The following is a 56068-nucleotide window of genomic DNA, read 5'->3' on the forward strand; positions in this document are numbered from 1 at the left end:
TCCCTCGCCGCCCTGACCGGGCCGGTGCTCGGCTTCGTCGTCCTGCTCACGGTGGTCGCCGAGCTCTGCGCGGGCGCGGGGCTGTTCGACGCCGTCGCGGACGGCGCCGCCCGGCTCGCCCGCGGGCGGGCGCTGGCGCTGTGGCTCCTCGTGGCCGCGGTCGCGACCCTCTGCACCGTCGTCCTGTCCCTCGACACGACCGCCGTGCTGCTCACCCCGGCCGTCGTGGCCGTCGCCCGCCGCGCCGGCCGCGACCCGCTCCCCCTCGCGCTCACCGTGCTGGCGCTCGCCAACACGGCGTCGCTGCTGCTGCCGGTCTCCAACCTCACCAACCTCATGGCCGCACGGTCGTTCGACGCCGGGTACCTCGGCGTCATGGTCGCGCCCGCCGCCGCGGTGCTCGTCGTCGTGGTCGCCGCGCTCGCCGTCCTGCACGCGCCGGCGCTGCGCGGCACGTACGCCGTGCCGGAGCCTCGCCGGGCCGCCGACCCGGTGCTGCTGGGGACGGCGGGGGCCGTCGTCGTCCTCATGGGTGCCGGCTTCGCGGCCGGGCTGCCGGTCCTGCCCGTGGCGCTGGGCGCCGTCGTCGCGCTCGGGGCGGCGACGGCGTGGCGCCGGGTCCCGCTGCCCGTCCCGGTCCGCGAGCTCGTGCCGTGGCGCACGGTCGTGGTCACCGCCGGCCTGTTCGCCGTCGTCGGCACCTGGCACGCGCACGGCCTCACGGACCTGCTCGCCCCGCTCGTGGGCACGGGCGACGACGCAGGGTCCCTCGCCCAGGTCGCCGCCGTCGGCGCGGCGTCGGCGAACGCGGTGAACAACCTGCCCGCCTACCTGGCGCTCGCCCCGACCGTGACGGGCGACGACGCCCGGCTGGCGGCGCTGCTCGTCGGCGTCGACGCCGGGCCGCTGATCACGCCCTGGGCGTCGCTCGCCACGCTGCTGTGGCTCCAGCAGTACCGGCGGCACACGTTCTCCGCCCCGACGGGGCTGGTGCGCCGCGTGGTGCTGCAGGGCGCCGTCGTCGCGCCGCTCGCCGTCGCGGCGGGCGTGCTCGCGCTGGCGGTGGCGGGCTGACGGGAGCGGGTACCGTGCCACCGTGCCGACCGCCCCACGCCTGACCACCGCCCGCCCGGGCGACCGACCCGCCACCTCCGACGAGGGCCCGCACCGCCAGCTCACCCAGCGGTCGACGCCCGCCCTGTGGGGCGAGCTGGTCGCCCGCGTCTTCGCGCTCGACGGCGTCGTCGAGGGCCACAGCCAGGTGTCGCCGAAGTCCTCGCGCGCGGTCTTCCTCGCCGACCTCGAGCAGGAGCGGGAGCCGTCGACGAACCTCGCCCCGGGCCGCCGCCTCGAGCCCGTGCACCTGCACGGCGTGACCGACACGAGCGTGCACCTGGTGCTGCCGCACGAGCGCGGCGAGGAGCTCGTCGCGCTCGGGTGGGCGGAACCGCACCAGTACGAGGACTTCGGCACCGAGTACATGGTCTACGGCCCGCGCGACGCCGCGGAGGTCGACGCCGTCGTGTCCGTCGTGGCCGAGAGCCTCGCCTTCGCGCGCGGCTGAGGCCTGACCTGGCCCGGGGTGACACGCCGGCGCGCCGGCTCAGGAGGACCAGGCCCGCAGCACCTCGACGAGGAGCGACTTCTCCGCAGCCTGCACCCGGGCGCGCAGAGCGGGCACGTCGTCGCCGGGGACGACCGGCACCTCGGTCTGCGCGACGACGGGTCCCTCGTCGTAGTCCGCCGTCACCACGTGGACCGTCGCGCCGGAGACCGTGCGGCCGGAGGCCAGGACGGCCTCGTGCACGCGGTCGCCGAACATGCCGGCGCCGCCGAACTCCGGCAGCAGGGCGGGGTGCGTGTTGAGGATCCGCCCGTCGTAGCGGGCGAGGACCCGCGGCCCGAGCTTCTTCATGTACCCGGCGAGCACCACCACGTCGGCCTCGGCGCCGTCGAGCGCGGCGAGGACGGCGGCGTCGAGGTCGTCCGCGTCCGGGTGCGTGACACCGCTGAGGTGGGCGGTCGGGACGCCGTGCCGCCGGGCGACGTCGAAGATCCCCGATCGGCTGTTGTTCCCGAGCACGAGCCGCACGTCGGCGGCGCCCGACCCCAGGAGGTGGTCGGCGGTGCTCCCCGCGCCCGACCCGAGGAGGGCGACACGGAGCGGGACGCGAGGGCTCGCGGCAGCGGTCACGGCACGAGCCTGCCAGAGCCCGGTCAGGCCGTCGCCCACACCCCGAGCTCGTTGCCGCTGGGGTCGAGGAAGTGGAAGCGGCGGCCGCCGGGGAACTCGTACGGGCCGTCGACCACCCGACCGCCCGCGGCCGTCACGCCGGCCAGCGTCGCGTCGAGGTCGTCGGAGTACAGCAGGACGAACGGCCCGCCCCGGGAGACGTCGGCGGCCTCGGCCAGGCGCAGCCCACCTGCCTCGGCAGGCGCCTGCTCCGCGGCCGTGCGGATGCCCGCGTACCCCGGACCGTAGGAGACGAACTCCCAGCCGAAGGCCGCGACGTAGAACTCCTGGGCCGCCGAGAGGTCGGTCACCGGCAGCTCGAGGTAGTCGATGGTGTGGTGGACGCCGTGCGCGTGCTCGCTCATCCCGGCAGCATGGCGCGGCCCTCCGACACGGGTTCTGCGAGACGGCCGGTAGAGTCGCCCGATGCTCAGAACCCTGCGGCGTGCGCTCGCCGGCACCTACTGGCGGCTCAGCCGCTGGACCCTGCGCAGCGAGCCCGCGCCGGCGCAGGCGGGCGTGCTGGTGGGCGCGCCGCACACGTCGAACTGGGACTTCGTCCTCATGCTCGCCATCGCGTGGCGGCTCGGCCTGGACGTGCGCTGGCTGGGTAAGCACACCCTGTTCGCCGGCTGGCGCGGTCCGCTCATGCGAGCGCTGGGCGGCATCCCCGTGGACCGTCGCGACCCCAGCCGCGTGGTCGACGACGTGCTCGCCCACGTCCGCGCCGGCGAGGTGTTCCACCTCGTCGTCACGCCCGAGGGCACGCGGTCGGGCGACGGGTGGAAGTCCGGCTTCTACCGCATCGCCCGGGCCGCCGACCTGCCGGTGACGCTCGGGTACGTCGACCGCACCACGATGACGACCGGCCTCGGCCCCACCCTCCGCCTCACCGGCGACGTGCGCGCCGACATGGACGAGATCCGCGCGTTCTACGCCGACAAGGCGGGCGTACGCCCGGCGCTGCGCACCGAGCCGCGGCTCGCCGACGAGGACCGCCCCGGCTGACGCCACCGCGTCAGCCGCGCGCCACGTGGTCGTAGGCGCCGGCGGCGAGGTCCTCGACCAGGGTCGGGCCGACGGGCTCCCAGCCCAGCCGCTCGCGGGTGATCGCGCTCGACGCCACGGCGTCCATGCCCCAGAACCGGCTGAGCCAGCCGAAGTGGTCGGCGGCGTCGGCCCGGTCGACGGAGACGGCGGGCAGGGGTTCGAGCAGACCACGACCGCGCAGATCGCCGAGCGCGCCGACGTCACCGAGCGCACGTACTTCCGGCACTTCGCCGACAAGCGCGAGGTGCTGTTCGACGGCGGGCACGAGCTCGAGGCGGCCGTCGGGGCGGCGATCACCGCCGCGCCCGACGCCGACGACCCCCTCGACGCCCCGTCGCCGACGAGGTGCGGTCCGCGCTCGCGGCCCTGCGGGCCCAGGCCCGGGGCTAGGCTCGCCGTCGTGCCCGACACCGGAACGACCACCCCGTTCACCGCTGACCTGCCGGCCGGGGTCGTCCTCCGCCAGTTGCACCGGGACGACGGCCCGGCCCTCGCAGCCGCCTACACCCGCAACCGCGAGCACCTCGAGCCGTGGGAGCCGGCCCGGCCGGAGCAGTTCTTCGAGGCCGCCTACCACGCGGAACGCATCCCGGTCGAGCTGCTCGCGCACGGGTCGGGGCGGGGCGTCCCCCTCGTGCTGGAGCGCGACGGCGAGGTCGTCGGCCGCGTGAACCTGTCTGACATCGTGCTCGGGGCGTTCCGCAACGCCCACCTGGGCTACTGGGTCGACGCCTCGCTCGCCGGGCGCGGCGTCATGACCGCGGCCGTCGAGGCCGCGTGCGCGCACGCCCGCGACGACCTGGGCCTGCACCGCGTCCAGGCGGCGACCCTGCTGCACAACGCGGCGTCACAGAAGGTGCTCGCGCGGACCGGTTTCGACCGCATCGGCACCGCGCCGTCCTACCTCCGGATCGCCGGGCGTTGGCAGGATCACGCCCTCTTCCAGCGCATCCTCCACGACGACTGACCCCGCAGCGGCAGGGTCCACCGCCGCGGACCGACGTCGACGGCGCACCACGAGCGCGACCACCCCGCCGGCCGCCGCCAGCACCAGCACGACCAGGCCGGCCCCGGCGGTCGTGGAGAGACCGGCCCGGTCCGACGCCGCGCCCGCGCGCTCGGCGGCAGCGTCCAGGTCGCCGGCGGCGAGGTCGTCCCGCGCCCGCTCGGCCGACCGGTCGACGCCGAGCACCAGCGCCCCCAGCTCCGTCACCGGGTCGCGGTCCGCGTCGGACGCGCGGACGGCCGCGCCGACGCGCGTCGTCACCTCGGCGGCCCGCGGCAGCAGGGCGGCGAGCTCCGCGTAGGCGTCGGCGTCGGACGCGCCCTCGTAGGCGGCGCGCACCGCCGCCGGGACGCCCAGCCCGGCCTCCTCCGCGGCTGCCTGGACGGCGCCGGCGTCCCGCGCCGCGCCGTCGAGGGCGGACCGCACGTCCTTCGCCTCGCCGAACTCCCAGCGGGTCATGGCCGTGCGCAGCCCGAGCGGCGGCGCCCACGCGCCGTCGGCCTCGTCCAGGGTCGCGTACGCCTTCCGCGCGGCGGCCCGGGGCTCGAGCACGGCCTTCTGCTCGGCGTCGAGCACCCACGTGCGCAGCACCTTCGGGGCGCCGGAGACGCCGCCCCGCTCCTCCACCAGGTCGAGGAAGCGCCGCCAGTCGGTCCGGCCGCCGTTCTCCTCCATGGAGCCCGGGCGCTCGTACGCGCCCTCCCCCGCCTGCACCGCCGAGACCACGGCCGTGAACGCGTCGTCGTCGAGCCCGCCCAGCAGCTTCCGCACCGCGGTGTACGACGCCGCGTACCCGTACTGCTCGGCGTCCGCGTCGAGCTCGCCCGGGTGCGCGTCCCAGGCCGAGAGGGGCACGGCGACGTCGGCGTGGCGGTCGGGCGCCGACCACGGGTCGCTCGACGCACCCGTCCGCTCCACGACGCGCTGCGCCACCACCTCCGTCACGCCCTCGGACAGCCACCGCTCCGTGAGGCGGTCCTGGTTCAGCCAGGCGTGCCCGAGCTCGTGGTAGAGCGTCGCGGGGTCGAGGTCCTCCGGGATGACGATCTCGTCCTTGTCCGGGTCGAACCACGCGTACCCCAGCACCTTGGGCGACACGTCCTCGCGGATCGTGTCGAGCCCGCCCGGCCACGGCCGCCCGACGAGGTCCTCCAGCACCGGCAGGCCCTGTCGCAGCCGCTTCGCCACGAAGCCGGTCCACTTCTCGTCGCCCGGGAAGCTCTGCAGGGTGAGCGTCGTGCCGCCCACCTCGACGTCCTTCTCGTCCGCCTTCTTCGGGTCGCGCGCCGACACGACCGCCCAGATGCCGTCCTTGTCCGTGTTCTCCGTGGCCGTGTACGTGACGGTCTTCCCGTCCCGCTCCGACCGGAACGCGTCGGACGTCGCGTCGAACGTCATCGACGCCGGCAGCACCACCTCGACCGTCGTCCGGCCCGCGTCCCCCACGCCCGACGCCGCGAACGTCGCGAAGCCGTCGCCCACCCGCGTGTAGTCCTTCGATCGCACCGGCTCGCCCGGCACGACGAAGCTCCACTCGATGGTGCGCGTCTGCCCGTACCGCAGCGGCGCGAACGTCGCCACGGCGTACCGGGTGCTCGGGTCCTCGGTCGCCTCGAGCCGCACCGGCAGGTCGGCACCGTCGCTCGTCGCGCGCACGTCCTCGGCGCCGGCCGGCACGGCGATCGAGTAGCTCGTGAAGTAGTAGTACGTCAGCCCGCGGTCGGGCGTGACGTTGCCGATGGTGGTGGTCGTCGTGGCCCGCACCTCGGTGTCCTTCGCCCGCAGCACGTACCGGCTGTGCGACTCCTCCGTGAGCCCCTCGTCGGCGACGGCGGCCGGTCCGGCCAGCAGGAGGGCGCCGGTCAGACCCGCGCCGAGCAGAGCGGGCAGCAGGTGCGGCGCGGCACGTCGGCGCGGCGCGGGCGAGGGGATCATCGCGCGCATCCTTGCGCCTGCCGTCGGCACGCCGCAAGCCCGCCCGGAGTGCGCGACGTCGTCCCGTGCGGTAGACCGGAACCCGTCGGGCCGCGGAGGGGGACGCCATGGGTACTGACAGCACCGGTGCCGGCGAAGGCACCACCCGCACGGATGCCGGTTCTTTGACCATCGCCCTGCTCACGGCGTGCTCGGAACCCGACCTCGGCATCCGCTCGCGCGTCGTGCAGGAGCTGCTCGACGAGGCGAGCATCGACCCCCGCCTCGCGCGCGAGGTGATCACCACCATGCTCACGGCGTCGGTGATGTCCCTGCGCGCCTACACCGACGCGACGCGGCGCGACCCGAGCGACGTCCTGCGCGCGCTCGGCACCAGCTGGTCGCAGCGCTCGCTCAACGCCTGAGACCGCGCACCTCGCCGGCCGCACGAGTTCCTGCCGCCGCGGCCCACCGGGGGAGTCGACGGGCGCGCGGCGGCAAGCTAGTCGTGCACCACCGCCACGGCGCACGGCGCGTGGCGCACGATCCGGTCGGGCCCGCCGCGCGCGCGGCTGACCTGCAGCGAGGCGGCGCGACCGCAGACCACCACCAGGTCGTCCGACCGCAGCGCGGCGAGCAGCGCGCCCGGCGCGGCGCCGCCGCGCGTCCCGACCGTCCAGTCGACGGCGGGGTACTTCTCCCCCCACCGCGCGACCCGGGCCTCGAGGTCGGCCCGCGCCTCGGCGCGCAGCCGCTCCAGCCACGCCAGGTCGCCGTCGGTGGCGCCCGCGAACATCCCCTCGTCGGCGGAGTGCGCCGCCGTGAGGGGCACGCCGGCGCGGTCGGCCTCGTCGAATCCCGCCTCGAGCACGCGGTCGGAGGCCTCGCGGGGATCGACGGCGACGACGACGCGGCGCGGCTCCTGGGCGCGGGCGGCGCGCGGCACGACGACCACCGTGCCGGGGGCCAGCGCCGCCACCGTGGACGAGATCGAACCCATGGGGACGCGGTCGAACGTGCCGACGCCCCGGCGACCCACCACCACGACGGCGCCGCGGCGAGCGTGCTGCACGAGGACGGCGCACGCGTCGCCACGCACGGCCACGAGCTCGACCGCGCCGGGCGGCGTGCCGAGCGTCCGCGCAGCCGTCGTGCGCTCGAACCTGACGCCGGCCCGGGCGACCAGCGTCTCCGCCTCGGCCCTCGGCTCCGGGCCGTGGGCCGTCACCGACCCGACGCCGACCGGCTGGGCGTAGGCGTGCACGACGACGAGTCGCGCCGCCAGGCGCACGGCCTCGCCCGCCGCCCACGCCATCGCGTGGTAGCCACCCTCCGAGCCGTCGACACCCACGACGACGTCCCGGACCGGTCCCTCCACGCTGCTGATCGCCATGACGTCCTCCTCCGACCGCTCCAGTGGGCCACGCACGCCGGGACGCTCGGAAGTGCCGAACGCCCCGGCGGCCGGGCCGAAGGTCCCGATCCGGGCCATCGGGGGCATTCGAGGACACGGCGGACTACCGTGGACGCGTGAGGCCGCGGCAGGGGCGCCGGGACCGGGACATCGACGTCCTCCTGGACGCCGTCGTGTCGGTCGGCCGGGGGCTGGACCTGGAGACGACGCTGCACCGGGTGGTGCAGGCTGCCGCCGCCGTCGTCGACGCCCGGTACGCGGCGCTCGGCATCCTCGGCGACGACCACCGCATCGCGCGCTTTCTCACCGCGGGCATCTCGGAGGACGAGATCCGGGCGATCGGCCCGTACCCGACAGGGCACGGCATCCTGGGCGAGCTCATCCGCCATCCCCACCCGCTGCGGCTCCCCGACATCGCCGCGGACCCCCGCTCGGTCGGCTTCCCCGCGCACCACCCACCGATGCGCAGCTTCCTGGGGGTTCCGCTGCAGGTCCACGGGAAGCCGTTCGGCAACCTCTACCTCACCGAGAAGAGGGACCGCGGAGAGTTCACGGGGGACGACCAGCACCTGCTGGAGGGGCTCGCTACCGCCGCGAGCTTCGCCGTCGAGAACGCGCGCCTCTACGAGGAGGCGCGGCTGCGCGAGCGCTGGTCGCGGGCCGACGACGAGATCGCGCGGCGACTGCTGTCCGGCGAGGACCCCGACGCCGTCCTGGAGCTGGTCGCGTCGAAGGCGGCCAGCATCGCGGCCGCGGACACCGCCGGGATCGCGGTCCCGGTGGACGACGCCACGCCCGACGGCACCCCGGTGATGGCGGTGCGGACCGCGGTGGGCCTCCGGGCGGACGCGATGCGCGGCCGGCTCCTGCGGCAGCCGGGGTCGTTCACCGTGACGGCGTTCCTCCAGGGCGAGCCGATCGTCACCGCGGACGCCACGGTGGACGGGCGTGCCCGTGTCGCGCTGCACCCGGACGGGTCCCTGGGTCCGCTCGCCGCGTTCCCCCTCGTCGGCCGAGGCCGGCACGCGCTCGGCGTGCTCGTCGTCGGACGGACACGCGGGGCCGCACCGTTCCCGACCGTCGTCGTCGAGGCACTGGGAGCATTCGCGAACCAGGCCACGGTGGCTCTCGAGCTGGCGGAGCGGCGCGCCGACGCCGCCCGGCTCGCCGTGGTGCGCGACCGGGACCGGATCGCCCGCGACCTGCACGACCTGGCCGTCCAGCGCCTGTACGCGACAGGGCTGTCGCTGCAGGCCGTCGACCGTCGCCTCGTCGATCCCCGTCCCCTGGACGGGGGCTCGCGGGGGGACGTCGGCGCGCGGGTCGGGGAGGCGATCGACCAGATCGACGAGACCATCGATCTCATCCGCACCACCATCCGAGGGCTCCGCGACCCGGGGGGTGACGCCCCGCGCCGTCCGGGCACCCGGTCCCTGCTCCTCGCGGAGGCCGAGGCCGCGACGCACGCGCTCGGGTTCGCGCCCACCGTCCGGTTCGAGGGGCCGATCGACGCCCAGGTGCCGTCCACCGTCACGGCGCACCTCGTGGCCGTGCTGCGGGAGAGCCTGTCGAACGCGGCCCGGCACGCTCGCGCGACGCAGGTGCGGATCGGGCTGCGCGCCGACGGAGACCTCCTCCTGACCGTCGTCGACGACGGCATCGGGATCGCCGCTGACGCGCCTCGCAGCGGGCTCGCGAACCTCTCCCGCCGCGCGGCGGAGCTCGGCGGGTCGTTCGAGGTGCGGCCGGGCCGGGCCGGCGGCACGGCGCTCCGCTGGCGGGTACCCCTCGTGCCGGGTCGCAGCAGCGTCGCCGCCCCGGGTCAGGAGGCGGACGGCCTCTCGGAGTCGTCCGGCCGGCCGACCTGATCGAGCCGCGCCGCGAGGACCGCCGCCTGCACCCGGCGCTCGAGGCCCAGCTTCGCCAGGAGGCTGGACACGTAGTTCTTCACCGTCTTCTCGGCGACGAACAGCTCGGCGCCGATCTGCCGGTTCGTCATGCCCTCGCCGATGAGGACCAGGATGCGTCGTTCCTGGGGGGTGAGGTCGCCGAGCGGGTCCTCGGCCTCGGTCGTCTCCCGCAGGCGCGCCATCACCCGGCCGGTGACCCGGGGGTCGAGCATGGAGCCGCCCGCCGCGACGGTCCGGATGCCCGCGACCAGGTCGGTGCCGCGCACCTGCTTGAGCACGTAGCCGGACGCGCCGGCGAGGATCGCGTCGAACAGCGACTGGTCGTCGTCGAACGACGTGAGCATGAGGACCGCGGCGTCGGTGCGCGAGCGCAGCTCCCGGCAGACGCTGACCCCGTCCCCGTCGGGCAGCCGGACGTCGAGGACGACGACATCGGGCCGCAGGGCCGGGACCCGCGAGAGGGCCTGGGCCGCCGTCCCGGCGGTGCCGACGACCTCGAGGTCGGCCTCCATGCCGAGCAGGTCGGCGACGCCGCGACGCACCACCTCGTGGTCGTCGACGAGGAACACCCGCACGGGCGCGCCGGTCATGGGCTCACGCTAGCCCTCCGGCGCGCCCTCGGCCGGGCGGCCGTCGCGGGCAACCGTCAGGCGCCGCCGTCGAGGTCTTCGAGGCGCGCGACGCTGGGCTCGCGCTCGGCCCGCAGCCGGGCGGCGACGTCCTCCGCGCCGCGCAGCACCCGGAGCACGTTGCCGCTGGTCAGGGCGGCCAGGTCGGCGTCCGACCAGCCGCGGTCCGCCAGCGCCGCCAGCAGGACCGGGTAGCCGGAGACGTCGCGCAGCTCGTCCGCGAAGCCGGCCGCGCCGTCGTAGTCGCCGCCCAGGCCGACGTGGGCCGCTCCCGCGACCTCGCGCACGTGCTCGACGTGTGCGACGACGTCGTCGAGCGTCGTCGGCGGCTTGGGGTGCGTCTCGGCCCAGGCGGTGGAGAACCGGTCGAACTCGGCGTAGTCGTTCGGCGCGATCCCGGCGGCGCGCGCGGCCTCGCCGGCCTGCGCCCGCCACTCGCCGATGGCCGGGGTGACGAAGCTCGGCACGAACGTCACCATGCACACGCCGCCGTTGTCCGCGAGGCGCGCGAGCACGTCGTCGGGCACGTTGCGCGGGACGTCGCAGACGGCGCGCGCGGAGCTGTGCGAGAAGATCACCGGTGCCTCGGAGACGTCCAGGGCGGCGCGCATCGTGCCCGCCGAGACGTGCGACAGGTCGACGAGCATGCCCAGCCGGTTCATCTCGCGCACCACCGCGCGACCGAACGGCGTCAGGCCGCCCTGCGCGAACCGGCCGTCCGCGGGAGGCTCGTCCGTCGCGGACTCCGCCCACGGGGTGTGGTGGTTGTGCGTGAGCGTCATGTAGCGCACGCCCAGCTCGTACAGCATGCGCAGCGCGCCCATCGACGAGTCGATGGACTGCCCGCCCTCCGCGCCCATGAGCGACGCGATGCGGCCCTCCGCCCACGCGGCCACGACGTCGTCGGCGCTCGTCGCGAGGCGGAAGTGCTCCGGCCAACGCGCCACCATGCGCCGGACCGCGTCGACCTGCTCGAGCGTCGCCGTGACGGCGGCGCTGCCGGGCAGGTTGGACGGCACGTACACCGACCAGAACTGCGCGCCCACTCCCCCGGCCCGCAGCCGCGGCACGTCGGTGTGCGTGCGACCCTCGGTGCCGGCCTCGACGTCCAGCCGCGCCCAGTCGTACGCGACCTGGTCGCGCGCCTCCCACGGCAGGTCGTTGTGCCCGTCCCAGACGGGGTGCTCGCGCAGGAGCGCGGCGATGCGGTCGGTGTGGTCCGCGGAGCTGGTCATCCCCCGACCCTAGCGACGGCCGCCGCGCAGCCGGTCGATGTCGCGCCGCTCGCGCTTGGTGGGTCGGCCGGCGCCGCGGTCGCGGACGCCGACGGCCTCGCGCTCCTGGCGGGTGGGCACGGGTGGGCTCTCGTCGCGGTACGCCTTGACCGCCAGCGGCGCGCCCACCCGCTTGGGCAGCAGCTCGACGACGACGACCTTGCGGTCGCGCAGCGGGTCGCGCCAGGTGACGGTGTCGCCCACGGTCACGGACGTCGACGGCTTGGCCACCGTGCCGTTCACCCGGACCCGCCCCGACCGGAGCAGGGCGGCCGACGACGACCGGCTCTTGAAGAGCCGCACCGCCCACAACCACACGTCCACGCGCACGACGTCAGCCTCTCACGACGACCGCCCGACCAGGCCGCTCTCGTACGCCGCGATGACGAGCTGCACGCGGTCCCGGCACGCCAGCTTGCGCAGCACCTCCGACACGTACGACTTGACGGTCTGCTCGCCGATGAACAGCGCGTCGGCGATCTCCGCGTTCGACAGGCCGCGGGCGACGGCGAGCAGGACGTCGTGCTCCCGCGGCGTGAGCGAGCCCAGCCCGGGCACCTCCCGGCGGGGCGACGCGGCCCGGTGCGCGAAGTCGTCCACCAGCCGGCGCGTGACCCGGGGGCCGAGCAGCATCGACCCGTCCGCGACGAGGCGGACGCCCTCGATGAGCCGCTCCGCCGTGACGTCCTTGAGCAGGAACCCGCTCGCCCCGGACCGCAGGGCGTCGTACACGTACTCGTCGAGGTCGAAGGTCGTGAGGATCAGCACGCGGGTGCCGGGGTGGTCGGCCGCGATCCGGGCGGTCGCGGCGATGCCGTCCAGCACCGGCATCCGGACATCGACGACGGCCACGTCCGGCTCGGTGCGGGCGACGACGTCGAGCAGGGCGCCGCCGTCGCCCACCGTCCCCACGATCTCCAGGTCGGGGGCGGAGCCGAGGATCGCGGCGAACCCGTGCAGCACGACCGGCTGGTCGTCGGCGACGACGACCCGGGTCACGCGACGCCCGCGGCGTCGCGCCGGACGGCGGGGACCGGCTCGCGAGGACCGACCGGCAGGCTGACGACGAGCACGAACGCCGACCCCTCCCGCTCCGCCGTCACGACGCCGCCGAGCGCCTCGACCCGCTCCCGCATGCCGATCAGCCCGCCCCCGGGCACGACGTCGCCCGGCCCGCCCGGGTCGTCGACCGGGTTGGTGACCCGCAGCCCGGCGACGTCCGACACGAGCGCGAGCGTGATCGTCGTCGGCGCGCCGGGCGCGTGCCGCCGGGCGTTCGTCAGCGCCTCCTGCGCGGCCCGGTAGAGCACGTAGCCCTGCGCGGCGGGCACGTCTTCGCAGTCCCCCGTCAGGGTGACGTCCTGGCCCGCGGCCCGGGCCTGCTCGACGAGGCCCGCGATGTCGCAGGCCGTCGGCTGCGGCGCCCGGGCGCCCCCGTCGGTGCGCTGCAGCACGGCGAGCACCTGACGCAGCTCGCCGAGCGCCTGGCGCGCGTCCCCGGCGATGTCGGCGAGCACGCGGCGGGCGTCGTCGCCCAGGTCCGGGTACGTGTAGGGGGCGGACTCCGCCCGCACGGCCACGAGCGACACGTGGTGCGCGACGACGTCGTGCAGGTCGCGGGCGAGGCGCGCGCGCTCGACGGCGACGGACTCCACCTCCAGCGCGTGCCGCTCGGTCGCGGCCGCAGCCCGCGAGCGCCGCGACGACGCGCGCACCACCCGGACGACTGCGGCGACCCCGACGACGAGCGCGACGGCCACCGTGTAGATCGCCCCCGCCGCGGGCGAGGGCGCGCCGTCGGAGCTGCCGGCGTTCACCGGGCCGATCGGGAGCGCCGCGGGCACGTTGGTGAGCGCGTAGAGCCAGGCGCCGGCGAGGGTGGCCACGAGCGGCAGGACGGCGCGGCGCCACGAGTCCTGGACCACCAGGCACGTGATCATCAGCAGGGCGAGCCACCACCCCCACGCGAACGTCCCCAGCAGCGGGATCGTGACGAACGGCCACGCCGCGAGCAGCGTCGCGAGGACGGGGCGCCGACGGCAGACGAGGACGGCGGTCACGCAGCTCAGGCCGGCGGCCCAGGCCACGAACCACAGGAAGTAGCCGCTCTCCGGCCAGGACGTGTTCAGCAGGTAGGGCGTCCCGGCGGGGATGTCCCAGGTGCCGTCCGGCTGCTCGACGGCGAGCGGGGCGTCCTCGACCTGCAGCGGCGACGCCAGGAGGAAGAGGACGAGCAGCGCGGCCATCGCCGTGGAGGCGACCCACGCGCGGGCGGGCCGGGGAGCGTGCGTCGCGGCGACGGTCGTGGTCATGGCGACGATCATGTCCGCTCGGCAGCACCGCCCACCACCGCCCTGCGGGGGGATCCGGTCCCCCCGGGCGTGGGGGTCGCTCGTCGGTTACTTGGCCGACGCCGGGTCGCTGTCGCCGATGTGCCCGGGGGCGGTGACGGCGAGCACGCGCTGCACGAACGCGCAGTACTCGTCCATGTAGTGCCGCAGGAAGCCCGCGGTGCTCTCGTTCGTCACCTCGCCGTCCGGGCCGAAGTCGTCGGCGACGTAGGTGATGTACGCCTCCGGGGAGTTGAGCTGCGGCGCGTCGAGGAAGCTGAGGACGGCACGCATCGACGACTGCATGACGGCGGTGCCGATCCCGCCCGGGGAGGCTCCGATGATGCCGACGGGCTTGCGCGCGAAGGAGTTCTGGCCCCACGGGCGCGAGCCCCAGTCGATGGCGTTCTTCAGCGCGCCCGGGATCGACCGGTTGTACTCCGGCGACACGACGAGCAGCCCGTCCGACGCCTCGACCGCCGCCTTGAAGGCCCGGCCCTCGGGCGGGTAGTCGGCGTCGTAGTCCCAGCTGTAGAGCGGGAGGTCCCCGATGGGGATCTCCGTGAACTCGAGGTCGTCCGGCGCCAGCAAGACGAGCGCCCGCGACAGGGTGCGGTTGATGGATCCCTTCGCCAGGCTCCCGACGATGTAGCCGATCTGGTACGTCATGACGACTCCCTGTTCCTGCGGTCCGACGACGGCACCTGTCCCAGGATCGCCTCCGCCGCGGCCAGGTCGCGACCGAGAGCGGGATCCGGGCGACGCGACCCCGACCCGAGCGCCGGCGGGTCGCGGTCCACGCGGACGTGGACGACGGGGGCCCCTCGCGAGTCCGCGGACGGCTTCACGGAGGGCACGCCGGGCGGGAGGTCGCCGTCGCTGATCGCGACGACGCCCTCCACCCGCAGCAGCCGGATCCGCAGCAGCCGCGCGAGGAGCTGGATCCTGACGATCATGTCCGGCGCCGCCTACCCGCCGAGGCGGATGTCGCCGTACGGGTCCGCCCCTGCGCGCGACGACCCGGGCCGGCGTCGCGACTCGCCGTCGCGACCGCCGTCGTCGCTCCCGCCGTCGTCCTCGCCGTCGAGGCGACCGCGCAGGCCCGCGACGAGCGCCCGGGCGCCGGCCTCGATCTGCGCGTACCGCTCCCGCCCGGCCCGCGTGCCCACGACGTACCCGAGCCCGAAGAACAGCGCCCGGCCGAGCGTCTTCCGACCGATCATCCTGACCCCTCCTGGTCCTGCCGCGTGCGGATCGCCGACGCGACCGCGCTCGCGGCCGTCACCCCGACGACCGACCCGAGCGCGATCAGCCCGGACCGCACCGCCGTGCCGCCCGACCGCCGCGGCCTGCGCCCCAGCGCCTCCGCGACCCGGTCGGCGAACGTCTTCTTGCGCCACCACGTCATCGTCGTGCTCCCGTCCCTATCGGTCGTGCTCGTCCTTGTGCCGGCGGATCCTCGTGACGATCTGCTCCTTGCGGAGGGACGTCGGCAGGTCGAGGCCCATCTCCACCCCCAGCGCGCGCAGCTCGTCCTTCGTCATCTCCTTGAGGTCCAGCGGTCCGGTGTCGGCGTCCGCGCCGAGCTGCCGTCCCTCGGACGCCACCTCCCGACGGCGCTCGTCGGCCTCCTCGACCCGCCGGCGGGCCTGCTCCGCCTCCTCCTCGGCCTCTCCCGCGAGCCGGTCGGCACGGGCCCTGGCCTCGTCGGCCGCGCGGCGGGCGTCCTCCGCCGCGGCCTCGGCCAGCTCCCGGGCCCGCGTCATCTGCTGGCGGGCGCGCTCGACCGCCTCCTCGGCCTGGGCGCGAGCCCGGTCGGCCTCCGCCCTGACCTGCTCCACGTGCTTGCCGACGTCGGCCTCCGTCTCCTCCACCTGCCGCGCGGCGAGCTCGGTGGCCCGGCCGCGCTTCGCCGCGACGTACTCGTCCGCCTCGCGCTGCGCCTCCGCGGTGACCCGCTTCACCTCGCGGTCGCCCTCCTTGCGGGCCTCGGCGACCCGGCGGTCGCCCTCCGCCTCGGCCGCGGCCACGGCGTCGGCCTGCTCTTTCGCGTTGCGGGCCTCGTCGTGCGCGCGCACCTCGAGCTCGTGCGCCCGCTCCATCGCGGCGTCCACCCGGTTCAGCCGGCGGTCGCCGCCGTCGCCCGGGAAGGGGTTGGCGTCGGCCAGGGCGGCCACCGCGTGCTGCCCGGCGGACTGCACGGTGCGGCCGGCGGACTGCGCGGTGCGGCCGGCCGAGCGGGCCGGGTTCTTGACCCCCGCGTCCAGCATCCACAGGACGTTGCGCGGCAGGTCGGTCACGCCGCGCCGGGCCTGCCTGCCCAACCACGTCATCGGGTTGGTCCTCGTCATGGGCTCCTCCTCGATCCGGGCAGCCGAACGACCACCGATGGCGCCCCCTGACGACCTCCTGCCCTCTCAGCACACGACGGACCGCGGATGCACGCACCCCCACCCCTCGTCGGGTGTCCGACCGGCGCCGTTGCTAGCGTCTGCCCCATGGCTGAACCCATGGCTGAACCCACGGCCGAACCCACGGCCGAACCCACGGCCGACGTGCGCGTCGAGGAAGACCTGCTCGGACCGAAGGAGGTCCCTGCGCAGGCGTACTACGGGATCCACACCGTCCGGGCGATCGAGAACTTCCCCATCTCCGGGACGACCATCAACGACGTGCCGGAGATGATCCGCGGCATGGTGATGGTGAAGAAGGCGGCGGCGCTCGCGAACCGGGAGCTGCGCGCCATCCAGCGGGACATCGCGGACGCCATCATCGGCGCGTGCGACGAGGTGCTGGTCCAGGGCAGGTGCATGGACCAGTTCCCGATCGACGTGTTCCAGGGCGGCGCGGGCACCAGCGTCAACATGAACACCAACGAGGTCGTCGCGAACCTCGCGCTGGAGCTGTCCGGCTTCCCCCGCGGCCGCTACGACGTCATCAACCCGAACGACCACGTCAACAAGTCCCAGTCCACGAACGACGCCTACCCCACGGGCTTCCGCCTGGCCGTCCACGCCCTGACCGAGTCGCTCGTGGTGGCCGTGCGGCGGCTGTCGCGGGCGTTCGACGAGAAGGCGTCGGAGTTCGCGGACCTGCCGAAGATGGGCCGCACCCAGCTGCAGGACGCGGTACCGATGAGCCTGGGGCAGGAGTTCGCCGGGTTCTCGGTGAACGTCGCCGAGGAGGTCAAGCGCCTGCGGAACGCGGCCGACCTGCTGCTCGAGGTGAACCTGGGCGCGACGGCGATCGGCACGAGCCTCAACACCCCGCCCGGCTACCCGAAGGTCGCGGCGCGGCGGCTCGCGGAGGTGTCCGGGCTCGCCACGGTGCCGGCGGAGAACCTCGTCGAGGCCACGTACGACAACGGCGCGTACCTGGCCGTGCACTCCGCGGTGAAGCGGCTCGCGGCCAAGCTGTCGAAGATCTGCAACGACCTGCGCCTGCTGTCCTCCGGGCCGCGCGCGGGGCTCAACGAGATCAACCTGCCCGAGCTGCAGGCCGGCTCGTCGATCATGCCCGCCAAGGTGAACCCGGTGATCCCCGAGGTGGTCAACCAGGTGTGCTTCAAGGTGATGGGCAACGACGTCACCATCACGCACGCCGCCGAGGCCGGGCAGCTCCAGCTCAACGTCATGGAGCCCGTGCTGGCGGAGTCCATGTTCGAGTCGATCCGGCTGCTCACCAACGCGTGCGACGCGCTGCGCACCAAGTGCGTCGTGGGGATCACGGCCAACGCCGACGTGATGCGCCAGCACGTGCTCGGCTCCATCGGCATCGTCACGTACCTCAACGAGGTGATCGGGCACCACAACGGCGACCTCGTCGGCAAGGAGGCCGCCCGCACCGGCGCCTCGGTGCGCGACGTCGTCGTCGCGCGCGGCCTGCTCACCGCCGACGAGGTCGACTCGATCCTCACCACCGAGAACTTCCTGCACCCGCGCTACAGCGGCCGCTTCTACGCGCCGGACGAGCGCGGCATCCCGGCCCCCGGCGATGAGGGCGAGTCGTCGCGGGTCGTGGAGTCCGACGACGCGACGGGGGCGCCTTCGGACCCGGAGCACGAGCACGACGACGCCCCTGCCGACGAGGAGGGTGAGGCCGCTCGGTGATCGTCGTCCAGTTCGCCGTCGTCCTGGTCTTCGTCTTCATCGGGGCGCGCCTCGGCGGGATCGGGATCGGGCTGGCGGGCGGCGCCGGCGTCATCGTCCTCGGGCTGCTCGGCCTCGAGGTGGACCCGGCGACGGGTGTCCCCTGGGACGTGCTGGGCATCATCATGTGCGTCATCGCGGCCATCGCCGCGATGCAGGCCGCCGGCGGGCTGGACTACCTCGTGGCGAAGACGGAGGTGCTGCTGCGCGCCCGCCCGCGCAGCATCACCTTCCTCGCCCCGCTCGTCACGTACGTGATGACGGTGTTCTCCGGCACGGGCCAGGTCGCCTTCTCCACGCTCCCGGTGATCGCGGAGGTGGCGAAGGAGTCGAACGTGCGGCCGTCGCGGCCGCTGTCCATCGCGGTCGTGGCGTCGCAGATGGCGATCGCGGCGTCGCCCATCTCCGCGGCGGTGGTGGCGATGGCCGCCGTCGTCGAGCCCCTGGGCGTCGACTACCTCACGCTGCTGACGGTGGCGGGGGTGTCCACGTTGGTGGGCTGCATGGTCGGCGCCGTCGTCGCGTCCCGGCAGGGCGTCGAGCTGCAGGACGACCCGGTGTACCAGGAGCGGCTCGCGAAGGGGCTGGTGAAACGGCGCGAGCGCACGGAGTTCGTCGCGAAGCCGCGGGCGCTGCTGTCGCTGATCATCTTCGCGGCGGCGCTGCTCGTCGTCGTGCTCTACTCCACGGCCGTGTCCGACTCGGTCGGGCTGATCGAGGACCCGACCATCACGCGCAGCGGCGCCATCATGACGTTCATGCTGCTGGCGGGGCTTCTCATCGCCCTGCTCTGCAAGATCGACGTCAGCACGGTCATCACGCAGCAGACGTTCCGCAGCGGCATGAGCGCCGCCGTCTGCATCATCGGCGTCGCCTGGCTGGGCAACACGTTCGTGCAGGGCCACGCCGCCGAGATCGAGGAGCTGGGCGGCGACATCATCCAGCGCTACCCGTGGATGCTCGCCGTCGTGCTGCTGCTCGCGTCCGCGCTGCTGTACTCGCAGGCCGCGACGACGATCGCCCTCATGCCTGTGGCCGCCGGCATGGGCGTGGCGGCGACGACGATGGTCGCGTCGTTCCCCGCCGTCACCGGCCTGTTCCTGCTGCCCACCTACACGACGGTCGTCGCCGCCATCGAGCTCGACGACACCGGCACCACCCGCATCGGGAAGTACCTGTTCAACCACTCGTTCATGGTGCCGGGGCTGGTGGCCGTCGCGACCGCCGTCGCCATTGGCTTCGGCTTGGCGCCGCTGCTGATCTGAGCATCACGTCGACCGGCTTCGTGAGGTCGCTTCGTAGCGAGCAGCACGTCGTTCACCGACGATGCGCAGTCTTCCCACATCGACAAGACGTTTGAGTGCCGCCCGAGCCTGCGTCGGAGAGGTCTGGCAGAGGCCAGCCGCCTGGCCCCGTGTGATCGAGCCGTAGGCACTGACATAGTCCAAGATCATGCGCTCTTGTTGAAGCGGGTCCACGCCCTTGATCCGCACGTAAGCGTCACGATCTTGCGCGACGTCGTAGAAGCGTGCCGTGAGATGGAACTTGCGGCTTCGGCCGTTGCCTCGCGCCTCGAGGATCCCCAGTTCGACGAGCCTTGTCGTGACACGCCGAACAGCCGGTGTCGGCAAGGAAAGTATGCTCGCGATCCCCGGCCCGGACTCTGAACCGGCGGCCTTGACCTCGTGCACCACCCGAAGCTCGTCGAGGTCGAGGGGTCGCTGGTGCGAGTCCTCCCAGGTGAGCAGGAAGCGCACGAGATCGATGTCGGCTGAGCCCAAAGACACTGCCACCAACACTGAGTCGGGCGTGGTTCGGGAGTAGTCGGGAGCGTCTCGACCTGCTCGAAGCTGCTGCTCGAACATGTCGTTGACGCCTTTGCCCCGACGCTCGACGAGGCCTGCCCGCTTGAAGGCTGCCGCAAGTATCGGGCTGCGAGGTCGAGATTGTTCGAGGATGTTGTCGATCGTCACGCCGGGCGGGAGGCTGCCTGGGTTCGCGACGACGAACTCACCAGCCGTCATCTGTACTCGGGTGGGTCCGAGCGCCGCGTAATCGCGATGCACCAACGCGTTCGCGATCGCTTCGCGGCGAGTCACCGAAGGGATGAGAGGTATCTCGATCCTGTGGAGCCCAGCAAGCAACTCGGTCGTGGAGTTGCGCGCGTCGAGGAGTTCCCCCAGATCGGACGCGACCCGCAGGAGCGGACCGACCACGCGATGATTCACGGCGTCATCTGTCCCCCGTAGATCCTGAAAGAGGAACTCTGCGTTCGGGATCCACCGTTGGACGGCGGCTTCCTGGCCGAACAGGAGAACGGCGCCCAGGCTGACGGGTGCCGTCAACGGCACCAGTCCGAGCGCCTTGAGCACGTCGGAGTCGGAGAGTCGTCCCAGGTCATCACCGCTGGCGGCACACATCGCTCGGAAGCGATCGAACTCCCGCGGGTCGAGGTCGCTCATCGTCGCCTCCGAGGCGACAGCCGCGGCATAGTCCTGCCCCCGGGTGACCATCCCCATGCTGACGATCTCGTGCGCGGTCATCGGAGCACACTGCGGTTGTCCCGTGGCGTCGATGGCACGCCGGGTGAACACGCCTTCTTTCGTACCCACGGGTCCTGGATCGGCGCGGGGTACGTCGACGCGCACGACCTCTAGCCCTTCGATCAGGTCGACACTGACTCGAACGGCCAGGGGCGGTTCGGTCAGATTCTGTATGACTGCGGCGACGCGCTCCGGCACCGTCGCTCTCCCGTGCCGTGGTCGAGCCCCGACCACTGTCCCGTCGTCGTCGACAGTCATCGTGATACACATTTATGAGACCGGCAAGACCTTCACGCACGGAGCCATAACTTTTGAAACGTTTGGCGCCGATCAGACGTCGAGCCACGGCGCGCGGGCGTACTCCTCGTCCGTGACGTGCTCCAGCCAGGTGGTCGTGGCCGCCGGGTCGTCGGCGTTCTCGAGCATCGCCAGGTGCTCCATGAAGTCGTCCGGTGAGGCCCCGTGCCAGTGCTCCTCCCCCGGCGGGCAGTACACGGTCTCCCCGGGCCGGGCCTCGACGACGACGCCGTCGCGCGTGCCGACCAGCGCCACGCCCGACACGACGTGCAGCGTCTGCCCGCGGGCGTGCGAGTGCCACGCGGTGCGGGCCGCGGGCGCGAACCGCACCAGCGCCACGACCATCCGCTGGTCGCCCTCCTGCGGCGTGACGATCGGGTCGAGCCACACGTCGCCGCGGAACTGCTCGGGCGGGTTCTTGGTGGTCGCCGGGCGGGGGAGCTTCTTCATCGGTCGGTGGCTCCTTCTCGGGTGGAGGCGTCCTCGGCGGGCGCCGCGAGCGTGGTCGCCGCCCACGACGCGAGCAGCGCGAGCCCGTCCGCTGACGGCGAACCGGGCTGCGCGGTGTAGACGTTCATCTGCAGGCCCGGGTCGGCGGGGAGCACGAGCGCCTCGTAGTCGAGCTCGAGCAGGCCGACGGCGGGGTGGTGGAACGCCTTCGTGCCCGTGCGGTGCAGCCGCACGTCGTGCGACGCCCAGAGGCGGCGGAAGTCCTCGCTGCGGGTGGACAGCTCGCCCACGAGGGCGGTGAGGGCCTTGTCGTACGGATTCTTGCCCGCCTCGGCGCGCAGGATCGCGACGGCGTCGTGCGCCATCCGCGGCGACTTCTCGCCGAAGAACGCGGCCGCGGCGTCGGGGTCGAGGAAGTGGAAGCGGGCGCTGTTGACCGGCTTGCCCGCGACCTGCTCCCGCGAGTCGTACAGCGGCGCGTACAGGGCGCGGCCCAGGACGTTCGTGCCGAGGACGTCGAGCCGGCCGTTGCGGACGAAGGCGGGGACGTCGCCCATCGCGTCGAGGATCCGCTGCACGGACGGTCGCACCGAGCCGGCGGGCGTGCGGCGCGCTCGCGACCGGGCCGCGCCGGAGGCGTTGGCGGCCCGCGCGAGGTCGAACAGGTGCAGCCGCTCCGCCTCGTCGAGCTGGAGCGCCTCCGCGAGCGACTCCAGCACCTCCTCGGACACGCCGCCGAGGTTCCCGCGCTCCAGCCGGGTGTAGTAGTCGACGCTCACGCCCGCGAGCATCGCCACCTCCTCGCGCCGCAGCCCCGGCACGCGCCGGTTGCCGCCGTACGCGGGCAGGCCGGCCTTGTCCGGGGTGATCCGCGCCCGGCGGGTGGCCAGGAACTCGCGCGTCTCCGCCTTCAGGTCCATGCCCTCGACGGTACGTCGAAGCCCTCGGGGCCGGGAGGTACTGGCGTTACCGGGCACGTCCGGGACTCCCCGCCGCCCCGACCGGGCGTCGACTGGTCGCCATGACCAGTTTCTCGCGGATTCGCGGCGCCACGTCCGTGGGTTCGCGGCGGCTCGGCATGACGAGCACACGCAGGTTCAGGGGTTTGACCAGCCAGGTACCAGCAGGGTCTCCCAGGATCGGCGACACGTTCGTAGCGTGGACGACATGACGAACCCCGTCCCCACCCTCACGCTTCACCACGGCGTCACCATGCCCGCCCTCGGGTACGGCGTCTTCCAGACCCCGCCGGACGAGACCGTCGCGGCGACCGTCGAGGCGCTGCGCGTCGGCTACCGGCACGTCGACACCGCCGCCGCCTACGGCAACGAGCGCGAGGTCGGCGAGGCGCTGCGCCGCTCCGGCGTCCCGCGCGACGAGGTCTTCCTCGAGACGAAGGTCTGGATCAGCGACTACGGCTACGACGCGACGCTGCACGCGTTCGACAAGTCCGCCGGCAAGCTCGGCGTCGACACCATCGACCTGCTGATCCTGCACCAGGCGCTGCCGAGCCGGTTCGACCTCACCGTCGAGGCCTACCAGGCCCTCGAGACGCTGCTCGCCGACGGCAAGGTCCGCGCCATCGGCGTCAGCAACTTCATGCCCGAGCACCTGGACCGGCTCCTGGCCGAGACCTCCGTCGTGCCGGCGGTGAACCAGGTCGAGGTGCACCCGTACTTCCGCCAGCCCGACGTCCTCGCCGCAAACGCGAAGCACGGCATCCTCACCCAGGCCTGGTCGCCCATCGGCGGCATCACGTTCTACCGAGACACCGGCCACACCAGCACGCTGCAGGACCCGACGATCGTTGGCCTCGCGGAGGCGCACGGCGCGACGCCCGCACAGGTGATGCTGCGCTGGCACCTGCAGCAGGGCCGCTCCGCCATCCCCAAGTCGGTCACCCCGAGCCGCATCGCGGAGAACCTCGACGTCACGGGCTTCGAGCTGTCGGCCGACGAGCTGGCCGCGATCGACGCCCTCGACACCGGCCGGCGCGGCGGCCCTGAGCCCGACGCCATCACCCTCGAGACCTTCGGCCGCGAGATCCCGGAGGCCTGACCGATGCCCCTCGCCGCTACCTCGCTCGCCGCCACCGACCCGGAGCTCGTCGCGATCGCCGACCGGTTCGCCGACGACGTCGAGCGCGACGCCCCGCTCGACCCGCGCCTGCGGGCCCTGCTCCGGGTCGCGGCGCTCGTCGCCACCGGCGGCACCGCCGTCCTGCGGGTCGAGATCGACGACGCGCTCGCCGCCGGCGTCACGCCCGTCGCGCTGAAGGAGGTGCTGTGCCAGGCGGTCCCGTACGCGGGGCTCGGCCGGGCGGTCGACGCGCTGGTCGTGGCGAACGAGCTGCTCGCCGACCGCGACGTCGAGCTCCCCCTGCCCGGGCAGGCCACGGTGACGCCCGCGACCCGCGCCGCCGACGGCCTCGCCGTCCAGAAGCGCATCGTGGGCGCCGACGCGGTCGACGCCATGCACGCGAACGCCCCCGCCGACGAGCAGCACGTGCAGCGTGCCCTGGCCGCGCACTGCTTCGGCGACCACTACACGCGCGGCGGCCTCGACGTGCCGACCCGCGAACTGGTCACGCTGGCGCTGCTCGTCGCCCTCGGCGGCGCCGACCCGCAGGTGGCCGGGCACGTGCGCGCGAACCTCAACGTCGGCAACGATCGCGCCACGCTGGTCGCGGTCGTCACCCAGCTGCTGCCCGTCGTCGGCTACCCGCGCGCGCTCAACGCCCTGCGCGCCGTCGACGACGTCGCCCCGTTCACCCCCGAGCCCCCCACCGAGGAGGAGTCATGACCGACTGGAACCCCGCCGACCTGGCGGCGATCGACGGCGACGGCGAGCTCCGCGTCGCGGCGCACCGGCCCGACGGCTCGCTCCGCACGCCCCGGATCGTGTGGCACGTCGTCGTCGACGGCGCGTTGTACCTGCGGTCGGTGCGCGGCGCCGAGGGGGCCTGGTACCGGGGCGTGCAGCGCACCGGTACCGGCGTGATCGACGCCGGCGGCGTCCGCGCGGAGGTGACCTTCACCCGGGACGACGCCCACGACGACGCCGTCGACCGCGCCTACCACGCCAAGTACGGCGACGGCTCGGCGGTCCGCTCGATCACGAGCCCGACCGCGACGTCGACCACGCTGCGCGTGGACCCGCGCTGACCTTCCTGCGGTCGCGACCCCCGGGTGCGACCCCCGGCGGCGGGGCCCACCATCGAGGAGGTATCGGAGGTGGGCCCATGAGCACCCGTGACGACGTGGCAGAGCAGCTCGCGCCGCCCCCGCCGACCGACTTCGGGCTCCGGGCCGAGCACGGCCGCGCCGCCCGACGCCGCGCCCCGAGGTCGTCCCACGCGGGGTGGGCGCCCCCGCCTGACCGCCCCGACCCGGTCGCCCTGCTCGAGGAGCAGGAGGCGACCCGGGAGCCGGACCTCGTGCCGATCCGTCACCGCCGGATGATGGTGTCGCCGTTCACCTTCTACCGGGGCGCTGCGCTGCTCATGGCGACCGACCTGGCCCGCACTCCCGTGTCGGGGATCGTCACCCAGGTCTGCGGCGACGCGCACCTGTCGAACTTCGGCGTCTTCGGCACGCCGGAGCGGGCGATGGTGTTCGACATCAACGACTTCGACGAGACCCTCCCCGGCCCGTGGGAGTGGGACGTGAAGCGGCTGGTCGCCAGCGTCGAGGTGGCGGGCCGGCACCGCGGGTTCGACGCCGGACAGCGCCGCGACCTCGACCTCGCCGTCGTGCGGGCCTACCGCGAGCGCCTGCTGCGGCTGGCCGGGTCCGGTGTGCTCGAGGGGTGGTACGACCGGCTCGACGCGGACCGCGTCGTGGCCTGGATCAAGACGGAGCACCGCGCCAAGCGCCTCGGCCGCAAGCAGGTGGAGCGGATGGAGGCGGACCTCGCGAAGGCCCGCACGAAGGACAGCACGCGTGCCGCCGCCAAGCTCGTGGAGGTGGTCGACGGCGAGCCGCGGATCGCCGCCAGCCCACCGCTCGTCGTCCCGGTCGAGGACCTCGTGCCCCTCGCACGCGACCGGGAGCGGGCGGAGGACTGGATGCGGGGCCTGATCGCGTCGTACCTGTCGACGCTCCAGCCGGAGCGCCACCCGATGGCGGAGTTCTCCTACGTGCACATGGCGCGCAAGGTCGTCGGCGTCGGCAGCGTGGGCACGCGCGCGTGGGTGGTGCTGCTGCGCGGCCGGGACGAGGCCGACACCCTCGTGCTGCAGGCCAAGCAGGCGGAGCGGTCGGTGCTGGAGCGCTTCCTCCCGCCGAGCCGGTACGACAACCACGGCGAGCGGGTCGTGCGCGGGCAGCGGCTCATGCAGGCGGCGGGCGACGTCTTCCTCGGCTGGCAGCGCGTCGCCGGCGTCGACGGCGTCGTCCGCGACTACTACCTCCGCCAGCTCTACGACTGGAAGGGCGGCGTCGACGTCGAGGTGATGGACGCCGCGGGCGCGCGCGCCTACGCCCAGCTCTGCGGCGAGGCGCTCGCGCGGGCCCACGCCCGCACCGGCGACCGCATCGCCCTCGCCGCCTACCTCGGCCGCAACGACGTCTTCGACCGGGCGGTCGCGGACTTCGCCGCCGACTACGCGGACCAGAACGACCGCGACTACGCCGCCTTCCTGGACGCGGTCGCGTCAGGCCGGCTCGCTGCCGCGGAGGCATGACCACCGACCACCGACCACCGACCACCGACCACCGACCACCGACCACCGACCACCGACCACCGACCACCGACCAGCAGGAGACCGCACATGCACACCCGCACCCTCGGACAGGGCCTCGACGTCTCGGCGATCGGCCTCGGCGCCATGGGCATGTCCCAGAGCTACGGGCCGAACCCGGGCAGCCGCGACGACATGATCGGCGTCCTGCGCGGCGCCGTCGACCGCGGCGTCACGTTCGTCGACACCGCCGAGGTGTACGGCCCGTACGTCAACGAGGAGCTCGTCGGGGAGGCCCTGGCGCCCGTCCGCGACGCCGTGGTGATCGCCACCAAGTTCGGCTGGGACATCCGCGACGGCCGCAGCGTGGGCCTCGACAGCCGGCCCGAGCAGGTCCGCCGCGTCGCCGACGCCTCGCTGCGCCGGCTGCGCACCGACCGGATCGACCTGTTCTACCAGCACCGCGTGGACCCCGACGTGCCGATCGAGGACGTCGCGGGCACGGTCGGCGAGCTGGTCGCCGAGGGCAAGGTGCGCCACCTGGGGCTCTCCGAGGCGTCGGCCGCGACGATCCGCCGCGCCCACGCCGTGCACCCCGTGACCGCCGTGCAGAGCGAGTACTCCCTGTGGACGCGCGACCCGGAGGCCGAGGTGCTGCCCGCCCTCGCCGAGCTGGGGATCGGGTTCGTCCCGTTCAGCCCGCTGGGCAAGGGGTTCCTCACGGGCACGGTCGACCCCGGCACGTCCTTCACGCACGGGGACATCCGTCGCACGATCCCTCGGTTCACCGCAGAGAACCGGGCCGCGAACCTCGCCCTGGTCGACCACGTCCGCGCGCTCGCCGACGCGAAGGGCGCCACGCCCGGCCAGGTCGCGCTCGCGTGGCTGCTCGCCCAGCAGCCGTGGGTCGTGCCCATCCCTGGTACCCGACGCCTCGAACGCGTCGAGGAGAACGCCGCCGCCACCGCCGTCGCCCTGTCGGCGGACGAGCGGGCGGGCCTGGACGCCCTCGCCGCCCGGCTCGGCGTGCACGGCAACCGGTACAACGACTTGCACCTGGGGCTCGTCGGGCGGTGACCGACGCGCGTGCTCAGGGACGCCCGGACCAGACCATCCCGAGGCTCTGCGGCGCGGACTCGACGAACCCGAGGCTGCGGTACAGCGGGCGGCCCGGCGCGTCCGCCATGAGCGTGACGTACGGGTGCGCGGGCGCGCGCTCGTCGATCTGGGCGAGCAGCCACTCGAGCACCTGTCGTCCCAGTCCCTGCCGCTGGTGGTCGGGCAGGGTCGCCATGTCGGCGACGTGGAAGTACCAGCCGCCGTCGCCGAGCACCCGCCCCATCGCGACCGCCTCGCCCGTCGGCCGGTGCCTGACGTGGACGAACGCCCAGCTGTTCGCGACCGCGTAGCCGGCCTGCTCGGCCGTCTTCGGGCTGAGGCCCGAGTCCCGACGCAGGCGCAGGTACGCGTCGACGTCGGGCGCGGTGGGGACGAGCTCGTACGGGTCGTTCGCGGCGGCCATGCGGTCACCCTAGGCGGGCTCAGACGTCCGTGCCGCGGACGACGGCGGTGCACTCGCGCTGCAGCTCGTCGTCCTGCCACATGGCGTGCTGCGGCGCGGCGTTGGAGCACACGACCGAGCCCCAGGCGCCGACGTCGGCCGCGTGCCGCACGGCGTCCCGGCAGATCTGCGCCCCGACCGGCCCCTCCTCGAACCGGGTGTCGCGCGGCGTGTAGCCCACCCAGCCCTCCCCGAGCACGAGCGGGATCCCGAGCCGGGCGGCGTGGTCGGCCGCGACGCCGATCCACTCGCGCAGCCGCTCCGCCATCGCGATGCGGTGCGCGCCGTAGCGCTCGTACAGCCACCGGTCCACGGCCTGCGGGTCGCACCAGTCGTGCACGTAGATCTCGGCGTGGCCGACGATCGACGCGCGCCGCTTCCACTCCTCGTCCGGCGGCGGCGCCCACTCGCCGAGCCGCGGCGCTCCGGGCCGGAGCAGCTCGGCGTCGGCCCGCGCCTGCGGGAAGTCGGCGGGGTCGCCGCGCAGCGCGAACTCGCGGACCAGGTCGTCCAGGACCCCGTAGACGTACGGGTGGACGCCGAGCACCTGGGCGTTGCGCGGCAGGCCCCGCATCGCGGTGACCGGGACGGCGGCGTAGTTCGGGCCGCAGAGCACGCCGGGGTGGCGCGCGGAGAACGCGGCGATGCCGCGCTCGAGCCGGTCGCGCAGCTCGACGACCGGGTCCTCGACGCCGGGCAGCCCGGCGGTGAGGTGCCCGGCCTGGACCTCGTTGTGCGGCTCGACGTATGCCAGCACGTGGTCGAGCCCCTCGTCCCGCAGCAGGTCCACGAGGTCGGCCATCGCCTCGCCGAGCACGGTGAGACGGTCCTCGGGATCCACGGCCTGGAGGGCGTCGTACCAGGCGCGGTCGGCCGCGAACGCCGGGCTCTGCTGGTACTCCCACGACGACGCGATCACCGTCATGCCGTGCCGCTCGGCGCCGCGGAACAGCTCCAGCAGGTGCGCGCGGGCGTCGATCGTCGTCGGCTCGCGCACGTCGTACCAGCGCACCCGCGACGCGTAGCCGCCGCCGATCGGCCCGAGCCGCAGGGCGGTCGTGTCGAGGCCGGACCGGAACAGCAGGAACGGCATCGCGCAGACCCGCACGGCGTTGTACCCGAGCTCCACCGCGCGGGCGAACGCCGCGTCCAGGTCCTCGAAGGGCTCCCCCGGCCCGGTGCGCACGTACCAGGAGAAGTCCCACAGCGTGATCGCCAGCCGCCCGGGCAGGTGTGCGGGCACCCCCGCGGCGGCCGCGGTCCCCGTCACCGCGCCCGCGCCCGCGCCCGTCACCATGCGGGCCGCCGTGCCGCTCATGCCCCCTCCCCCACGGCCAGGACCACGCGCGCCACCCGGACGACGTCGACCGCGGCGACGGCGATCCCGTCGGGCACGTCGCGCACCGACGGGTCCACCCAGACGCCGGTCGCGGCGCGCCACGGCAGCAGCTCCAGCGTCAGGCCGTCGCGGGCGACGTCGTCGCGCCACGGCGTGAGGTCGACGTCCCACTCGCGGCCGTGCCAGAAGTGGTCGCTCACGACGACGTCGCCGCCCGCTCCGTGCACGACGGCGCGGCCCACGTCGCCCTTCCACGCGACGCGCAGCAGTGCGCGGTCGACGCCGCCCAGCGCGTCGGCGGGCACGTCCAGGGGCACGCGGGCCGCGCCGGAGAAGTCGGTCGGCGCGCCGAGCCGGTCCATCGGGCCGCCGCGCGTCGGCTCCGGCGGCGCGGGGGCGTCCGGGTGCAGGTCCGTCGCGACCCGGCGACTCCCGGCAGCGGGCACGGCGAGCGTCCACGACGACCACAGGCCGGCGGCGCCGGACGGGTCGAGGTGGGCCTCGTCGCCGCCCGCCACCTCGAGGGTCCGGGGCGCGGGCAGCATCGACACCGTGACCGCCGGGTCCTCCGTGTGCACGACGAGCGCGCCGTCGAGCGCGTGCACCGGGGCGTCGGCGAGGACGAGGCGCTCGCGGCCGCCGACGTCGAGCCGGTACAGGCGGTTCGCGGACGCCTCGTCGAGCACCAGGACGTCGACCTCTCCGGACGGGCCGCGCAGACGCACGACCGTCTCTGGCCCCGGCTCGCCGACCAGGTCGAGGACGGTCACACCGTCCTCGGCGCGCGCCTCGACCGGGCCGGTCGCGGCGACGTCACCGTCGACAGCGAGCTCGACGGGCACGCCGTCGGTCGCGACGAGCACGACGAGGTACCGCCCGGCGTCGATCCGTGTGAGGACCTGCGCCGTCGCGCTGCGCAGCACGAGCCCGTCGGCGAGCGGGTACCGGACGGGCCAGGCCACGGAGACGCCCGCGGGCAGGTCGACGGGACGCGTGGGCACGGTCAGCGTCGCGTCGTCGAGCTCGACGGCGACCCGGACGCCCGGCTGCGGCGGCAGCGGCCGGCGCGCCGGCTGGTACGTGGTGAGGAAGACGTACCCGCGGTGCCCGTCCGACCGCACCGACCAGCGCAGCTCGTCCGGTTCCTCGCTCCCGCCGCCCACGGTCGTGGTCATGGCCGCGAGCGCCGCCCCGTCCGCCTGCAGCCACAGGTGCTGGCGGCGCAGCAGGTGGTGGTGGCGGCGCACCTGGCCGTGCTCGCCGACGGGGGCCCCGAAGTCGTAGGTGCGCGTGGGCACGTCGTTCGGGTAGCCGGTGGCATGCGACTCCTGCTCGGTGCCGCGCGGCCCCACGCGCTGCGTGCCGCCGGCGTACATGTAGTACCCCTGCCACACGGAGCCGCTGCCGATCTTCGCCAGCGCGAGAGCGGCCACGTCGTCCGGCGTCACCAGCGGCCGCCGGTGGTAGGCGACGTGCATCCCGCCGCCCAGCTCGCACGTCGCGTACGGCAGGGCGTCGTCGTCCTTCAGGGGGACGGCGTCGGGCGCGACGACGACGCCGTCGAGGGCCTCGCGCAGGTCGGCGCCCACGCTGAGGTCGTCGCGCACCGTGCTGTACCGGAAGTGCACCGGCGAGAACGCCGGCCACTCGGTCTCGCCGTCCTCCCAGAACCCGTCGGCGTACGCGGAGTAGAGCGGCAGCAGGGTGGCCGGCACCTGCGCGCCGCCCCACCCGGTCGCGGTCCACAGCGGCACGCGCAGGCCCAGCTCCTCGGCAGTCGTACGCAGGGTGGCCAGGTGCTCGGGCTGGTCGTAGAGCTCGTTGTCCACCTGGGCCCCCACGACGGGTCCGCCCTCGGCGTGGGTCAAGCCGTCGAGCTGCGCGACCGTCTGCGCGTAGTAGGCGCGGACCAGCTCCAGGTACGCCGGGTCGTTCGTGCGCGTCGCCAGCCCGCGCTCGACGAGCCAGTCGGGGAAGCCGCCGTACCGCGCCTCGCCGTGGGCCCAAGGCCCGAGCCGCACGACGACGTCCAGACCGTGCCGCCCGGCGAGCTCGACGAAGGCACGAAGGTCGAGGTTCCCGTCCCAGCGGAAGTCGCCCGGCGCGGGCTCGTGCGCCTGCCAGAACACGTACGTGGCGACGGAGTCCAGCCCGCCCGCCCTCGCGTGCCCCAGCACCTCGGACCAGCGTTCCCGCGGGACGCGCGAGTAGTGCACCTCGCCCGTCACCGGGAACCAGGGCGCCCCGGCCCGCTCGAGGTACCGGCTGGTCACCGCCACCAGGTCCGGCGCACCGGGCGGGTCGCCCAGCTCGAGGTGGTCGCGGCGCGGCGGGGACGGACGGTCGACCCGCACGCGGTGCGTGACGGACCGTCGGCTGTCGAGGGCGTCGGGCATGGGCTCTCTCCTTCGAGAAGCGGGGTCGGGTCGGGGCCGGTCAGGCCGAGGCGGTGGCGGCGACGTGCCGGTCGAGGGCCGCGAGCTGGTCCCGCAGGGCACGGACCCGGTCGTCGTGGTCGTCCTGCACGTCGTGGGCGAACAGCAGCATGGCGGGCAGCGACGTCGCGAAGTAGTCGACGGTCGCCCGGTGGCCGGACTCCTCCTGGACGTACCGCGCGAGGCCGTCGCGCAGCCGCCGCGCCTCGTCGTCGCGGCCGAGCCTGCGCAGCGCGAGCACGGAGGCCCCCGTCCGCTCGGAGAACTCCTGGACGGCCATGCCCTCGAAGTCGCCCTGCTGGTCGGCCGCGGTGCGCCAGGCGTCCCGGGCCTCGTCGGCCCGCGACGGGTCGACGACGGAGAGCGCGTCGAGCGCGTCGCCGAGGAGCAGGTGCAGGTCGGCGGTGTTGGCGAGCGGGTGGCGCGCCTCCCCGAGCGACTGCGGCGGAGTGAGGGCCGCGGTGGCATGCCCCAGCCCGGCCGCGGCGTCGCCGCCGTCCAGGGCCTGGCGGCCGAGGTCCAGGTGCGCGGCGTCCCAGGCCGCCAGCACGCGCCCCTCCCCGCCCTCCCACGGCTGGAAGGACCGGCCGGCCAGGACGTCGAGCGCCTCCGCCGCGCGGCCGAGCGCGGTGAGCAGCTCCGCGAGCTGCACGGACAGGTCGTCCCGGGCGCCGACCAGGTCGGGGCGGTCGAGCAGCGTCGCCAGCCGGCGCTCCGGGGCCGTGCCCCGCCGCGCCTCGAGCTGGTCCGCCTCGTACAGCAGGCGGGCGTCATCGGGGGCGAGGTCCCGCGCCCGGGCGTACCAGCCGGCCGCCGCCGCGGCGTCCCCGCGCACGTTGTAGGCCGCGACGCCGAGGTTCCGCAGCACGACGGGGTCGGTCCCGTCGCCCGCCGCCGCGACCTCCCAGGCCCCGACCGCGTCCTCGCGGCGGCCCGCCGCGTAGAGGCGGTGCCCGGCGAGCCCCGCGACGAGCGGGTCCTGCGGCCAGGCCCGGCGCAGCCGCGCGAGGGCGTCGTCGTCCGTGGCGGCCGGGAACGCCCAGCCGCGCGGGGCGCGCCGGGCCCGCTCGAGCGCGTCAGCCGCGGCCGCCCGGTCGCCGCGGGCCAGCTCGAGGTCGGCGCGGTGCAGCAGCGCGAGCACGCGAACGTCCCGCTGCCCGCGCGGGGACGGGCGCGTCGCGACGTCCTCCAGCAGCTCGACGGCGTCCGCGACCTCGCCCGCCGACGCGTGCTCCAGCGCGACGTCGAGCGCGATCGTCGGGTCTGAGGTCGGGCCGGCCGGCATGTCGGCGAGCCCGAGCCGGGCGCCGAGGTCGCGTGCCCACGCGTCGAGGGGGTCGACGGCGAGCGTCCCGCGCACCAGGTCGCGGGCGCGGTCCGCGTCCCCGACCCGCCGCGCGGTGATCGCCGCGAGGTTGCGCCCCTGCACGTGCTCGGGGCTGCGGCGCAGCAGCGCGTCCAGCCCCTCCGCGGCCTCGCCGTCGCGCCCCTCGGCGAGATCGAGGCGCGCCGTGGCGACGGCCGCGGCGTCCCGCCACGCCTGGTCCCACGACGCCGTCCCCAGCGCCTCGCGCGCCTCGGCAGTCCGGCCCTGCCGGGCGAGGACCACGCCCAGCCGGTAGTGCGCCTCGCCGTCGCGCGGGTTGGGGTTGCGCACCGTGAGTCGCGCCGTCGCGGTGCGCAGCAGCCGCTCGGCCTCGTCGAGCCGGCCGGCGCGCGCCCGCCGGGCCGCGAGCGCCGTCGCGCACCGCGCGTCCCCGGGATCGCGGCGCAGCGCCTCCGCCCAGTACGGCTCCGGCGAGCGCGTCGCGTGCCGGTACTGCTCCAGGTGCAGCCCGGTGACGTACAGCTCGTCGACGGAGCCGATCTCCGCCGGCGCGGGCGGCTCGGTGGCTGGTGCCGGTGCGGGGGCGTCGGGGTCCGCCGCGGCCCGCGGACGCCAGGCCACGAGGGTCGCGCCGGCGTGCTCCACGACCAGCTCGTAGGCGGTGGGGTCGACGCCGGCGGGCCCCGACAGCTCGCGGACCAGCGGCGCGCCGGGCGCGACGTCGGCCCGCTCGTCCAGCAGCACCTCGCCGCCGGCGCGCAGCACGACCCGCGCCCCGGGCCGCGGGGACGTCGCCGCGACGCCGACGCGGACCGCCGTGCCCTCGACGTCGAGCCGGACGGCGGCCTCCCGCGTCGCCTGGTGCACCGGGCCGACGTCCTGGATCGGGTACCAGTACTGCGAGAAGGCCGTCGTCTCGCCCGGGCGCAGGAACGCGAAGTCGGGCTGGTTGTCGGTGAAGACGCCCGCCATGAGCTCCACGTACGGGCCGCCCGTGTCCGTGAGGTGCCGGTCCCACGCCCAGCCGAACGGCGCGTTCCCCCACGTCCACATCTTCTTGCCGGGCGAGACGCGGTGGTCCGCCCAGTGCACGAACCCGGCGCCCGCCGCATGGTCGTAGCCGCCGAAGAAGTCGTCCTGCGACCCCAGGCACATGTACGACGTCGGCACGGGGATGTTGCGGTACCGGTCCAGGCGGTCGCCGTCCGGCCGCTCGGGCGTGCGCCGCGCCGGGTAGTCGACGCCGTAGTAGCGGTCCGACGCCGCGGGGAAGGTCGTCACGGCGCGCTTGGCGTGGTCGGCGACGACCGTCACGTCCGTGGGGAAGAACGCCTGGTAGTCGTCGTGCACCGCCGCGGCCACGTTGGCCCACCACAGGAACGTCTGCACGTCGTCGGTGCGGTTGACGAGACGGACGCGCAGCTCGACGAGCGCGCTGTCCGGGCGCAGCCGCACCCCGTGCATCCCCTGCATGCGCGCGAACGGGTCGTGGTCGGAGCACCAGACGGTGACCGCCCCGTCGGGCTCCTCCTCGATCCACGACTCGGTCGGCAGGAAGGTGGCCGGGCGGTGGTGCTGCGGCCAGTTGAGCTCGACACCGCCCGAGAGCCACGGCCCGAGCAGCCCCACCAGCGCGGGCTTGATGACGTCGTTGCGGTAGAAGAAGTCGTAGCCGCGCGTGCGGTCCAGGCCCACGTGGATGCGCCCGCCGAGCTCGGGCAGCACCATGAGCCGCACGAACGCGTTCTCCAGGTGGACCGCGTCCCACTCGCGCGGGGCCTTCTGCTGCTCGACACGGTCCACGAACGGCATCGGGTACACCGCCCCCGACGACCCCTGGTACACCCGCTGGTCCAGGTACGCCGGGTACCGGTCCGGCTCGCCGATGTCGTACGTGTCGATGGACACCGGTTCGCGCCACCCGCGCACGGGCCGGTCGGCGAGGCTGTCCGGGACGGCCGGCAGGACGATCCGCGACTCTTCTCCTGGCATGGGACGAACGTAGGCCGCTTGGCCGCGCGGCACGATGGGCGATTCCCTGGCGCACATGGACGAAACGACGGTCGACGCCGCTGCGGCGCTCCGGGACGGCTTCGCGGGTCAGCGCATGGTCGTCGTACCGCGCCCGACGGTGCGCGCGGCGCTCGCGCGCCCCGTGACCGGACGCCTCCTCGTCACCGACGCGGGCTTCTTCCCCCACGCCGCTCGGCACGGGCGCGCGCGGCCCGAGGGCGCGCGGCAGCACGTCCTGCTGGTCTGCACCGACGGGTCCGGGTGGTGCCGCACGCCGGACGGGCGGACGGCCGTCCGGCCGGGGGACGTCGTCCTGCTGCCCGCCGGCACGGCCCACGAGTACGCCGCCGCGGACGACGACCCCTGGACACTCTGGTGGCTGCACGTGACCGGGCGGGACGCGGACGAACTCGTCGGCGCCGCCCGCGACGCCGCCGGGGGCCCGGTCTCGCACCTCCGCGAACCGGCGTCCGTGGCGAGCCTCGTCTCGCAGGCCATCGACGCCCTCGACGACGGCACGGCGGGCGGGCTGGTGCGCGCCGGCGGGGCCGCCTGGCACGCCCTCGCGCAGGTCGTGGCCACGGGGCGCCGTTCCCCGGGCCCCGCACCGGACCCCGTCGAGCGCGCCGTCGAGCACCTACGGTCGACCGCCCCGCGCCGGACGTCGGTGGAGTCGCTGGCGGCCATGGTCGGGCTGAGCCCGTCGCAGCTCGGCAGCCTGTTCCGGGCACAGGTCGGCACCTCGCCGCTGCGCTATCAGACCGGGCTGCGGATGGCCCGGGCGCGAGAACTCCTCGACAGCACGGACCTCCCGGTGACAGCCGTCGCGCAGGCCAGCGGGTACGACGACGCCCTGTACTTCTCGCGCCAGTTCACCCGCGTGCACGGGTCGTCACCGACCACCTATCGCGCCCGGGGCCGCTAGGCGGGAGGGCCGAGGTCCCGGCGCGGCAGGGTCGAGCGCCCCTCAGGCGGAGGCGTCCCCCTGGATCAGGCGGCGGTTCCAGCGTCGCTGCCACTCGACGTTGTCCCAGCCGGGGTGGTGGGGCGCCGAGTTGGAGCCGAGGACGGCGCCCCAGGCGCCGAGCTCGATGCACCGGGTGATCGCTCGTTCGGCGATACCCTGCCCGACGGGGCCGTCCTCGAACTCGGCGAGCAGCGGGGTGTAACCGACCCAGCCCTCGCCGATCACGAGAGGGGTGCTCGTGCGCTGCGCGTGGCGCGCCAGCACGTCGAGCCGCTCGTCGACCGCGGTGCTCATGGCCTCGCGCCACTGACCGTAGTTCTCGTACAGCCACCGGTCCCAGCGTGCGGTGTCCATCCAGTCGTGGCTGTAGAACATGCTCGCGGAGACGCCGGTGGCGGACAGACGCCAGGGGTCGACCGTGCCCTCGTACGACGCCACGTCGGGGGCGTCGTCGCGCAGCAGGGACCGCAGCTCCGGGGAGGGGAAGCCCTCCGTCGAGCGCACCCCCGCCCACTTCTCGAGCGCGCCGAGCACGCCGTAGACGTAGACGTGGAAGTGGGCGACCTCGCCGTTGTCGGGGACGGCGGCGATGTCGAGGTGCGGCGGGATGCCGTAGCAGCTCGTGGCCAGGATGTCGGGGTGGCGCTGCTGCATGCGGGTGACCGCAGACTCCACGAACGGGCGCTGCGGCCAGTAGACGTCGGACGGGCCGCCACCGCCCGCCAGGGAGAGGCGGCTCAGGTCGACCTCGTTGTGCAGCTCCGCGTAGGCGATGCGCTCGGCCAGGCCGTGGTCCTTGAGGAACTGCACGAGGTCGGACATGGCGTCGGCCATGACGCGGTGACGGTCGTCGGGATCCACCGCCATGAGGGCCTCGTACCACTCCGGCCCCTCGAGGAATGCCGGGCTCTGCTGGTACTCCCAGGACGACAGGATGACGTAGCAGCCGTGGCGCTCCGCCGCCCGGAAGAGCTTCAGGAGACGGGCCCGCCCGTCCAGGACGGCCCCGCCGGCGGCGTCGTACCACCGCGTCCGGACCCCGACGTCGCCGCCCATGCTCGTGAGGCGCAGCGCGGAGGTGTCGATGCGGTGCTCGCCGAAGAGGAGGAACGGCATCGCGCAGATGCGCACGGTGTTGTAGCCCCGCTCGACGGCCTGCCCGAACGCGGCGTCGAGGTCGGCGAACGGCTCACCCGGGGTGGTCTGGGTGTACCAGGTGAAGTCCCACAGGCTGATCGTCAGGCGGGTGGGGAGGTGCGAGGGCACCCTCGACGCGGGGTGGGGCACGGCGCGGCCTTCCGGTGATCGGGTGTCGTGCTGGTCAGTCGTGCGATGCGACCGAGGCACGAGGACCGCGACGCCGCCGTGGCGTCGCCCCCTCGTCCTCGAGCGGCCTGACGATCACGGTAGGGACCCCGCGCGGGGGCGGGGAATGTCCGATCCGGCGGACGACATGGACGAATCAGCGGTCGCCCGCGTCCGCCCGCTCGAGCACGAACAGCCGCACCACCCGCCCGGACTCCCGCTCGTAGGCGCGGTACCCCGGCCACTGCGCCTCGATGCGCGCCCACAGCGCGTCCCGGTCGCCGTCGTCGGTGACAGGCGTCGCGCGGACATCGAAGCGCCGGCCGCGGACGCTGACGGCGGCGTCCGGGTGCGCGAGCAGGTTGTACGTCCACGCAGGGTGCCGGTCGCGCGCGAACGACGTGCCGGCGACCACGAGCCTCCCCCGGCCCACCGGTGTGTACATGAGGTACGTGTCGCGCGGCTCGCCCGACCGGGCCCCGACGGTGTGCAGCACCAGCGAGGGCACCAGCACGGCGGAGAGCTGGAACCGCCCGCGCGTGAGCCGCGCCAGTGCGCGCTCCACGGGCGGCAGGGCGGCGGGGGCGACGGCCCGGAACGCGCGCGTCCGGGTGATCGGCGCGACGACGGACCGGACGACGTGCAGCACGCTGGCCATGCCCCATCCTGGCGGGTGCCCGGCCACGCACGGAAGGCTCGCCTCCCCCGTTCACATCTGTGCACGCCGACTAGTCGGCACGGCAGATCGTTGACCGTGATACCGGTCCGCACGTTCCCTGAACCCGTCGAGCTGGTTCACCTGGGACGAAGGAGACGCCGATGGCGACCTCAGCGCACGAGCACGGGGCACGGGCAGGGACGGACACGCCGAGGACCGGGCAGAGATGCCGGCGGGCCTCCGGCTACGGCCTCACGGCGCTCGTCGTCGCCGGTCTCGTCATGACGGGGATGCCCTCCGTCGCGTCGGCGCAGACGGCCGGCACCGCGCAGCAGTCTCCGGCGGTGACCGCGACCACGCCGACCCCGGGCGGCGAGACCACGACGGACACGCCCGCGCTGGTCACCGGGCTGGAAGAGAAGGCCGACGCGTCGGCCACCCCCGCCACGGCCGCGCGGGGCTACCTCAAGTCCCGCAAGGCCCGCTTCCACATCGCCGACCCGGCCACCACCCTGAAGGCCGCCGGCACCGAGAGCGCCGACGGCCAGGAGGTCGTCCGCCTGCAGCAGCAGTACCAGGGCGTCGACGTCCTCGGCGGCGAGTACGTGGTCCGGATGGAGAAGTCCGGCGGCCGGCGCACGGTCACCGGCACGTCGGGGAAGTACTACACCGACCTGGAGCTGGACACCGTGACCCCGGCCGTCTCGGAGAAGGTCGCGGTCCGGCGCGCGGTCGCCGCCGTCGCCGGCACCCCCGGGGGGATGCTCCGCAAGGACACGCCCGAGACCCTCACGTCGTTCAGCGGCGAGTCGCAGGGCGTGGCCATCCTCCCGCAGGGGGACGGCGTGCTGACCCGCCACATCACCGTCACCGGCGTGGACGCCGACGGGATGCCGGTCAGGCAGGAGGTGTACGTGGACGGCGCCGGCGGCTTCCCGGTGCTGCAGTACAGCGCGATCAAGACCTTCGGTGCGCCGGACGGCGACCCCGCCGCCGCGGCGGCCGGGTCCGCCTCGACCGCCGAGGCCCCGGAGGCGGCCTTGAGCTCCACGCCGGGCTCCGTCGTGGGGACCGGCGTCCGCTACGACGGCGAGACGGTCGACCTCGGCCTCTACCAGGCCGGCGCGGACAAGCCCTTCCAGATGCTCGACTACACCCGCCGGGCCGAGGACAAGCCGTTCGAGGGCCCGCTGATCAAGACCTACGACGCCCACGGCGCCGAGGCCGCCTACGCCTCCGGCGTCTGGCCCAGCCAGGCGACGATCGGCGAGAGCGCCACCGCAGACCTCGGCCAGGAGTTCACCGACTCCGGCATGGTCGACGCGCACTGGGCGGCCGGCCAGGTCTACGACTACTACAAGGACACCTTCGGCCGGGCCGGGCTCGACGGGCGGGACGGTTTCATCAACTCGATCGTGGGCGTCACCTCGAACGGCGGCCCCTACAACAACGCCTTCTGGGACGGCCAGAAGATGGTCTACGGCCAGGGCGGCGGCGACTTCCGCACCTTCTCGGCGGACACCGACGTCGTCGGCCACGAGATGACCCACGGGGTCGTCGAGCACACCGCGAACCTCGTGTACGTGGGCCAGTCCGGGGCGATGAACGAGGCCGTCGCCGACTACTTCGGCAACGCGATCGACCTCGAGGCGGGCGGCGTCTCGATGGACGACCCGGACGCCGCGCTCCTCGGCGAGGACCTGTGCACGACCGCCGCCCCGAGGGACTGCGCGCTGCGCGACCTGAACGACGGCGCCACCACCTTCGCCGACTTCGTCGGCGCCGGCATCAGCGGCGACAACGGCGGCGTGCACCTCAACTCCACGATCTTCTCGGGCTCCCTGTGGGACGTCCGGGAACGGCTCGGCTCCGAGCTCGCCGACCAGATCGTCTACCGTGCGCTGTCCGCGTACATGACCCCGCTCGACGACTTCCTCGACGGTCGCGCGGCCGTCGTCGCCGCCGCGAAGGAGCTGGGCGCCACCAAGGCGCAGCTGAAGATCGTCAACGGTGCCTTCGACGCGCACGGCATCGTGGCCGGCTGGGAGAAGACGCTCGGCGTCGACAGCGACCTCCTGATCGCGGACGTCAACGTCGGCGACACCGGGGTCGGCGCCGGCGGCGGCAGGTACGCCGTCTCGCGGAGCAACGAGGACGGCTCGATGCCGTACTCGGTGTGGGTGGGCAGGACCGACGGCAAGGGCCGGCCGGAGCTCGTGAGCGGCAACAACGGCAGCTTCAACGTGTACGCCGACACCGACGGCACCACCGTCGTCTGGGCCGAGTACACCGGCAGCTCGATCGACATCTGGTCGCGTGCCGTAGCCGGTGGCCTGCCGAAGCGGGTCGTCTTCAGCCACAACGGGCCCGTCGGGTCCCTGGCCGTCGACGGCGACCTCGCGGTCCGGACCGTGACCGACTACACCACCGGCACCCAGCACGTCGGGTGGGTGAACCTGAAGACCGGCGCGTCCGGCCTGGTCGACCCCGGCACCCCCGCGGTGTCCACGGCGCTGCCCTCGGTCAAGGACGGCAAGATCGCCTACGCGAAGCTCTGGTACACGGCGGACGGCCCGCGGCTCGGCGTCGAGGTCTTCGACACCGTCGCCGGCACCAAGACCCTCATGCCGATGGACAACGCCACGGTGATGGGCATCGGGCAGACCGCTGTCACCGACGACGGCGTCGTCTGGATCGAGGACACGGACATCACCGACGCTGGCCAGGCCGCGGTGCGCAAGGCGTCCTTCGACGGCTCCACGCCGGTGACGCTGGCCCCGGAGGCGCCCACCAGCACGCTCTACCCCTACACGCTGACGGCGTCCGGCACCGCGGTGACGATCACGTCGATCCCGCCGGCGACGACGTGGGCCAACGCGACGCTGCCGAAGCTCTTCCAGGTCGGCGCCGACGGCACGAAGGGCACGCAGCGGATGTCCTGCAGCCGCGGCGAGCAGATGTTCGCCGCCGCCGACGAGGGCTCCCGCGTGCTGTGGTTGGACGGCACCACCAGCCACACCAACCTGGTCAAGCGGGACCGCCCGGTCGGCAGGTGCTGACCTGTCGTTCCTGACAGGCCGCGGCCGGGTGCCCCACGGGGGCGCCCGGCCGCGGTCGTGCGCGGACGACGTGTCGGCTTGTCTCCCCTGTCGCCAGACCGCACACTCCGGGCGTGCCCACCGCCGAGCCCGACCGCCCGCGGACCGAGGACGGGACCGCCCCCGTCGACCTCGGGTCCGACCCGCCCGAGCTGTCCCGGCTCGGGCTGGACGACGACATGCTGCGGCTGTACCGCGCGGCCCTACGCACCGGCGCGACGGCGTCGGGCGAGCTGGCCGCGCTGTCGGGCCTCGACCTCGACCGGACGGAGCGCGGGCTGGCGCGGCTCGCCGCGGACGGCTTCCTCACGGCGTTCGGGGCGGTGGCCCCGCGCGCGGCTCTGCGGACCGTCGTCACGCGGCGGATGGCCGAGCTCGCGGAGCAGGAGGCCGAGCTGCGCACGGTGGACGCGATGGTCGACGGCCTGGCGGACGGGCTGTGGCCCTCCGACGCGCGCCTGCCCGTCGGCGACGCCAGCCTCGTGGTCGGCACGCCAGAGATCGCGCGTCTCACGACCCACCTCGTGATGTCCGCGCGGCACGAGGTGCTCGTGCTGGACACGCCGCCGTACGTGCAGATCGGGACCGGTCGCTCGGACGCCTCGTCCGCGCACTTCAGCGTCGGCGCGGACGACGACGTCGACCAGGCGCTCGCCCGCGGCGTCGTCTCGCGGCGCATCGTCTCCCAGGACGGGCTCGACACGCCCGGGCGGGCCGAGGGGATCCTCGAGCTCGGGGGCGCAGGGATGACCGTCCGCGTGCGCGCGACGCTGCCTACGAAGCTCCTGGTCGTGGACCGCGAGACCGCGCTGCTGCCGCCGTCGTCGTCCGCCGACGCCGCCACCACGGCCCTGGTGCTGCGCGGCGGAGTGCTCGCGCACGTCCTCGTGCCGCTCTTCGAGGCCCTGTGGGAGGACGCGGTGCCGGTCGTGGCACCGCCGGGCGACGCCCCGCACCCGGACGGCGCGCTCACCACCGAGGAGCGCGAGCTCCTGACGATGCTGGCGGCGGGCCTCAAGGACGAGGCCGTGGCGCGCCAGCTGGACGTGCACGTGGCCACGGCCCGCCGCCGCATCACGGCGCTGCTGGCGCGCCTCGGGGCGAGCAGCCGGTTCCAGGCCGGCGTGCAGGCGGCCCGGCGCGGCTGGCTGGCGGACTCCTGACATCGGGCCAGGGGAGCCGTCCGGTCAACGGGGCGGGCGCAACACCTCTGACCGAGCAGGCACAGGCCGGGCCCGAGGGGTCACCCCGGGCCCGGCCCTGCCGGTCACGCGACGGTGGACGTCACCACCCGCGGGTCGGCGACGGTCACCTCGTAGGTGTCGCCGGTGACGACGAGCGTCGCGCGCGGCGTCGCCGTCCCCGGCAGGTCGCGCTTCTCCGAGCGGCGGGCGCTGGTGATGGCGCCGCCCGTGGCGTGCTGGACGTCCTCGGCCTCGGCGTCGGGCGTGGCGGCCACGTGCGACCCCACCCACACCTCGACGTCGCCCGGCTCGACGACGCGCACGAGGCGGCGGTCGGCGAACGCGAGCCGCGTCGTCGGCACGTCGAACGTCACGATGACGGACTCCCCCGGCTCGAGCGCGACGCGGCGGTACCCGAGCAGCTGCGCGACGGGCCGGGTCACCGACCCGATGACGTCGCGCCCGTAGAGCTGCACGACGTCCGACCCGGCGACGGTCCCGGTGTTGGTCACCCGGACGGCGGCGGCGAACCTGCCGCCCGCGGCGACCTCGCCGTCGACGGCCAGGTCGGTGTACGCGAACGTCGTGTACGACAGGCCGAAGCCGAACGGCCGCAGCGGCGTCGAGTCCGTGGACGTCACGTCGGACGGCCCGCCGAGCACGGGGTGCAGGTACGAGTACGGCTGCGCCCCGGCCGACCGCGGCAGCGACACCGGCAGGCGGCCCGACGGGTTCACCGCGCCCGCGATCGCCGCGGCGACGGCCGTGCCGCCCTCCTCGCCGGGGAAGAACGCCTGGAGCACCGCGCCCGGGCGCCGGTCGTCGGAGTCCCCGGCGACGTCGAGCGCCCAGTCGATCGCGTACGGCCGGCCGCTGAGCACCACCATGACGACGGGGGTGCCGGTGGCGAGCACGGCCTCGACGAGCCCGCGCTGCACGCCGGGCAGCTCCAGCGACTCCGCGTCGTTGCCCTCGCCCACGGTGCCGCGGCCGAACAGGCCCGCGTGGTCCCCCACGACGACGACGGCGACGTCCGCCGACGACGCGGCGGCGACCGCCTCGGCGAAGCCGGACGTGTCCTCGCCCTCGACGTCGCAGCCCGCGGCGTGCACGAGCTCGGGCTGCGGCAGGCCCGCGGTGCGGAACGCGCCGCCGAGCGACTCGAACACGGTGGGGATGTGGAAGCCCTTCGGCACCTCGGGGTGGTGCGCCAGCACGTGGTTGGCGAACGAGTAGCAGCCCATGAGCGCGTCGCTGCGGTGCGCGTTGGGGCCGACGACGGCGACGCGCGACGGTGCGGCGCTCCACCCGGTCAGCGGCAGCACGCCGTCGTTGCCGAGGAGCACGAGCGACTCCTCGGCCAGGCGGCGCGCCACGTCGCGGTGGGCGGGCGAGTCCAGGTCGACCACGGCGGGCGGCTCGCCGGCGAAGGCGTCGTCGTCGAGCAGGCCGAGCTCCTCCTTCTGCGCGAGGGCGCGCAGCACGGCGCGGTCCACGTACCGCTCGTCCAGGCCGCCCGCACGGACGACGTCCGCGAGCGGCTCGAGGTACGCGTCCCCCGACGGCAGCTCGACGTCCAGGCCGGCCGCGAGCGCCTGCGCCGCCGCCTCGCCGCGGTCGGCGGCCACCCGGTGCATCACCTCGAGGAACGCGACGCCGAAGTAGTCCGCGACGACGGTGCCGTCGAAGCCCCACTCGTCGCGCAGGATCCCGGTGAGGTGCTCCGGGCTGGCGTGCATCGGCACGCCGTCGACGTCGACGTACGACGCCATGACCGACCGCACGCCGCCGTCGCGCACCGCCATCTCGAACGGCGGGAGGAAGACGTCGGCCATCTCGCGCGGGCCCGCCGAGACGGGCGCGTGGTTGCGCCCGGCGCGCGACGCCGAGTACCCGACGAAGTGCTTGAGCGTCGCGTGCACGCCGGCGTCCTGCAGGCCCCGCACGTACGCGGTGCCGACCGTGCCGACGAGGTACGGGTCCTCGCCGATGCACTCGTCGACGCGGCCCCAGCGGGGGTCCCGCACGACGTCGAGCACGGGTGCGAGGCCCTGGTGGATGCCGAGCTCCCGCATGGACCGCCCGATGACGTCGCCCATCTCGGCCACGAGGTCGGGGTCGAACGACGCACCCCAGGCGAGCGGCGTGGGGAACGTCGCCGCCTTCCACGCGGACAGGCCCGTGAGGCACTCCTCGTGCACGAGGGCGGGGATGCCGAGCCGCGTCTCGCGCCGGAGCCGCTGCTGCTCCGCCCACAGCCAGGCGGCGCGCTCCGCCGGGTCGACCGGCCGCGTGCCGTAGACCCGGGTGTAGTGGCCGATGCCGTGCCGGGTGACCTCCTCGAGGCGGCCGCCGTCGCCGGCGGCCATCTCGCCCTGCATGGGGGCGACGACGTCGCCGCCCTGGTCGAGCCAGTAGCCGACCAGCTGCGCGAGCTTCTCCTCCAGGGTCATGCGGGCGTGCAGCGCGGTCACGCGCTCGGACACCACGGGCAGCGCCGGCAGCTCCGGCGCCGTGGGGACAGGGTGGGTCACGTGCTCTCCTTGGGTCATCCCTTCACGGCTCCCTGCAGGCCGTTCACGATGCGCTTCTGCATCGCGAGGAAGAACACCAGCGCAGGGATCATCGCCAGCGTCGTGAAGGCGAACACGCCCGCGGTGTCGGCCGAGTGCTCCGAGGAGAAGTCGGCGACGCCGAGGGGCAGCGTCCGCATGTCGCCCTGCAGCAGCAGCAGGGGCAGGAGGTAGGCGTTCCAGGAGCCGACGAACGCGAGCACGCCGACGGTCACCATCCCCGGCCCGGACAGGGGCAGCAGGATCCGCCAGAAGAACCCGACGCGGCTGGCGCCGTCGAGCTGCGCCGCCTCCTCGAGCTCGGTGGGCAGCGCCTGGAGGAACGGGCGCAGGATGACGACCGTCATCGGCAGCGCGAACGCCGCCTGCGGCAGCGCCACCCCCCACCAGGTGTTGCCCATGTGGTAGTTCTGCGTGATCAGGATGAACAGCGGGATGATCGCCACGGTCGCGGGGAACAGCAGCCCGATCACGAACACCATGAACAACGCCTCGCGCCCCTTGAAGCGGTACCGCGCGAGGGGGTAGGCGGCCATGATGCCGAACACCACGACGACGGCGGTCGTGACGACGGCGATGATCGTGGAGTTGAGGAAGTAGCCCCAGAACGGCGAGCCGGCCGAGAGCACGCCGGCGTAGTTGTCCCACACCCACGGACTGGGCAGGCCGGCCGGGTCCTCCGCGAGCTGGGCGTTCGTGCGGAACCCGCCGAGCACGCCGTACAGCACCGGCCCGAGGGTCACCGCCACCACGACCAGCGCGATCGCGTAGACCAGCGGGTTCCCGCCGGAGAAGGTCGTCCTGCGGCCGCTGCGGGCGGGGGCAGGGCCGGAGGTGCGGGCGGGGGTCGTCACGGCGCTCATCGGCCGCCCTCCTTGCTGTCGCGGCTCAGGATGAACTTCTGGTACGCGAGCGCGAGCACCAGCGCGATGACGAACAGCACCACGGAGGCGGCGCCGGCGATGCCGAAGTTCTGCCGCTTGGTGCCCTCGTTGACGAGGAACGTCGCCATGGTCGTCGTGGCGTTCGCGGGCCCGCCGCCGGTGAGGATCCACACCATGTCGAAGAGCTGGAGCGAGCCGATCATCGACAGGAAGCCCCAGGTCCGCATGGTCGGGCCGAGCAGCGGGATGGTGATGCGCCGCTGCACCTGCCACCAGGAGGCGCCGTCGAGCTGGGCGGCCTCGTAGAGCTCGTCGGGCACTCCCTGCAGCCCCGCGAGGAACAGGATCACGGCGAGGCCGAGGTACTTCCAGGTGAGCACCACGAGCACGGTCCCCAGCGCGTACTCGGGCGTGCCGAGGAAGCCCTGCTCCGGCCCGTGCAGGCCGACGGCGGCGAGCATCGTGTCGATGACGCCGTACTCCGGCTGCAGCAGCTGGAACCACACGACGCCGGCGATGACCTCCGCCAGCACGTACGGCACGAAGATGATCGTGCGCAGCAGGCCCTGGCCCCACATCTTGCGGTTGAGCAGCAGCGCGATCGCGAGCCCGAGCGGGAGCTGCAGCAGGATCGAGCCCACCACGATGACGAGGTTGTGCACGACGGCGTCCGTGAAGACCTCGTTGGTCAGCACCGACACGTAGTTGCGCAGGCCGACGAAGTCGACCATCGGCCCGAAGCCCTTCCACCTGTACAGCGACATCTGCACGGCGGTGGCCACGGGGACGACGACGAACGCGACGAGCAGCGCGAGCGCCGGCGTCACGAACAGGGCGATCTCCGCCCGCTTGCGCCACACGGCGGACCTGCCGCGGCGCTCCGGACGGCGGTCCGCCGACCGTGCCGGGGCACGGTCGGCGGCCCGGACTGCGGTGTCCGTCATCGTGCGGTCACTGGTCCGCTTCCGCGGCGGACTGCACCGCGTCGACGATGTCCTGCGGGGTCGCCTTGCCGGCGAACTGCAGGGCGATCGCGTCGTTCATCGCGCCACCCACGGACGCGCCGAGCAGCGTGTCGAGGTAGAGCTGGATCTCCGGGGCGCTGTCACGCACCTCCAGCAGCTCCGCCAGGGCGGGGTCGGAGACCTTCTCCGAGGCCGTCGGGTTGGTCGGCAGGCCCATGTCGAGCTCGGCGAAGCCCTGCTGGACCTCGTCGCTCAGGAGGTACTGGGCGAAGTCGACCGCGACGTCGGGCGCGTCCTTCGACACGGCCCAGGCGTCGCCGCCGCCCATCTGGGCGCCGTCGGTGCCCTGCTGGCCGTCGATCGAGGGGTAGGGGAACCAGCCCGTGTCCTCGCCGAGGCCGGACCCGTCCTCCGTGAGCCCCTGCATGACGCCGGGCTCCCAGTGGCCGGCCAGCTCCATCGCGACCTTGCCCGAGGCGAGCAGGCCGGACGCCGACGTCGCGCCGGTCTGGGCCGGGGTGGTGAGGAAGCCCTTGTTGAACGGCTCCGTGGCGAGCAGCTCGTCGAGCGTCTCGCCCGCCTTGACGAAGCACGGGTCGGAGTAGTCGACCGAGGTGACCGCGGTGTCGAGGGTGTCGGCCGAGCACTGGCGGATCACGTTGTAGTACCAGTAGTGCGCGGCGGGCCACTTGTCGCCCGCACCGACCGAGGCCGGCGTGATGCCCGCGGCCTGCAGCTTGTCGAACGCGGCGTACAGCTCGTCCATCGTGGTCGGGGTCTCGGTGATCCCCGCCTTCTCGAACAGCGACTTGTTGTACCAGAAGCCGACGACGCCCATGGAGAACGGCAGCGCGTACGACGCGCCGTCCGCCTGGAAGCCGGACATGTACGGCTCGATGGTGCTGATCGTGTCGGCGGCCGGCTCCGACAGGTCCTTGAGCAGCCCGGCCTCGACGTGGTCGGCGAGCTCGCCGCCGCCGCGCTCCATGAACACGTCGGGCGCGTCGCCCGCCTGGAAGGCGGCGTCGAGCTTGGTGAGCATGTCCTCGTGGGCCATGGCGCTGACCTCGACGGTCGTGCCGGGGTGGTCCTTCTCGAAGTCGGCGGCGACCTTGTCGTAGTACTCCTTGCCCTCACCGGTGTTGGAGTTGTGCCACCACGTGATGGTGCTGGCGTCGGCGCTGCTGCCGTCGTCGTCGCCCTGCGAGCCGGTGCCCTGGCCCGCGCAGGCGGCGCCCAGGAGCGCCACGGTGGTCCCGAGCGCGACCGCGGTGGCGCCTCGCATGAACCTCGTCCTCGTCATCATCGATCCCTTGTCCTCGTCGACGGGCACGGCAGCGACGCTGCCGCGAGGTAGGTGTTGTGCCTGACACGAGAGTGGCAGGCGGACAGCGCGACCGTCAATCGTTGTCGATAACGATTTCGAAACCTCACCCGTCGTCGCCCCCGACGCCGGACGACGCCGCGTGACCGCCGCCCTCATGGCGCATACTGTCGACTCGTGAGCACCGCCGCCGACCCGTCCAGGGGTCCCTCCGCGCCCGTCGCCGGGCGCGTCACCATCTCGGACGTCGCCCGCGTCGCCGGCGTCTCGGTCGCCACCGTGTCGAAGGTCGTCAACAACCGGTACGGCGTGGCCGCCGGCACGTCCGAGCGGGTGCTCGCCGTCGTCGAGGAGCTCGGCTACGAGTCCTCCCTGGTGGCCCGCAGCCTGCGCCGCACCAGCACCAACGTCATCGGCGTGCTCGTCGCGGAGTTCGAGCCGTACTCCACCGAGCTGCTCAAGGGCATCTCGGCCGCCGTCGACGGCACCGGCTACGAGCTCCTCGCCTACGCCGGCCGCACCGACGGCGGTGCGCGCACGGGCTGGGAGCGACGGTCGCTGTCGCGGCTGGCCGGCACCCTGGTCGACGCGGCGATCGTCGTGACGCCCACCATGGTGATGTCGGCGGACTCCCCCGTGCCCGTGGTCGCCGTCGACCCGCACACCGGGCCCGAGGGCACCCCCACCGTCGACTCCGACAACACGACCGGCGCGCGCGAGGCCGTCGAGCACCTCATCGACCTCGGCCACCGGCGGATCGCGCACCTGGGCGGCCGCACCGACCTCGAGTCCGCCCGCCTGCGCGAGCTCGGCTACCGGCAGGCGCTCGAGGGCGCCGGCATCGCCGTCGACCCCCTGCTCATCAAGGTGGGCGGCTACCGGCCGGACCTCGCCGACGCGCCCGTGCGCACCCTGCTCGACCGGCCGGACCGGCCCACCGCGGTGTTCGCCGCGAACGACCTGTCCGCCATCCACGTGCTGGAGGTCGCCGCCGAGCTCGGCCTGCGTGTCCCCGAGGACCTGTCCGTCGTCGGCTTCGACAACATCCCCGAGTCCTGGGGCAGCGCTCCCCCGCTCACCACCGTCGCGCAGCCCCTGCACCGCATGGGCGCCGAGGCGCTCCGCATGGTGCTCGACCTCCTCGAGGGCACCGCCCGCGAGCGGCACCTGCGCCTGCCCACGTCACTCGTCGTCCGTGCCTCCACGGCGCCCCCGCCGAGGTAGTACCCGCCCTGCCGAGGTAGTACGAGATCCCGCGAGGTAGTACCCGCACTGCCGAGGTAGTACGAGATCCCGCGAGGTAGTACCCGTCCTGCCTCGGCGCCGTCAGCGGGCGCGTCCGTGCCGGCGCTCGGGCTCGCGCGGACCGCGCCGGGCGAGGTAGCGCTGCCGCAGCCGCACCACGACGAACCACAGCACGAGCAGCCCGATGACGACGAGCACGGCGTTCGAGATGATGCCGCTCCACTGCGCCAGGACCGGCTCGATGGCGGGGCCGAAGGCGTAGCCGAGGCCCACCCAGATGCCGTTCCACACGCCGGAGCCGATGGCCGTGTACAGCGTGAACGACCAGAACGGCATGCGCTCGATGCCCGCGGGGATCGAGATGAAGCTGCGCACGAGCGGCACGCAGCGCCCCACGAGGACCGCGACGCGCCCCCACTTCGCGAAGAACGCCTCAGCCTTGTCGAAGTCGGAGCCGTCCATCAGGGGGATGGCGTCGACGATCGCGCGGGTGCGGTCGCGCCCGAGCAACCGGCCCAGGTACCACCAGACCCAGGCGCCGAGCACGGCGCCGACCGTGGCGGCGAGGATCGCCAGCCAGGCGTTCATCTGCCCGTCGTAGGCGAGGAAGCCGGCCGCCGGCAGCACGGCCTCGGACGGGATGGGCGGCACGAACGTCTCGATGAGGACGGCGGCGCCGACGCCGATCTCGCCGAGCGTGGTCATGAGGCCCAGCACCCAGCCGATGAACCCGTCGTACTCGGCGGACGGGTCCGTCGCCGAGGCTGCGACGGCGGCGGCGTGCACGACGCCGGTCACGCGCCCGCCCCGGCGTCGGGCGTCGCCGCGAGCGCGGCGTCGAGGGCGGCACGGGTCGCGGCCACGACCTCGGGGTCGGTGACGTCGTAGCCGCTGCTGCCCCCGCCCCCGGGGCCGCCGTCGGCGACCACGGTGCGCTTGGCCGAGAGGTGGACGGCGTGCACGCCCGCGCCGACGAGGGCGGGGACGTCGTCCAGGCGGACGCCGCCGCCGGCCATGACCTCGACGCCGAGCTCGCGGCCGCGCGTCGCGAGCGCCGCCAGGACGTCGAGGGCCTCGCCGGCCCGCGGGGCGCCGCCGGAGGTGAGGACGCGGCGCACGCCCGCGCTCGCGAGGACGTCGAGGACGGCGACCGGGCCTGGCACCTGGTCGATCGCGCGGTGGAACGTGACGTCCGCGCCGCCGGCCGCGTCCACGAACGCCGCGAGCGCCGCGGCGTCGACCGCGCCGTCCGCGGTCGTGGCGCCGACGACGACGCCGTCCGCGCCGGCGTCCAGCACCGCGCGCACGTCGCGCACCTGCACGTCGACCTCGTCGGCCGCGAAGACGAAGCCCCCTGCCCGCGGGCGTACCAGCACGTGCACGCCGACGCCCGAGCCGCGCAGCGCGTCGGCGACGGCGGCGACCATGCCGACGGACGGGGTGAGCCCGCCCGTGCCGGCGAGGGCGGCGCACAGCTCGAGGCGGTCCGCGCCGCCCGCCACCGCGTCGCGCGCGCCCGCGACGTCCTGCACGGCGATCTCCAGGGCGACGCCGCCCCGAGGGGCGGAGTCCTGGCCGGTGGAGAGCATGGGCACGGGGTCTGTCGAGGGGTCGGCAGTCACGGCGGCGAGTCTACGGGGGCGCAGGTGTCCGGGACCGGGGCGACCTGTGACGGGACGGTGCCGGTCGGAGGCGCTGTCCCGTGAGGGTGGCAGGATCGCCGGGTGCCCTCCTACCGCGTGAGCCTCGCCGTCGGCCTGCTGCAGCCCGGGGTGGACCCCGCCGACGTGCTGCCCGCCGCGGCGGACGCGGCGCGCGAGCTCGTCACCGTCGAGGCGTACGACGTCGGCGTCGTGCGGGGCCGGGCACGTCTCACGGTCCGCTTCACCGCGGAGGACGACGCCGCCGCGCACCGCGTGGCGGACGCCGTCCACGACCGCGTCGACGCGCTGGCCGACACCTTCGGCGGCACGCTCACCCGGCGGTGGGGCGGCCGCTGGCAGCCCGCCTGACGCGGGGCCCCGACGGCACGGGCGAGCCCGCCGGCCCCGAGAGGCGCGGCGGGCTCGTCGTGCGGGCGGCGTCGGGGCCGCCCGGGATCACTGCCCGAACGCCTCCAGCAGGTTCCGGCGTTCCGCGTCGGTGAGGTTGGTGCTGACCAGCGTCGCGTTGACGCCGTGCAGCCGCTCCCCCAGCCGGTCGGGGTCGATCGGCTCGGTCACGATGAAGAGGGCGGACGTGCCGGGCACGATCTCCTTCTTCATCTGCTCGATGTCCTTCGCGGTGATCCCGACGTCGGACAGCGACCGGGTGATGCCGGCGATCGCCGCCCCGGCGGCGGCCCCCAGGACCGGCAGGAAGAACAGCGCCCCGAGCAGCAGGCCCCACACGGCCCCCCAGCCCGAGGCCTTGGCGGTGTCGTCGTGCGAGCCGTGCGTGTCGGGCTTCTTCGCGCCTTCCGGCCAGCTCACCACAGCGTGGTCGACGACCTTCACCAGACCGTCCGCCTCGCCGCCCTTGACGGCCTTGAAGGCGCGGTCGGCCGCACCCGGGTCGTCGAACTTCCAGACCGTGAAATTCGCCATGCGTGCCTCCGTTGCGCCAGGCCGGGTCCGTCCCCGGCAGTCGTCATCCTGGCAGCGTGAACAGGCCGCGCAACCGGGCGGGGCGGTCAGTACCGTGGGGCCCATGACCTCCTCCCCCGTCGATCCCACCACCACGACCTCCTGGGGCGACCTGTACGCCCACTACCAGGAGTTCCGGGGCGACCTGCGCGGCTGGTTCGCCGCCGACCCCGGCCGCGCCGCGCGCATGACCCACGTCGCGGGCGACCTGCACGTGGACCTCTCGAAGAACCTCGCCACGGACGAGACGCTGGACCTGCTGGTCCGCCTCGCGCACGAGGTGCACCTGCCCGAGCGCATCGAGGCGATGTTCACCGGCGAGCACATCAACGTCACGGAGGACCGCGCCGTCCTGCACACGGCGCTGCGCCGCGCACCCGGCACGCAGCCGCCGCTGGTCGTGGACGGGCAGGACGTCGACGCCGACGTCCAGGCCGAGCTCGACAAGCTGAGCGCGTTCGCCGACCAGGTCCGCGACGGGTCGTGGTCGGGCATCACGGGCAAGCCGGTGCGCACGGTGGTCAACATCGGCATCGGCGGCTCCGACCTCGGGCCGGTCATGGTCTACGAGGCGCTCAAGCCGTACGGCCGCACCGGCAGGGACGCCATCGAGGCCAGGTTCGTCTCGAACATCGACCCCACCGACGTCGCGCAGAAGACGGCGGACCTCGACCCGGAGACCACGCTGTTCGTCGTGGCGTCCAAGACGTTCGGCACCCTGGAGACGCTCACCAACGCGCGGCTCGCCCGGGCCTGGCTGTGGGAGAGCCTCATCGCGGCGGGCGTCATCGAGGACGACCCGGACGCGAAGCAGGCCGCCGTCAAGGCGCACTTCGTGGCCGTCTCGACCGCCCTCGACAAGGTGGCCGACTTCGGCATCGACCCGGCCAACGCGTTCGGCTTCTGGGACTGGGTGGGCGGCCGCTACTCGGTGGACTCCGCCATCGGCACGTCGCTGGCGATCGCGTTCGGCCCCGACGTCTTCCGCGACCTGCTGGCCGGCTTCCGCGCCGTCGACGAGCACTTCCGCAGCACGCCGTTCGAGGCGAACGTGCCCGTCCTCATGGGCATGCTGAACGTCTGGTACGGCAACTTCCTCGGCGCCCACACGCACGCCGTCCTGCCGTACGCGCAGCAGCTGCACCGCTTCCCGGCGTACCTGCAGCAGCTCACCATGGAGTCCAACGGCAAGTCGGTGCGTTGGGACGGGTCCCCCGTCACCACCCAGACCGGCGAGGTCTTCTGGGGCGAGCCGGGCACCAACGGCCAGCACGCCTTCTACCAGCTCATCCATCAGGGCACGCGCCTCATCCCGGCGGACTTCATCGCCGTCGCCACCCCCGCGTACCCCCTCAAGGACGACGAGGGCGACGGGAAGGCCGTGGCCGCGGGCGCCGACGTGCACGAGCTGTTCCTCGCCAACTTCTTCGCCCAGACCAAGGCGCTCGCCTTCGGCAAGACGGCGGAGGAGGTGCGCGCCGAGGGCACGCCCGAGGAGATCGTCGCGGCCCGCGTCTTCTCCGGGAACCGGCCGACGACGTCGATCGTCGCGCCGGCGCTCACGCCGTCGGTGCTCGGTCAGCTCGTCGCGCTGTACGAGCACATCACCTTCGTGCAGGGCGTGGTGTGGGGCATCGACAGCTTCGACCAGTGGGGCGTGGAGCTCGGCAAGAAGCTGGCGCTGGAGATCGCGCCCGCCGTGTCGGGCGACGACGCCGCCCTGGCCGCGCAGGACTCCTCCACGCAGGCGCTCATCCGCTACTACCGGGAGCACCGCGCCTGAACCAGACGGCGAGCGGGTGAAGTTTGCCGGGTGCGCGGGGACTGCGCCGCTGGTCACGGGAGCGCTGCCGCACGACGGTGCGGCAGCGCTCCCGGCGCTGCGTACACTGACCGCGGTCGAGCAGACGGCCAGCCCCCCTCGTCCGGAAGGATCCCGCGATGACTGCTGTCGCGCCGAGTGCCCTGGCACAGACCCTCGTCGACCATGCGGAGACCGTCCGCCCCGCCTGGCTGGACGCCGCGGTGGACGAGCTGCGCGGACGCACCACCCGCGGCGAGCTCGAGCGCGAGCAGTCCGACATCTACCAGGCCCTCGTCGACGGCCTGCAGGCGGGAGGCACCGACCTGCAGTCGGAGGCCTTCGACCAGCTGCGCGGGATCCTGGCGGACGTCTCCGCCGCGCGCGCCCGGCTCGGCTTCACGCCCCGCGAGACCGCCGTGGGCGTGTTCGCGCTCAAGGAGGGGCTGTACGGGCTGGCCGGGTCGGACGACACCATGACGCGCGTCCTGCCGCTGCTGCGCCTCGTGGACGAGCTCGGGCTGTTCACGTTCGAGGCGTTCGCCGCCGCCCGCGAGTCGATCATCAGCGAGCAGGCCGAGCAGCTCCTGGAGCTGTCGACCCCGGTCGTCAAGCTCTGGGAGGGCATCGTGGCGGTGCCGCTGGTCGGGACCCTCGACTCCGCGCGCACCCAGGTCGTCATGGAGAAGCTGCTCAACACCCTCGTCGAGACGGGCAGCACGCAGGCCATCATCGACATCACCGGCGTGCCGGCGGTCGACACGCAGGTGGCCCAGCACCTGCTGCGGACGGTCGTCGCGGCGCGCCTCATGGGCGCGGAGTGCACGATCAGCGGCATCCGTCCCCAGATCGCGCAGACCGTCGTCGCGCTCGGGATCGAGTTCGGGGACATCCGCACCCGCGCGACGCTGGCGGACGCGCTCGTGGACGCGCTGCGGGAGGGTCGTCGCTCGCACACCGAGGTGACCGCGTGAGCGACGCCGTCCCCATCCTCAAGATCGGGTCGACGCTCCTCGTGTCGATCCAGGTGGACCTCCAGGACGACACCGCGCTGCAGCTGCAGGAGGACCTGGCCGAGCGCATCACACGCACCGGCGCGCGCGGCGTCGTCATCGACATCTCGGGCCTGGAGATCGTCGACAGCTTCATCGGCCGGATGCTGGCGTCGGTCGCCGCGATCTCCCGCGTCCTGGACGCGCAGACGGTGGTGGTCGGCATGCGGCCCGCCGTGGCCATCACGATGGTGGAGCTGGGGCTGTCCCTCGGCGGCGTCCGCACCGCGCTGGACGTGGAGCGCGGCCTCGCGATGCTCGCCCCGGCCCACGAGTCCGCCGAGAGCGTGCTGCTCGCGGCGGCCGCCGAACGAGAGTCGAGATGACGACCGCGCCCTCGGCCACGGCGACGGAACGGCTCGAGGTGCGTGCCGACTCCGACGTGGTCCGGGTCCGACAGCTCGTCCGCACGGTCGCGCAGCAGGCGCGGCTCTCCCTCGTCGACCAGACGAAGCTCGTCACGGCCGCGAGCGAGCTCGCGCGGAACACGCTGGTCTACGGCGGCGGCGGCGAGGTCGAGGTGGAGCTCGTCGCCGACGGCCGACGGTCCGGGGTCCGGGCCGTCTTCTCCGACGAGGGTCCGGGCATCGCCGACCTCGACCTCGCGCTGACGGACGGCTGGACCAGCGGCAACGGGCTGGGCCTCGGGCTGTCCGGCTCACGGCGGCTGGTGGAGCAGTTCTCGATCGACACGGCACCGGGAGCCGGGACCCGGGTCGAGATCGTGACCTGGTCGCGATGATCTCCCCGTCGGGGCCGTCCTCGCCCGACGCGGCGGTCGCCCTGGAGGCCGGGGTGTGGCACACGGTCGACCATCCCTCCGCCGTCGGCGCGGTCCGGCGCGCCGCGACGACGGCCGCGCTGAGCCTCGGGCTGGGCGAGGCGCGCGCCGCGGAGGCCGGCCTCGTGGTGTCCGAGCTGGCGTCCAACCAGACCCGGCACGCCGGCTCGGGGTCGGTCGTGCTGCGCGTCCGTCGTTGGGACGACCACGCCGCGCTCGAGGTGCTGGCGGTGGACTCCGGCCCCGGAATGCGCGACCTCGACGCCGCGATGCGGGACGGGGTGTCCTCGCGCGGCACCCTCGGCATCGGGCTCGGCACGCTGCCGCGGCTCACCTCGTCGTGGGACGCCTGGTCGGCGCCCGGGCAGGGCACGGTGGTGGCCGCCACCTTCGCCTCCCCCGGCTCCCGCCCCGATCCCGCACCGGGGGCGGGGCTGACGCGGCCGATGACCGGGCAGGCCGTCTGCGGCGACGCGTTCGCCCTCCGGACGGACGACGGTGTGACCTCGGTCCTCGTCGCCGACGGGCTCGGCCACGGTCCCCTGGCCGCCGTCGCGTCGCAGTCGGCGGTCCGCGCGTTCCTCGAGGCGGAGCCCGCCGGCCCCTCCGCACTCCTCGCACGGGTCCACGGCGCTCTGGGCGGCACGCGCGGCGCGGCGGTCTCCGTGTCGCGGGCGGAGCGCGGGACGCTGCGGCACGCCGGGCTCGGCAACATCGGCGGCACCGTGCAGGGCGCCGACCGGCCGCGGAGCCTCGTGAGCCAGCCCGGCATCGCCGGCACGCACGCACGGGCCGTCCGCGAGGTCGCCGTGCCCGTCGGCGCCGGCGACCTGCTCGTGCTGCACTCCGACGGGCTCACCGACCGCGCGAGCCTGGCCGCCTACCCCGGGCTGACGGCTCGCACCCCTCTCGTCGTCGCGGGCGTGCTCATGCGCGACTTCGCCGTGCGACGGGACGACGCGTGCGTCGTGGTCGTCCCCCTGGGAGGCACCCCGTGACCACGGCCGGCACCCCGCTCCTCACCACCCGGCTCGAGGGCGACACGGACCTGCT

The 56068-nt window shown here is 74.3% G+C and carries 54 protein-coding genes (2 of these 54 only partly in view); 24 read left to right on the forward strand and 30 right to left on the reverse strand.

Annotation, left to right across the window (positions count from 1 at the left end; all coding sequences use genetic code 11):
* On the forward strand, window positions 1-1074 hold the 3' portion of the coding sequence (locus ACH443_RS13010; protein ID WP_430590545.1) for an SLC13 family permease. It extends 105 nt beyond the left edge of the window; 1074 of the gene's 1179 nt are visible here — the last part of the coding sequence; the start codon falls outside the window, past its left edge; it ends in the stop codon at window positions 1072-1074.
* A gap of 22 nt (window positions 1075-1096) precedes the next feature.
* Entirely contained in the window at window positions 1097-1564 is a 468-nt protein-coding gene (locus ACH443_RS13015; protein WP_429766408.1) for a luciferase family protein, read from the forward strand.
* A gap of 39 nt (window positions 1565-1603) precedes the next feature.
* Here ACH443_RS13015 and ACH443_RS13020 read toward each other — a convergent pair whose 3' ends face one another.
* On the reverse strand, window positions 1604-2194 hold the full coding sequence (locus tag ACH443_RS13020) for a phosphoribosylglycinamide formyltransferase (protein ID WP_429766406.1): 591 nt from the start codon (window positions 2192-2194) through the stop codon (window positions 1604-1606).
* Between the two features lie 23 nt (window positions 2195-2217).
* Window positions 2218-2598, reverse strand: coding sequence for a VOC family protein (locus ACH443_RS13025; protein WP_430590546.1), 381 nt, complete (start codon window positions 2596-2598; stop codon window positions 2218-2220).
* 61 nt (window positions 2599-2659) lie between these two features.
* On the opposite strand from ACH443_RS13025, the gene ACH443_RS13030 reads away from it, so the two are divergent.
* Window positions 2660-3241 (forward strand): 1-acyl-sn-glycerol-3-phosphate acyltransferase, encoded by a 582-nt coding sequence (locus tag ACH443_RS13030; protein ID WP_429766403.1) that lies wholly within the window; start codon window positions 2660-2662, stop codon window positions 3239-3241.
* Between the two features lie 154 nt (window positions 3242-3395).
* A complete protein-coding gene (locus ACH443_RS13035; RefSeq protein WP_430590547.1) occupies window positions 3396-4250 on the forward strand; it encodes a GNAT family N-acetyltransferase in 855 nt (284 codons plus the stop codon).
* On the opposite strand, the gene ACH443_RS13040 is transcribed toward ACH443_RS13035, so the two are convergent.
* Window positions 4131-6224 (reverse strand): hypothetical protein, encoded by a 2094-nt coding sequence (locus ACH443_RS13040; RefSeq protein WP_430590548.1) that lies wholly within the window; start codon window positions 6222-6224, stop codon window positions 4131-4133. The genes ACH443_RS13035 and ACH443_RS13040 overlap by 120 nt on opposite strands.
* Before the next feature lie 107 nt (window positions 6225-6331).
* On the opposite strand from ACH443_RS13040, the gene ACH443_RS13045 reads away from it, so the two are divergent.
* Window positions 6332-6628 (forward strand): hypothetical protein, encoded by a 297-nt coding sequence (locus tag ACH443_RS13045; RefSeq protein ID WP_429766398.1) that lies wholly within the window; start codon window positions 6332-6334, stop codon window positions 6626-6628.
* 77 nt (window positions 6629-6705) lie between these two features.
* Here ACH443_RS13045 and ACH443_RS13050 read toward each other — a convergent pair whose 3' ends face one another.
* Window positions 6706-7596: a universal stress protein gene (locus ACH443_RS13050; RefSeq protein ID WP_430590549.1), complete on the reverse strand. Its 891-nt coding sequence runs from the start codon at window positions 7594-7596 to the stop codon at window positions 6706-6708.
* A 137-nt stretch (window positions 7597-7733) separates the two neighbouring features.
* Between ACH443_RS13050 and ACH443_RS13055 the strand changes: the two genes are divergently transcribed.
* Window positions 7734-9485, forward strand: a complete 1752-nt coding sequence (locus ACH443_RS13055; protein ID WP_429766394.1) for a GAF domain-containing sensor histidine kinase — start codon at window positions 7734-7736, stop codon at window positions 9483-9485.
* Here the strand turns inward: ACH443_RS13055 and ACH443_RS13060 are convergent.
* The 10 genes from ACH443_RS13060 to ACH443_RS13105 all read right to left on the reverse strand — a co-directional run bounded on the left by ACH443_RS13060 (window position 9440) and on the right by ACH443_RS13105 (window position 16111).
* Window positions 9440-10117 carry a response regulator gene (locus ACH443_RS13060; protein ID WP_429766392.1) on the reverse strand — a complete coding sequence of 226 codons (678 nt, stop codon included), beginning with the start codon at window positions 10115-10117 and terminating at the stop codon, window positions 9440-9442. The two genes, ACH443_RS13055 and ACH443_RS13060, sit on opposite strands and share 46 nt — an antisense overlap.
* 56 nt (window positions 10118-10173) lie before the next feature.
* Window positions 10174-11391 carry a dipeptidase gene (locus ACH443_RS13065; RefSeq protein WP_430590550.1) on the reverse strand — a complete coding sequence of 406 codons (1218 nt, stop codon included), beginning with the start codon at window positions 11389-11391 and terminating at the stop codon, window positions 10174-10176.
* 9 nt (window positions 11392-11400) lie between these two features.
* Complete coding sequence (locus ACH443_RS13070; RefSeq protein ID WP_430557390.1) at window positions 11401-11760, reverse strand: RNA-binding S4 domain-containing protein; 360 nt, start codon at window positions 11758-11760, stop codon at window positions 11401-11403.
* A 12-nt stretch (window positions 11761-11772) separates the two neighbouring features.
* A complete protein-coding gene (locus ACH443_RS13075; protein ID WP_429766386.1) occupies window positions 11773-12429 on the reverse strand; it encodes a response regulator transcription factor in 657 nt (218 codons plus the stop codon).
* Entirely contained in the window at window positions 12426-13742 is a 1317-nt protein-coding gene (locus ACH443_RS13080) for a sensor histidine kinase (RefSeq protein ID WP_430590551.1), read from the reverse strand. The genes ACH443_RS13075 and ACH443_RS13080 overlap by 4 nt, the downstream gene beginning before the upstream one ends.
* Before the next feature lie 87 nt (window positions 13743-13829).
* Window positions 13830-14429: an NADPH-dependent FMN reductase gene (locus ACH443_RS13085; protein ID WP_430590552.1), complete on the reverse strand. Its 600-nt coding sequence runs from the start codon at window positions 14427-14429 to the stop codon at window positions 13830-13832.
* A complete protein-coding gene (locus tag ACH443_RS13090) occupies window positions 14426-14716 on the reverse strand; it encodes a hypothetical protein (RefSeq protein WP_430557387.1) in 291 nt (96 codons plus the stop codon). The genes ACH443_RS13085 and ACH443_RS13090 overlap by 4 nt, the downstream gene beginning before the upstream one ends.
* A 12-nt stretch (window positions 14717-14728) precedes the next feature.
* A complete protein-coding gene (locus ACH443_RS13095) occupies window positions 14729-14983 on the reverse strand; it encodes a hypothetical protein (protein ID WP_430557386.1) in 255 nt (84 codons plus the stop codon).
* Window positions 14980-15168: a hypothetical protein gene (locus tag ACH443_RS13100; protein ID WP_429766377.1), complete on the reverse strand. Its 189-nt coding sequence runs from the start codon at window positions 15166-15168 to the stop codon at window positions 14980-14982. The genes ACH443_RS13095 and ACH443_RS13100 overlap by 4 nt, the downstream gene beginning before the upstream one ends.
* A 16-nt stretch (window positions 15169-15184) precedes the next feature.
* Window positions 15185-16111, reverse strand: a complete 927-nt coding sequence (locus ACH443_RS13105; RefSeq protein WP_430590553.1) for a hypothetical protein — start codon at window positions 16109-16111, stop codon at window positions 15185-15187.
* Window positions 16112-16270: 159 nt separating this feature from the next.
* Here ACH443_RS13105 and aspA point away from each other — a divergent pair, with 159 nt between their 5' ends.
* Both aspA and ACH443_RS13115 read left to right on the forward strand, forming a co-directional pair.
* The gene (gene aspA / locus ACH443_RS13110) at window positions 16271-17869 is read left to right on the forward strand and encodes an aspartate ammonia-lyase (RefSeq protein WP_430590583.1); all 1599 of its coding nucleotides are present in this window, start codon (window positions 16271-16273) and stop codon (window positions 17867-17869) included.
* Window positions 17866-19173, forward strand: coding sequence for an anaerobic C4-dicarboxylate transporter (locus ACH443_RS13115; RefSeq protein ID WP_430590554.1), 1308 nt, complete (start codon window positions 17866-17868; stop codon window positions 19171-19173). The genes aspA and ACH443_RS13115 overlap by 4 nt, the downstream gene beginning before the upstream one ends.
* 3 nt (window positions 19174-19176) lie before the next feature.
* On the opposite strand, the gene ACH443_RS13120 is transcribed toward ACH443_RS13115, so the two are convergent.
* The 3 genes from ACH443_RS13120 to ACH443_RS13130 form a co-directional block, all read right to left on the reverse strand.
* A complete protein-coding gene (locus tag ACH443_RS13120; protein ID WP_430590555.1) occupies window positions 19177-20451 on the reverse strand; it encodes an ATP-binding protein in 1275 nt (424 codons plus the stop codon).
* 330 nt (window positions 20452-20781) lie between these two features.
* Window positions 20782-21198 carry a cupin domain-containing protein gene (locus tag ACH443_RS13125; protein WP_430563377.1) on the reverse strand — a complete coding sequence of 139 codons (417 nt, stop codon included), beginning with the start codon at window positions 21196-21198 and terminating at the stop codon, window positions 20782-20784.
* Window positions 21195-22118 carry a helix-turn-helix transcriptional regulator gene (locus ACH443_RS13130; protein WP_430590556.1) on the reverse strand — a complete coding sequence of 308 codons (924 nt, stop codon included), beginning with the start codon at window positions 22116-22118 and terminating at the stop codon, window positions 21195-21197. The genes ACH443_RS13125 and ACH443_RS13130 overlap by 4 nt, the downstream gene beginning before the upstream one ends.
* Window positions 22119-22365: 247 nt before the next feature.
* On the opposite strand from ACH443_RS13130, the gene ACH443_RS13135 reads away from it, so the two are divergent.
* The 5 genes from ACH443_RS13135 to ACH443_RS13155 all read left to right on the forward strand — a co-directional run bounded on the left by ACH443_RS13135 (window position 22366) and on the right by ACH443_RS13155 (window position 26956).
* Window positions 22366-23256 (forward strand): aldo/keto reductase, encoded by an 891-nt coding sequence (locus tag ACH443_RS13135; RefSeq protein ID WP_430590557.1) that lies wholly within the window; start codon window positions 22366-22368, stop codon window positions 23254-23256.
* A gap of 3 nt (window positions 23257-23259) precedes the next feature.
* Complete coding sequence (locus tag ACH443_RS13140) at window positions 23260-24000, forward strand: carboxymuconolactone decarboxylase family protein (protein ID WP_430590558.1); 741 nt, start codon at window positions 23260-23262, stop codon at window positions 23998-24000.
* A complete protein-coding gene (locus tag ACH443_RS13145) occupies window positions 23997-24362 on the forward strand; it encodes a DUF2255 family protein (protein WP_430590559.1) in 366 nt (121 codons plus the stop codon). The genes ACH443_RS13140 and ACH443_RS13145 overlap by 4 nt, the downstream gene beginning before the upstream one ends.
* A gap of 77 nt (window positions 24363-24439) precedes the next feature.
* Window positions 24440-25882 (forward strand): DUF2252 domain-containing protein, encoded by a 1443-nt coding sequence (locus ACH443_RS13150; protein WP_430557378.1) that lies wholly within the window; start codon window positions 24440-24442, stop codon window positions 25880-25882.
* Between the two features lie 87 nt (window positions 25883-25969).
* Window positions 25970-26956 (forward strand): aldo/keto reductase, encoded by a 987-nt coding sequence (locus ACH443_RS13155; protein ID WP_430590560.1) that lies wholly within the window; start codon window positions 25970-25972, stop codon window positions 26954-26956.
* Window positions 26957-26969: 13 nt separating this feature from the next.
* Here ACH443_RS13155 and ACH443_RS13160 read toward each other — a convergent pair whose 3' ends face one another.
* The 4 genes from ACH443_RS13160 to ACH443_RS13175 are packed head-to-tail and all read right to left on the reverse strand — an operon-like array spanning window position 26970 to window position 34533.
* Window positions 26970-27401: a GNAT family N-acetyltransferase gene (locus ACH443_RS13160; protein WP_430590561.1), complete on the reverse strand. Its 432-nt coding sequence runs from the start codon at window positions 27399-27401 to the stop codon at window positions 26970-26972.
* Window positions 27402-27420: 19 nt separating this feature from the next.
* On the reverse strand, window positions 27421-28758 hold the full coding sequence (locus ACH443_RS13165; protein WP_430590562.1) for a cellulase-like family protein: 1338 nt from the start codon (window positions 28756-28758) through the stop codon (window positions 27421-27423).
* The gene (locus ACH443_RS13170; protein ID WP_430590563.1) at window positions 28755-31175 is read right to left on the reverse strand and encodes a beta-galactosidase; all 2421 of its coding nucleotides are present in this window, start codon (window positions 31173-31175) and stop codon (window positions 28755-28757) included. Before ACH443_RS13170 ends, ACH443_RS13165 begins: the two co-directional genes overlap by 4 nt.
* A gap of 40 nt (window positions 31176-31215) precedes the next feature.
* Window positions 31216-34533, reverse strand: coding sequence for a DUF5107 domain-containing protein (locus ACH443_RS13175; protein ID WP_430590564.1), 3318 nt, complete (start codon window positions 34531-34533; stop codon window positions 31216-31218).
* Window positions 34534-34588: 55 nt separating this feature from the next.
* Between ACH443_RS13175 and ACH443_RS13180 the strand changes: the two genes are divergently transcribed.
* Window positions 34589-35479: a helix-turn-helix domain-containing protein gene (locus tag ACH443_RS13180; protein ID WP_430590565.1), complete on the forward strand. Its 891-nt coding sequence runs from the start codon at window positions 34589-34591 to the stop codon at window positions 35477-35479.
* A gap of 42 nt (window positions 35480-35521) precedes the next feature.
* Here ACH443_RS13180 and ACH443_RS13185 read toward each other — a convergent pair whose 3' ends face one another.
* Together ACH443_RS13185 and ACH443_RS13190 are read right to left on the reverse strand one after the other, a co-directional pair.
* Window positions 35522-36808 carry a cellulase-like family protein gene (locus ACH443_RS13185; RefSeq protein ID WP_430590566.1) on the reverse strand — a complete coding sequence of 429 codons (1287 nt, stop codon included), beginning with the start codon at window positions 36806-36808 and terminating at the stop codon, window positions 35522-35524.
* A 175-nt stretch (window positions 36809-36983) separates the two neighbouring features.
* Window positions 36984-37484: a nitroreductase family deazaflavin-dependent oxidoreductase gene (locus ACH443_RS13190; protein ID WP_429766342.1), complete on the reverse strand. Its 501-nt coding sequence runs from the start codon at window positions 37482-37484 to the stop codon at window positions 36984-36986.
* Between the two features lie 161 nt (window positions 37485-37645).
* On the opposite strand from ACH443_RS13190, the gene ACH443_RS13195 reads away from it, so the two are divergent.
* A complete protein-coding gene (locus tag ACH443_RS13195; protein WP_430590567.1) occupies window positions 37646-40543 on the forward strand; it encodes a M4 family metallopeptidase in 2898 nt (965 codons plus the stop codon).
* Between the two features lie 113 nt (window positions 40544-40656).
* The gene (locus ACH443_RS13200) at window positions 40657-41745 is read left to right on the forward strand and encodes a LuxR C-terminal-related transcriptional regulator (protein ID WP_430590568.1); all 1089 of its coding nucleotides are present in this window, start codon (window positions 40657-40659) and stop codon (window positions 41743-41745) included.
* 104 nt (window positions 41746-41849) lie between these two features.
* Here ACH443_RS13200 and ACH443_RS13205 read toward each other — a convergent pair whose 3' ends face one another.
* Genes ACH443_RS13205 through ACH443_RS13220 form a run of 4 tightly spaced genes read right to left on the reverse strand, consistent with a single transcriptional unit; the run spans window position 41850 to window position 47473 of the window.
* The gene (locus ACH443_RS13205; RefSeq protein ID WP_430590569.1) at window positions 41850-44318 is read right to left on the reverse strand and encodes a beta-glucosidase; all 2469 of its coding nucleotides are present in this window, start codon (window positions 44316-44318) and stop codon (window positions 41850-41852) included.
* Entirely contained in the window at window positions 44315-45202 is an 888-nt protein-coding gene (locus ACH443_RS13210; protein WP_430557368.1) for a carbohydrate ABC transporter permease, read from the reverse strand. Before ACH443_RS13210 ends, ACH443_RS13205 begins: the two co-directional genes overlap by 4 nt.
* Entirely contained in the window at window positions 45199-46167 is a 969-nt protein-coding gene (locus tag ACH443_RS13215) for a carbohydrate ABC transporter permease (RefSeq protein ID WP_430590570.1), read from the reverse strand. The genes ACH443_RS13210 and ACH443_RS13215 overlap by 4 nt, the downstream gene beginning before the upstream one ends.
* A gap of 7 nt (window positions 46168-46174) precedes the next feature.
* Complete coding sequence (locus ACH443_RS13220; protein WP_430590571.1) at window positions 46175-47473, reverse strand: ABC transporter substrate-binding protein; 1299 nt, start codon at window positions 47471-47473, stop codon at window positions 46175-46177.
* 216 nt (window positions 47474-47689) lie between these two features.
* Between ACH443_RS13220 and ACH443_RS13225 the strand changes: the two genes are divergently transcribed.
* Window positions 47690-48736: a LacI family DNA-binding transcriptional regulator gene (locus ACH443_RS13225; protein ID WP_430590572.1), complete on the forward strand. Its 1047-nt coding sequence runs from the start codon at window positions 47690-47692 to the stop codon at window positions 48734-48736.
* Window positions 48737-48838: 102 nt separating this feature from the next.
* On the opposite strand, the gene ACH443_RS13230 is transcribed toward ACH443_RS13225, so the two are convergent.
* Window positions 48839-49555: a DedA family protein gene (locus tag ACH443_RS13230; RefSeq protein ID WP_429766333.1), complete on the reverse strand. Its 717-nt coding sequence runs from the start codon at window positions 49553-49555 to the stop codon at window positions 48839-48841.
* Window positions 49552-50346: a copper homeostasis protein CutC gene (locus ACH443_RS13235; RefSeq protein WP_430590584.1), complete on the reverse strand. Its 795-nt coding sequence runs from the start codon at window positions 50344-50346 to the stop codon at window positions 49552-49554. Before ACH443_RS13235 ends, ACH443_RS13230 begins: the two co-directional genes overlap by 4 nt.
* A gap of 135 nt (window positions 50347-50481) precedes the next feature.
* Between ACH443_RS13235 and ACH443_RS13240 the strand changes: the two genes are divergently transcribed.
* Window positions 50482-50769, forward strand: coding sequence for a hypothetical protein (locus tag ACH443_RS13240; protein WP_429766331.1), 288 nt, complete (start codon window positions 50482-50484; stop codon window positions 50767-50769).
* A gap of 87 nt (window positions 50770-50856) precedes the next feature.
* Here the strand turns inward: ACH443_RS13240 and ACH443_RS13245 are convergent, their stop codons facing one another.
* The gene (locus tag ACH443_RS13245) at window positions 50857-51342 is read right to left on the reverse strand and encodes a DUF1269 domain-containing protein (RefSeq protein WP_429766330.1); all 486 of its coding nucleotides are present in this window, start codon (window positions 51340-51342) and stop codon (window positions 50857-50859) included.
* A 103-nt stretch (window positions 51343-51445) separates the two neighbouring features.
* Here ACH443_RS13245 and pgi point away from each other — a divergent pair, with 103 nt between their 5' ends.
* From pgi to ACH443_RS13275, 6 genes are all read left to right on the forward strand, one after another.
* Window positions 51446-53164, forward strand: coding sequence for a glucose-6-phosphate isomerase (gene pgi, locus ACH443_RS13250; protein ID WP_430557364.1), 1719 nt, complete (start codon window positions 51446-51448; stop codon window positions 53162-53164).
* 158 nt (window positions 53165-53322) lie between these two features.
* Entirely contained in the window at window positions 53323-54156 is an 834-nt protein-coding gene (locus ACH443_RS13255; protein WP_429766328.1) for an STAS domain-containing protein, read from the forward strand.
* A complete protein-coding gene (locus ACH443_RS13260) occupies window positions 54153-54560 on the forward strand; it encodes an STAS domain-containing protein (protein WP_429766327.1) in 408 nt (135 codons plus the stop codon). The genes ACH443_RS13255 and ACH443_RS13260 overlap by 4 nt, the downstream gene beginning before the upstream one ends.
* Window positions 54557-54976 (forward strand): ATP-binding protein, encoded by a 420-nt coding sequence (locus tag ACH443_RS13265; protein WP_429766326.1) that lies wholly within the window; start codon window positions 54557-54559, stop codon window positions 54974-54976. The genes ACH443_RS13260 and ACH443_RS13265 overlap by 4 nt, the downstream gene beginning before the upstream one ends.
* Window positions 54973-56013 carry an ATP-binding protein gene (locus tag ACH443_RS13270; protein ID WP_429766324.1) on the forward strand — a complete coding sequence of 347 codons (1041 nt, stop codon included), beginning with the start codon at window positions 54973-54975 and terminating at the stop codon, window positions 56011-56013. Before ACH443_RS13265 ends, ACH443_RS13270 begins: the two co-directional genes overlap by 4 nt.
* Window positions 56010-56068: the 5' end (the start) of an ATP-binding protein gene (locus tag ACH443_RS13275; RefSeq protein ID WP_430590573.1), read on the forward strand. The gene runs 1705 nt beyond the window's last position; only the first 59 of its 1764 coding nucleotides appear in the window; its start codon is at window positions 56010-56012; its stop codon lies off the right edge, out of view. The genes ACH443_RS13270 and ACH443_RS13275 overlap by 4 nt, the downstream gene beginning before the upstream one ends.

This window comes from Isoptericola sp. NPDC019571 (assembly GCF_044389385.1).
In the GTDB taxonomy this organism is placed as follows: domain Bacteria; phylum Actinomycetota; class Actinomycetes; order Actinomycetales; family Cellulomonadaceae; genus Isoptericola; species Isoptericola nanjingensis.

What these genes read in the sequence shown, in the direction of transcription:
- ACH443_RS13025 (WP_430590546.1), bottom strand. Translation starts at nt 2,598, where the DNA reads ATGAGCGAGCACGCGCACGGCGTCCACCACACCATCGACTACCTCGAG.
- ACH443_RS13030 (WP_429766403.1), top strand. Translation starts at nt 2,660, where the DNA reads ATGCTCAGAACCCTGCGGCGTGCGCTCGCCGGCACCTACTGGCGGCTC.
- ACH443_RS13040 (WP_430590548.1), bottom strand. Translation starts at nt 6,224, where the DNA reads ATGATCCCCTCGCCCGCGCCGCGCCGACGTGCCGCGCCGCACCTGCTG.
- ACH443_RS13045 (WP_429766398.1), top strand. Translation starts at nt 6,332, where the DNA reads ATGGGTACTGACAGCACCGGTGCCGGCGAAGGCACCACCCGCACGGAT.
- ACH443_RS13050 (WP_430590549.1), bottom strand. Translation starts at nt 7,596, where the DNA reads ATGGCGATCAGCAGCGTGGAGGGACCGGTCCGGGACGTCGTCGTGGGT.
- ACH443_RS13060 (WP_429766392.1), bottom strand. Translation starts at nt 10,117, where the DNA reads ATGACCGGCGCGCCCGTGCGGGTGTTCCTCGTCGACGACCACGAGGTG.
- ACH443_RS13065 (WP_430590550.1), bottom strand. Translation starts at nt 11,391, where the DNA reads ATGACCAGCTCCGCGGACCACACCGACCGCATCGCCGCGCTCCTGCGC.
- ACH443_RS13080 (WP_430590551.1), bottom strand. Translation starts at nt 13,742, where the DNA reads ATGACCACGACCGTCGCCGCGACGCACGCTCCCCGGCCCGCCCGCGCG.
- ACH443_RS13085 (WP_430590552.1), bottom strand. Translation starts at nt 14,429, where the DNA reads ATGACGTACCAGATCGGCTACATCGTCGGGAGCCTGGCGAAGGGATCC.
- ACH443_RS13090 (WP_430557387.1), bottom strand. Translation starts at nt 14,716, where the DNA reads ATGATCGTCAGGATCCAGCTCCTCGCGCGGCTGCTGCGGATCCGGCTG.
- ACH443_RS13095 (WP_430557386.1), bottom strand. Translation starts at nt 14,983, where the DNA reads ATGATCGGTCGGAAGACGCTCGGCCGGGCGCTGTTCTTCGGGCTCGGG.
- ACH443_RS13100 (WP_429766377.1), bottom strand. Translation starts at nt 15,168, where the DNA reads ATGACGTGGTGGCGCAAGAAGACGTTCGCCGACCGGGTCGCGGAGGCG.
- ACH443_RS13105 (WP_430590553.1), bottom strand. Translation starts at nt 16,111, where the DNA reads ATGACGAGGACCAACCCGATGACGTGGTTGGGCAGGCAGGCCCGGCGC.
- aspA (WP_430590583.1), top strand. Translation starts at nt 16,271, where the DNA reads ATGGCTGAACCCACGGCCGAACCCACGGCCGAACCCACGGCCGACGTG.
- ACH443_RS13120 (WP_430590555.1), bottom strand. Translation starts at nt 20,451, where the DNA reads ATGACCGCGCACGAGATCGTCAGCATGGGGATGGTCACCCGGGGGCAG.
- ACH443_RS13125 (WP_430563377.1), bottom strand. Translation starts at nt 21,198, where the DNA reads ATGAAGAAGCTCCCCCGCCCGGCGACCACCAAGAACCCGCCCGAGCAG.
- ACH443_RS13130 (WP_430590556.1), bottom strand. Translation starts at nt 22,118, where the DNA reads ATGGACCTGAAGGCGGAGACGCGCGAGTTCCTGGCCACCCGCCGGGCG.
- ACH443_RS13135 (WP_430590557.1), top strand. Translation starts at nt 22,366, where the DNA reads ATGACGAACCCCGTCCCCACCCTCACGCTTCACCACGGCGTCACCATG.
- ACH443_RS13140 (WP_430590558.1), top strand. Translation starts at nt 23,260, where the DNA reads ATGCCCCTCGCCGCTACCTCGCTCGCCGCCACCGACCCGGAGCTCGTC.
- ACH443_RS13145 (WP_430590559.1), top strand. Translation starts at nt 23,997, where the DNA reads ATGACCGACTGGAACCCCGCCGACCTGGCGGCGATCGACGGCGACGGC.
- ACH443_RS13150 (WP_430557378.1), top strand. Translation starts at nt 24,440, where the DNA reads ATGAGCACCCGTGACGACGTGGCAGAGCAGCTCGCGCCGCCCCCGCCG.
- ACH443_RS13155 (WP_430590560.1), top strand. Translation starts at nt 25,970, where the DNA reads ATGCACACCCGCACCCTCGGACAGGGCCTCGACGTCTCGGCGATCGGC.
- ACH443_RS13160 (WP_430590561.1), bottom strand. Translation starts at nt 27,401, where the DNA reads ATGGCCGCCGCGAACGACCCGTACGAGCTCGTCCCCACCGCGCCCGAC.
- ACH443_RS13165 (WP_430590562.1), bottom strand. Translation starts at nt 28,758, where the DNA reads ATGAGCGGCACGGCGGCCCGCATGGTGACGGGCGCGGGCGCGGGCGCG.
- ACH443_RS13170 (WP_430590563.1), bottom strand. Translation starts at nt 31,175, where the DNA reads ATGCCCGACGCCCTCGACAGCCGACGGTCCGTCACGCACCGCGTGCGG.
- ACH443_RS13175 (WP_430590564.1), bottom strand. Translation starts at nt 34,533, where the DNA reads ATGCCAGGAGAAGAGTCGCGGATCGTCCTGCCGGCCGTCCCGGACAGC.
- ACH443_RS13180 (WP_430590565.1), top strand. Translation starts at nt 34,589, where the DNA reads ATGGACGAAACGACGGTCGACGCCGCTGCGGCGCTCCGGGACGGCTTC.
- ACH443_RS13190 (WP_429766342.1), bottom strand. Translation starts at nt 37,484, where the DNA reads ATGGCCAGCGTGCTGCACGTCGTCCGGTCCGTCGTCGCGCCGATCACC.
- ACH443_RS13195 (WP_430590567.1), top strand. Translation starts at nt 37,646, where the DNA reads ATGGCGACCTCAGCGCACGAGCACGGGGCACGGGCAGGGACGGACACG.
- ACH443_RS13205 (WP_430590569.1), bottom strand. Translation starts at nt 44,318, where the DNA reads ATGACCCAAGGAGAGCACGTGACCCACCCTGTCCCCACGGCGCCGGAG.
- ACH443_RS13210 (WP_430557368.1), bottom strand. Translation starts at nt 45,202, where the DNA reads ATGAGCGCCGTGACGACCCCCGCCCGCACCTCCGGCCCTGCCCCCGCC.
- ACH443_RS13215 (WP_430590570.1), bottom strand. Translation starts at nt 46,167, where the DNA reads ATGACGGACACCGCAGTCCGGGCCGCCGACCGTGCCCCGGCACGGTCG.
- ACH443_RS13220 (WP_430590571.1), bottom strand. Translation starts at nt 47,473, where the DNA reads ATGCGAGGCGCCACCGCGGTCGCGCTCGGGACCACCGTGGCGCTCCTG.
- ACH443_RS13235 (WP_430590584.1), bottom strand. Translation starts at nt 50,346, where the DNA reads ATGCTCTCCACCGGCCAGGACTCCGCCCCTCGGGGCGGCGTCGCCCTG.
- ACH443_RS13245 (WP_429766330.1), bottom strand. Translation starts at nt 51,342, where the DNA reads ATGGCGAATTTCACGGTCTGGAAGTTCGACGACCCGGGTGCGGCCGAC.
- pgi (WP_430557364.1), top strand. Translation starts at nt 51,446, where the DNA reads ATGACCTCCTCCCCCGTCGATCCCACCACCACGACCTCCTGGGGCGAC.
- ACH443_RS13255 (WP_429766328.1), top strand. Translation starts at nt 53,323, where the DNA reads ATGACTGCTGTCGCGCCGAGTGCCCTGGCACAGACCCTCGTCGACCAT.
- ACH443_RS13265 (WP_429766326.1), top strand. Translation starts at nt 54,557, where the DNA reads ATGACGACCGCGCCCTCGGCCACGGCGACGGAACGGCTCGAGGTGCGT.
- ACH443_RS13270 (WP_429766324.1), top strand. Translation starts at nt 54,973, where the DNA reads ATGATCTCCCCGTCGGGGCCGTCCTCGCCCGACGCGGCGGTCGCCCTG.